This is a genomic window from Promicromonospora sp. AC04, from assembly GCF_003058225.1.
Classification (GTDB): Bacteria; Actinomycetota; Actinomycetes; order Actinomycetales; family Cellulomonadaceae; genus Promicromonospora.
Genome location: NZ_QBUG01000001.1, coordinates 1,203,358 through 1,259,519, shown reverse-complemented (window position 1 = coordinate 1,259,519; position 56,162 = coordinate 1,203,358). Strand labels below are relative to the sequence as shown.

Annotated in this window: 59 protein-coding genes (2 of these 59 only partly in view); 39 read left to right on the top strand and 20 right to left on the bottom strand. The window is 67.3% G+C overall.

Going from position 1 to position 56,162, the window contains the following annotated elements:
- Together C8K30_RS05430 and C8K30_RS05425 are read right to left on the bottom strand one after the other, a co-directional pair.
- A protein-coding gene (locus C8K30_RS05430) for an aminoglycoside phosphotransferase family protein (RefSeq protein ID WP_108491791.1) crosses the window boundary here: on the bottom strand, positions 1–428 show its 5' end (the start). Its footprint begins 502 nt before the window's first position; the window shows 428 of its 930 coding nt (coding positions 1–428); the start codon lies at positions 426–428; the stop codon falls past the left edge of the window.
- Complete coding sequence (locus C8K30_RS05425; protein WP_108491790.1) at positions 425–1,798, bottom strand: helix-turn-helix transcriptional regulator; 1,374 nt, start codon at positions 1,796–1,798, stop codon at positions 425–427. Before C8K30_RS05425 ends, C8K30_RS05430 begins: the two co-directional genes overlap by 4 nt.
- A 246-nt stretch (positions 1,799–2,044) precedes the next feature.
- Here C8K30_RS05425 and C8K30_RS05420 point away from each other — a divergent pair, with 246 nt between their 5' ends.
- From C8K30_RS05420 to C8K30_RS05405, 4 genes are all read left to right on the top strand, one after another.
- On the top strand, positions 2,045–2,857 hold the full coding sequence (locus C8K30_RS05420; protein ID WP_108491789.1) for an HAD family hydrolase: 813 nt from the start codon (positions 2,045–2,047) through the stop codon (positions 2,855–2,857).
- 377 nt (positions 2,858–3,234) lie between these two features.
- Positions 3,235–4,527, top strand: coding sequence for a lanthionine synthetase LanC family protein (locus C8K30_RS05415; RefSeq protein WP_146197353.1), 1,293 nt, complete (start codon positions 3,235–3,237; stop codon positions 4,525–4,527).
- Positions 4,524–5,435, top strand: coding sequence for a lantibiotic dehydratase C-terminal domain-containing protein (locus C8K30_RS05410; protein WP_108491787.1), 912 nt, complete (start codon positions 4,524–4,526; stop codon positions 5,433–5,435). The genes C8K30_RS05415 and C8K30_RS05410 overlap by 4 nt, the downstream gene beginning before the upstream one ends.
- Positions 5,436–5,517: 82 nt before the next feature.
- Positions 5,518–6,735: a hypothetical protein gene (locus tag C8K30_RS05405; RefSeq protein ID WP_146197352.1), complete on the top strand. Its 1,218-nt coding sequence runs from the start codon at positions 5,518–5,520 to the stop codon at positions 6,733–6,735.
- A gap of 357 nt (positions 6,736–7,092) precedes the next feature.
- On the opposite strand, the gene C8K30_RS30640 is transcribed toward C8K30_RS05405, so the two are convergent.
- Positions 7,093–7,260 (bottom strand): hypothetical protein, encoded by a 168-nt coding sequence (locus tag C8K30_RS30640; RefSeq protein ID WP_158280941.1) that lies wholly within the window; start codon positions 7,258–7,260, stop codon positions 7,093–7,095.
- Positions 7,261–7,294: 34 nt separating this feature from the next.
- On the opposite strand from C8K30_RS30640, the gene C8K30_RS05400 reads away from it, so the two are divergent.
- Positions 7,295–7,909 carry an NUDIX domain-containing protein gene (locus C8K30_RS05400; RefSeq protein ID WP_146197351.1) on the top strand — a complete coding sequence of 205 codons (615 nt, stop codon included), beginning with the start codon at positions 7,295–7,297 and terminating at the stop codon, positions 7,907–7,909.
- Positions 7,910–7,980: 71 nt separating this feature from the next.
- Here C8K30_RS05400 and C8K30_RS05395 read toward each other — a convergent pair whose 3' ends face one another.
- The 3 genes from C8K30_RS05395 to C8K30_RS05385 all read right to left on the bottom strand — a co-directional run bounded on the left by C8K30_RS05395 (position 7,981) and on the right by C8K30_RS05385 (position 12,168).
- Positions 7,981–9,348 carry a sugar ABC transporter substrate-binding protein gene (locus tag C8K30_RS05395; protein ID WP_108491784.1) on the bottom strand — a complete coding sequence of 456 codons (1,368 nt, stop codon included), beginning with the start codon at positions 9,346–9,348 and terminating at the stop codon, positions 7,981–7,983.
- A 118-nt stretch (positions 9,349–9,466) separates the two neighbouring features.
- A complete protein-coding gene (locus C8K30_RS05390; protein WP_108491783.1) occupies positions 9,467–10,702 on the bottom strand; it encodes a cytochrome P450 in 1,236 nt (411 codons plus the stop codon).
- 221 nt (positions 10,703–10,923) lie between these two features.
- A complete protein-coding gene (locus tag C8K30_RS05385; protein WP_108491782.1) occupies positions 10,924–12,168 on the bottom strand; it encodes a cytochrome P450 in 1,245 nt (414 codons plus the stop codon).
- A 224-nt stretch (positions 12,169–12,392) separates the two neighbouring features.
- Between C8K30_RS05385 and C8K30_RS05380 the strand changes: the two genes are divergently transcribed.
- The 8 genes from C8K30_RS05380 (at position 12,393) to C8K30_RS05345 (ending at position 20,100) form a co-directional block, all read left to right on the top strand.
- A complete protein-coding gene (locus C8K30_RS05380) occupies positions 12,393–13,031 on the top strand; it encodes a 3'-5' exonuclease (protein ID WP_158280940.1) in 639 nt (212 codons plus the stop codon).
- A 127-nt stretch (positions 13,032–13,158) separates the two neighbouring features.
- A complete protein-coding gene (locus C8K30_RS05375) occupies positions 13,159–14,481 on the top strand; it encodes a hypothetical protein (RefSeq protein WP_108491780.1) in 1,323 nt (440 codons plus the stop codon).
- Positions 14,482–14,681: 200 nt separating this feature from the next.
- Complete coding sequence (locus C8K30_RS05370) at positions 14,682–15,896, top strand: sulfotransferase (RefSeq protein WP_108491779.1); 1,215 nt, start codon at positions 14,682–14,684, stop codon at positions 15,894–15,896.
- A gap of 211 nt (positions 15,897–16,107) precedes the next feature.
- Positions 16,108–16,809 carry a hypothetical protein gene (locus tag C8K30_RS05365; RefSeq protein ID WP_108491778.1) on the top strand — a complete coding sequence of 234 codons (702 nt, stop codon included), beginning with the start codon at positions 16,108–16,110 and terminating at the stop codon, positions 16,807–16,809.
- Between the two features lie 111 nt (positions 16,810–16,920).
- A complete protein-coding gene (locus C8K30_RS05360) occupies positions 16,921–17,694 on the top strand; it encodes a hypothetical protein (RefSeq protein WP_108491777.1) in 774 nt (257 codons plus the stop codon).
- 35 nt (positions 17,695–17,729) lie between these two features.
- Complete coding sequence (locus C8K30_RS05355; RefSeq protein WP_108491776.1) at positions 17,730–18,332, top strand: hypothetical protein; 603 nt, start codon at positions 17,730–17,732, stop codon at positions 18,330–18,332.
- A gap of 48 nt (positions 18,333–18,380) precedes the next feature.
- Positions 18,381–18,908 (top strand): hypothetical protein, encoded by a 528-nt coding sequence (locus C8K30_RS05350; protein ID WP_233256974.1) that lies wholly within the window; start codon positions 18,381–18,383, stop codon positions 18,906–18,908.
- A gap of 301 nt (positions 18,909–19,209) precedes the next feature.
- The gene (locus C8K30_RS05345) at positions 19,210–20,100 is read left to right on the top strand and encodes a hypothetical protein (RefSeq protein ID WP_108491774.1); all 891 of its coding nucleotides are present in this window, start codon (positions 19,210–19,212) and stop codon (positions 20,098–20,100) included.
- Positions 20,101–20,285: 185 nt separating this feature from the next.
- Here C8K30_RS05345 and C8K30_RS05340 read toward each other — a convergent pair whose 3' ends face one another.
- The 7 genes from C8K30_RS05340 to C8K30_RS30915 form a co-directional block, all read right to left on the bottom strand.
- The gene (locus C8K30_RS05340; protein ID WP_146197348.1) at positions 20,286–20,549 is read right to left on the bottom strand and encodes a hypothetical protein; all 264 of its coding nucleotides are present in this window, start codon (positions 20,547–20,549) and stop codon (positions 20,286–20,288) included.
- 269 nt (positions 20,550–20,818) lie between these two features.
- On the bottom strand, positions 20,819–24,172 hold the full coding sequence (locus C8K30_RS05335) for a hypothetical protein (protein ID WP_199230339.1): 3,354 nt from the start codon (positions 24,170–24,172) through the stop codon (positions 20,819–20,821).
- The gene (locus tag C8K30_RS05330) at positions 24,169–26,430 is read right to left on the bottom strand and encodes a hypothetical protein (protein WP_199230338.1); all 2,262 of its coding nucleotides are present in this window, start codon (positions 26,428–26,430) and stop codon (positions 24,169–24,171) included. Before C8K30_RS05330 ends, C8K30_RS05335 begins: the two co-directional genes overlap by 4 nt.
- Before the next feature lie 55 nt (positions 26,431–26,485).
- Positions 26,486–27,382 (bottom strand): hypothetical protein, encoded by an 897-nt coding sequence (locus tag C8K30_RS05325; RefSeq protein WP_108491771.1) that lies wholly within the window; start codon positions 27,380–27,382, stop codon positions 26,486–26,488.
- 122 nt (positions 27,383–27,504) lie between these two features.
- Positions 27,505–29,883, bottom strand: a complete 2,379-nt coding sequence (locus C8K30_RS05320) for a DNA topoisomerase (RefSeq protein ID WP_108491770.1) — start codon at positions 29,881–29,883, stop codon at positions 27,505–27,507.
- A gap of 693 nt (positions 29,884–30,576) precedes the next feature.
- Positions 30,577–31,617, bottom strand: a complete 1,041-nt coding sequence (locus C8K30_RS05315) for an Abi family protein (RefSeq protein ID WP_108491769.1) — start codon at positions 31,615–31,617, stop codon at positions 30,577–30,579.
- Positions 31,618–31,944: 327 nt separating this feature from the next.
- The gene (locus C8K30_RS30915; protein ID WP_199230337.1) at positions 31,945–32,088 is read right to left on the bottom strand and encodes a hypothetical protein; all 144 of its coding nucleotides are present in this window, start codon (positions 32,086–32,088) and stop codon (positions 31,945–31,947) included.
- A 420-nt stretch (positions 32,089–32,508) separates the two neighbouring features.
- Here C8K30_RS30915 and C8K30_RS05310 point away from each other — a divergent pair, with 420 nt between their 5' ends.
- On the top strand, positions 32,509–33,096 hold the full coding sequence (locus C8K30_RS05310) for a hypothetical protein (RefSeq protein WP_146197347.1): 588 nt from the start codon (positions 32,509–32,511) through the stop codon (positions 33,094–33,096).
- A gap of 25 nt (positions 33,097–33,121) precedes the next feature.
- Here C8K30_RS05310 and C8K30_RS05305 read toward each other — a convergent pair whose 3' ends face one another.
- Entirely contained in the window at positions 33,122–34,234 is a 1,113-nt protein-coding gene (locus C8K30_RS05305) for a hypothetical protein (protein ID WP_108491767.1), read from the bottom strand.
- Positions 34,231–34,593: a hypothetical protein gene (locus tag C8K30_RS05300; protein WP_199230336.1), complete on the bottom strand. Its 363-nt coding sequence runs from the start codon at positions 34,591–34,593 to the stop codon at positions 34,231–34,233. Before C8K30_RS05300 ends, C8K30_RS05305 begins: the two co-directional genes overlap by 4 nt.
- A gap of 515 nt (positions 34,594–35,108) precedes the next feature.
- Between C8K30_RS05300 and C8K30_RS05295 the strand changes: the two genes are divergently transcribed.
- The 5 genes from C8K30_RS05295 to C8K30_RS05275 all read left to right on the top strand — a co-directional run bounded on the left by C8K30_RS05295 (position 35,109) and on the right by C8K30_RS05275 (position 37,144).
- Positions 35,109–35,522, top strand: coding sequence for a hypothetical protein (locus C8K30_RS05295; protein ID WP_108491766.1), 414 nt, complete (start codon positions 35,109–35,111; stop codon positions 35,520–35,522).
- On the top strand, positions 35,519–35,974 hold the full coding sequence (locus tag C8K30_RS05290; protein WP_108491765.1) for a hypothetical protein: 456 nt from the start codon (positions 35,519–35,521) through the stop codon (positions 35,972–35,974). Before C8K30_RS05295 ends, C8K30_RS05290 begins: the two co-directional genes overlap by 4 nt.
- Positions 35,971–36,261 (top strand): hypothetical protein, encoded by a 291-nt coding sequence (locus tag C8K30_RS05285; RefSeq protein ID WP_146197346.1) that lies wholly within the window; start codon positions 35,971–35,973, stop codon positions 36,259–36,261. The genes C8K30_RS05290 and C8K30_RS05285 overlap by 4 nt, the downstream gene beginning before the upstream one ends.
- A complete protein-coding gene (locus C8K30_RS05280) occupies positions 36,258–36,494 on the top strand; it encodes a hypothetical protein (protein ID WP_108491763.1) in 237 nt (78 codons plus the stop codon). The genes C8K30_RS05285 and C8K30_RS05280 overlap by 4 nt, the downstream gene beginning before the upstream one ends.
- A gap of 269 nt (positions 36,495–36,763) precedes the next feature.
- The gene (locus C8K30_RS05275) at positions 36,764–37,144 is read left to right on the top strand and encodes a hypothetical protein (RefSeq protein ID WP_108491762.1); all 381 of its coding nucleotides are present in this window, start codon (positions 36,764–36,766) and stop codon (positions 37,142–37,144) included.
- Between the two features lie 87 nt (positions 37,145–37,231).
- Here C8K30_RS05275 and C8K30_RS05270 read toward each other — a convergent pair whose 3' ends face one another.
- A complete protein-coding gene (locus C8K30_RS05270; protein WP_108491761.1) occupies positions 37,232–37,807 on the bottom strand; it encodes a DUF5998 family protein in 576 nt (191 codons plus the stop codon).
- Positions 37,808–38,267: 460 nt separating this feature from the next.
- Between C8K30_RS05270 and C8K30_RS05265 the strand changes: the two genes are divergently transcribed.
- From C8K30_RS05265 to C8K30_RS05205, 13 genes are all read left to right on the top strand, one after another.
- Positions 38,268–38,456: a hypothetical protein gene (locus tag C8K30_RS05265; RefSeq protein ID WP_108491760.1), complete on the top strand. Its 189-nt coding sequence runs from the start codon at positions 38,268–38,270 to the stop codon at positions 38,454–38,456.
- 224 nt (positions 38,457–38,680) lie between these two features.
- Positions 38,681–38,989: a hypothetical protein gene (locus tag C8K30_RS05260; RefSeq protein WP_108491759.1), complete on the top strand. Its 309-nt coding sequence runs from the start codon at positions 38,681–38,683 to the stop codon at positions 38,987–38,989.
- A 305-nt stretch (positions 38,990–39,294) separates the two neighbouring features.
- Positions 39,295–39,972: a hypothetical protein gene (locus C8K30_RS05255; RefSeq protein ID WP_108491758.1), complete on the top strand. Its 678-nt coding sequence runs from the start codon at positions 39,295–39,297 to the stop codon at positions 39,970–39,972.
- Positions 39,973–40,260: 288 nt separating this feature from the next.
- The gene (locus C8K30_RS05250; protein ID WP_108491757.1) at positions 40,261–40,746 is read left to right on the top strand and encodes a single-stranded DNA-binding protein; all 486 of its coding nucleotides are present in this window, start codon (positions 40,261–40,263) and stop codon (positions 40,744–40,746) included.
- 251 nt (positions 40,747–40,997) lie between these two features.
- Positions 40,998–41,219 carry a hypothetical protein gene (locus tag C8K30_RS05245; protein WP_108491756.1) on the top strand — a complete coding sequence of 74 codons (222 nt, stop codon included), beginning with the start codon at positions 40,998–41,000 and terminating at the stop codon, positions 41,217–41,219.
- A gap of 6 nt (positions 41,220–41,225) precedes the next feature.
- Positions 41,226–41,660 (top strand): hypothetical protein, encoded by a 435-nt coding sequence (locus tag C8K30_RS05240; protein WP_108491755.1) that lies wholly within the window; start codon positions 41,226–41,228, stop codon positions 41,658–41,660.
- A 489-nt stretch (positions 41,661–42,149) separates the two neighbouring features.
- On the top strand, positions 42,150–42,482 hold the full coding sequence (locus tag C8K30_RS05235; protein WP_108491754.1) for a hypothetical protein: 333 nt from the start codon (positions 42,150–42,152) through the stop codon (positions 42,480–42,482).
- A 25-nt stretch (positions 42,483–42,507) separates the two neighbouring features.
- Positions 42,508–42,894, top strand: a complete 387-nt coding sequence (locus tag C8K30_RS05230; RefSeq protein ID WP_199230335.1) for a hypothetical protein — start codon at positions 42,508–42,510, stop codon at positions 42,892–42,894.
- 7 nt (positions 42,895–42,901) lie between these two features.
- Entirely contained in the window at positions 42,902–43,420 is a 519-nt protein-coding gene (locus C8K30_RS05225; RefSeq protein WP_108491753.1) for a hypothetical protein, read from the top strand.
- A gap of 161 nt (positions 43,421–43,581) precedes the next feature.
- The gene (locus C8K30_RS05220) at positions 43,582–43,878 is read left to right on the top strand and encodes a hypothetical protein (protein WP_108491752.1); all 297 of its coding nucleotides are present in this window, start codon (positions 43,582–43,584) and stop codon (positions 43,876–43,878) included.
- Between the two features lie 32 nt (positions 43,879–43,910).
- A complete protein-coding gene (locus C8K30_RS05215; protein WP_146197345.1) occupies positions 43,911–44,225 on the top strand; it encodes a hypothetical protein in 315 nt (104 codons plus the stop codon).
- A gap of 131 nt (positions 44,226–44,356) precedes the next feature.
- On the top strand, positions 44,357–44,836 hold the full coding sequence (locus C8K30_RS05210) for an NADAR family protein (protein ID WP_108491750.1): 480 nt from the start codon (positions 44,357–44,359) through the stop codon (positions 44,834–44,836).
- A complete protein-coding gene (locus C8K30_RS05205; RefSeq protein ID WP_108491749.1) occupies positions 44,829–45,134 on the top strand; it encodes a hypothetical protein in 306 nt (101 codons plus the stop codon). The genes C8K30_RS05210 and C8K30_RS05205 overlap by 8 nt, the downstream gene beginning before the upstream one ends.
- Before the next feature lie 122 nt (positions 45,135–45,256).
- On the opposite strand, the gene C8K30_RS05200 is transcribed toward C8K30_RS05205, so the two are convergent.
- From C8K30_RS05200 to C8K30_RS05190, 3 genes are all read right to left on the bottom strand, one after another.
- The gene (locus C8K30_RS05200; protein WP_233256973.1) at positions 45,257–45,517 is read right to left on the bottom strand and encodes a WhiB family transcriptional regulator; all 261 of its coding nucleotides are present in this window, start codon (positions 45,515–45,517) and stop codon (positions 45,257–45,259) included.
- A gap of 96 nt (positions 45,518–45,613) precedes the next feature.
- Entirely contained in the window at positions 45,614–46,915 is a 1,302-nt protein-coding gene (locus tag C8K30_RS05195) for a ParM/StbA family protein (RefSeq protein ID WP_108491748.1), read from the bottom strand.
- A gap of 69 nt (positions 46,916–46,984) precedes the next feature.
- On the bottom strand, positions 46,985–47,353 hold the full coding sequence (locus C8K30_RS05190) for a hypothetical protein (RefSeq protein ID WP_108491747.1): 369 nt from the start codon (positions 47,351–47,353) through the stop codon (positions 46,985–46,987).
- A 620-nt stretch (positions 47,354–47,973) separates the two neighbouring features.
- Between C8K30_RS05190 and C8K30_RS05185 the strand changes: the two genes are divergently transcribed.
- Positions 47,974–48,378: a recombinase family protein gene (locus C8K30_RS05185; RefSeq protein WP_158280939.1), complete on the top strand. Its 405-nt coding sequence runs from the start codon at positions 47,974–47,976 to the stop codon at positions 48,376–48,378.
- Between the two features lie 768 nt (positions 48,379–49,146).
- Positions 49,147–49,767 (top strand): SLOG family protein, encoded by a 621-nt coding sequence (locus C8K30_RS05180; RefSeq protein WP_369939347.1) that lies wholly within the window; start codon positions 49,147–49,149, stop codon positions 49,765–49,767.
- A gap of 35 nt (positions 49,768–49,802) precedes the next feature.
- Here C8K30_RS05180 and C8K30_RS05175 read toward each other — a convergent pair whose 3' ends face one another.
- Complete coding sequence (locus C8K30_RS05175) at positions 49,803–50,264, bottom strand: histone-like nucleoid-structuring protein Lsr2 (RefSeq protein WP_158280938.1); 462 nt, start codon at positions 50,262–50,264, stop codon at positions 49,803–49,805.
- Between the two features lie 202 nt (positions 50,265–50,466).
- Between C8K30_RS05175 and C8K30_RS05170 the strand changes: the two genes are divergently transcribed.
- From C8K30_RS05170 to C8K30_RS05150, 5 genes are all read left to right on the top strand, one after another.
- On the top strand, positions 50,467–52,311 hold the full coding sequence (locus C8K30_RS05170) for a DHH family phosphoesterase (protein WP_108491744.1): 1,845 nt from the start codon (positions 50,467–50,469) through the stop codon (positions 52,309–52,311).
- A 19-nt stretch (positions 52,312–52,330) separates the two neighbouring features.
- Positions 52,331–53,146 carry a CPBP family intramembrane glutamic endopeptidase gene (locus C8K30_RS05165; protein ID WP_108491743.1) on the top strand — a complete coding sequence of 272 codons (816 nt, stop codon included), beginning with the start codon at positions 52,331–52,333 and terminating at the stop codon, positions 53,144–53,146.
- Positions 53,147–53,446: 300 nt separating this feature from the next.
- Positions 53,447–53,860 (top strand): hypothetical protein, encoded by a 414-nt coding sequence (locus C8K30_RS05160; protein ID WP_146197344.1) that lies wholly within the window; start codon positions 53,447–53,449, stop codon positions 53,858–53,860.
- Positions 53,861–54,935: 1,075 nt separating this feature from the next.
- Positions 54,936–55,475: a hypothetical protein gene (locus C8K30_RS05155; protein ID WP_146197343.1), complete on the top strand. Its 540-nt coding sequence runs from the start codon at positions 54,936–54,938 to the stop codon at positions 55,473–55,475.
- Between the two features lie 307 nt (positions 55,476–55,782).
- Positions 55,783–56,162 carry the 5' portion of a phage/plasmid primase, P4 family gene (locus C8K30_RS05150; RefSeq protein ID WP_108491932.1) on the top strand. It continues 1,450 nt past the right edge of the window, so 380 of the gene's 1,830 nt are visible here — the first part of the coding sequence; it begins with the start codon at positions 55,783–55,785; its stop codon lies off the right edge, out of view.

Sequence of the window (56,162 nt, the reverse complement as noted above, 5' to 3'; positions counted from 1 at the left end):
TTGCGTCGGATGGATCCGATCTCGTCCCAAGCCGGCAGGTCTGGCGCTTCGCCGGGGCTGCTGTGGAGCGTGCGCAGTATTTCCGCGAGCGCGCGTACTGTCGGCCGGCCATCGTTGGACGGTACGAGCTGCCAGATCGTCACTTGGTGACCTTCGACGTCGAACGGTTGATCAAGGCCGTCCATCGGCACGATCGTCGGCACATCGTTTGCGGCGAGCCACTGTGCGAAGCTGACCGCTTTTCTGGCTTGCGCGCCGACCAGGTCCGAAGCGGCAATCCGAATGACGTACGGGTCACGGGCCAGCGAGAACACGGCGTTATTCGTCAGCTTGATCAGGCGGGCACCGGTCGCATCGAGTCCGGCGTGCTCGCACGCCATGCTCAATAGGTCACCGAAGGGCGATGGGAAATCCGTAGTGCTGGTCATGATGCTCCTTGTAGAGCGTTGATGCCGGCCTGTATGTCCAGAGCGCCGGTGGTTGCAACCGCTCCGAGATGGTTGGCCAACGGCGTGAGCCGGTCGACGATCCTCGCCGAGTTGATCTGGCGTGCTGCGCTGAGGGCCCGGCCCGCTCGGTCGAGGCCAGCGTCGATGTTGCCGAGGCGGAGATCGGTGAGCGCGAGGATTGGCAGTGCTAGGGCGCTGCTGCGGGGATGCTCGTCACCGCGCTCCGTGAACGAGTGCTCGAGGTTCTGGCGGGCGGAATCGAGCAGCGCGTCGTCTGCCGATGGCAGCGCCGACTGGGCTGTGCCTGTCATCGCGTGGAGTTCGCCCTGCCCGTAGAACCTGGGCCATCGTCGGGGTTGGTTGTCGTCGGCTGCGTGGAGCTCGTCGGCGGCGCGCACAAGCGATTGTTCCATCTGCCGGCGGTTGTCCATCATCGCGTGCGCCCAGGCTTCGTTTACGCAGATCAGGGAGACCATGAAGGGGCTCCCGGAGCTCTGTGCGGCGATTTGGCCGAGCTGCAGGAATCGCAGGCCGACGCCGGGCATCCCGATGTGGAGGTGCAGGCGCGCCATTGTGTACAGCACGGTCGCGGTCAACGCCCAGTTGTCTCCGGCGCGTGACAGGTCTAGGGCCCGCTTGAAGTACGAGGCCGCGACCGTGTGCATACCCAGGTCGAAGGAGGACCAGCCCGCGACGACGTGCAGGTCTGCCAACGCGATCAGTAGCCGCTTGCGTGTGACCTCAGCCATCTGAGTGGTCAAGAGCTGCTGGCTCCAGCGCACCTGCGCGGCTATTGCATCCCGGCAGGCCCCGCCTCCGTGCTTGTCGTCGACCAGACGCATGGCATCGGTGAGGGCTTCAACATGCGCGACGTCACTCGTCCCGATTTTGTCTGGCACTGGGGCGACGTACTGGTCGATGGGCTGCCAGAAGGTTGAGGCATCGGTCTCGGCGACCCCCATCGTGGCGGCTGCGGCGTGAGCAAGCAGCGTCTGAGTCTGATCGCGACCACGACTTCCCGCCAGGCCAGGTGTTGGCGAGTCAAGATTAAGGAGCGCCGCGGTTCCATCGTCGTAGGCCAAGCCGAGGTATCCGCGGGGGACACCGAGGCCGTCTGCGATACGCACAAGGACGTCGTGGGCAACGACCTGCCGACCTCGGTTCAGTATTGCGTAGACCTCGGACTGGGCCTGACCGGTCAGCCGGGCTATCCGATGCTGCGAGATGCCGAGCTGTCCTAGAAGCTCATACACGGTCTTGAGATCTCGATGTGCAAGAGCCTGTCGCATCTCCACGCGTTCCCAGTGCACAGGGCTGATTGTGTCCGCGTCACTCTGGTCAAGGTTCATCGCACAAACGGCCCCTTCTAGCGAGTGTGGTCAGCCTAGCCACGACTGCTTGTCCTGCGGGCGAATAACTAGCGGATGTGACTACCGGTGGTAGTCGCAGACGCCGACTGCACAAGCGGACCCCTCGCCGGTATTACCCGACGCCCCACAGCGGTGGAATTTTTCGACTTTGAAGGTTTCCCGATCTCCCGAGGGGGACGGCGTCCCATACCCGGTCGCTGAAGACCAGCACACAGGAGCACGACCATGACCTGGATCGCATCACAACCAACCCTGGTAGTACTCGACATCGATGGCACGATCGCCATCCCCGGCACGACGAAGATCTCACAAGGCGTCCGTGACGCGGTCGCTGATGTGCGCGCTGCCGGGCACCATGTGGTGCTGGCCTCAGGTCGCTCGCTGGTTGGGGTACTGGCGGTCGCGCGTGAGCTCGGGATTACCGAGGGCTGGGTGGTCGCGTCCAACGGTGCGGTGGTCGCGCGTTTGGCGCTTGGTGCTCCGGCTGGCTATCACCTGCATCAGGTGCTGACCTTCGATCCGCGTTTGGTGGTCGACACGGTGCGGGCCCGGTTCCCGGGTGCTCGGTTCGCGGTGGAGGTCGTAGGCAAGGGCTACAGGGTGACGCGTCTGTTCCCATCGGGAGACCTCAACGGGTACCAGATGCTGGTCGACCTTCAGCGTCTCACCGAGCGGCCCACTACGCGGTTGATCGTCAGCTCGCCTGGCGTGAACGAGCTGCTCGACGACCTCGGTAGCCACGAGGTGACGGTGAACACTGACGGCGACAGGTGGCTCGATGTCACCCCGCCGAATCTCTCCAAGGCCACCGCTCTGGACAACGTGCTGGACAGGCTCGGTGTCCTATCCGAGGGCACCGTAGCCGTCGGTGACGGACTGAACGATTTGCAGATGCTGGGCTGGGCGGCGCGTGGGGTCGCCATGGCTCATGCTCCGGCCGAGCTGCGTGACGTGGCTGACGAGGTCACCGGCACGCTTCAGGAAGACGGCGCTGCCATGGTGCTCCGGTCGCTTCTGCCCGCGACTGTCCCGGCGTGACGACGACCGGCGTAGCCGCCTCGGCCCGTGTCGCGACGGACCGTCACCCCTTGTGGCCGCGCATCGTTCAGCTCGCCACAAGTTGCTATTCATCTGGCCCAGCCTCTGAAAACGGCCTCGCGCGTGACCAACCCAGCGCAGCTCGCCCTTTCTCTGTCGTACTCGATGACCGTGCGCAGGCAGCTCCCCTAACTCCCGACCGGTGACATGCCGGAGAAACCGTCACCGGTCGGGTCCCCAAGAAGTGATGCAAGGAGGCCCAAGATGGGCACGCAAGACTGCTATCCCCCAATCGACCTGCCGAACTGGTCGGGCACCTACCTGGGTCTGCAGGTCCAGGTACAGGCCGCTCTGCGAGACCCCATTCGGGGCACCCCGTGATCGCCACCCCGCGCTCGCCGCGACGGTCCGGGCGCGTGCCTGCCTTGGGCGACGGGCCGCAGGACCCGGCACAGTCGTTGGCGGATGGTGATCTGGCCCGGATGTTGTTCGAGGTCGAGCTGGCCGCAACCAGCCCCGAAGGCTCGTGGGACGAGGTGACCGACTGGCTCCTCGAAGCCACTCATCGCCCCGTGGACCGGTCGGTTCGCGCGAGCCTGTTCTATGGGGCGCCCGCGCTGGCGTTTGTCCTGGACTCCACCGGCCACTATCGCGCCCGGTGGGCCCACGAGCTAGCGATCCTGGATCAACATCTGGTCACCGTCACGAACGACCGGCTGACCGCTGTCGAGGCCCGGGTCGCGTCGGGGGCACCGCCACAGGTCGACGAATTCAGCCTGGTGGACGGTCTGACAGGGCTCGGCGTCGTGCTACTTCGCCGCGTGGTTCACCAGCCCGTATCGAACGAGGCTCTGTCGTGGGCGCTCAAGGACGTGCTGATGTACCTAGTGGACCGCGCACGGGACCGCATGCTGGGCGAGGTACGGCTGCCCGGGTGGTGGACTCCGAGCGTGCGGCGCCCGGAGGCGGCAGGGGCGCCGGTGGCACTGGCTGGGCACGCGGGCTTCGGAATGGCTCGCGGCGGGGCCGGCATCTTGGCGGTGTTGGCCGCAGCGTATCGGGCGGGGCATCGTGTTCCCGGGCACGGTGAGGCGATCGACCAGATCGTCGGCTGGTACGCGAGGTGGCGGCAGGAGACCCCTGAGCGGGTGGTGTGGTGGCCCAACCGGTTGAGCCTGGAGGAGTTACGCACCGGGCACATGACCCCGGTGGGTCAGGACGAGCCGTCGCCTTTGGAGCCGACGTGGGCGCACGGCACCCCAGGTATCGGGCGGGCGCTGCAGATGGCCGCGATCGCCCGTAAGGACGAGCAGGCCAGAATCGCAGCGGAGGACGCGATCGCGTCTTGCCTGATCCAGTCGCAGGTCGGTCCGATCAGTGAGCCTGACCTGTATTCGGGGACCGGTGGCATGTATCTGACTGTGCTGCGTGCTGCTGAGGACGCCGAACGGTTCCACCCCTTGTCCGACTCGCGGATCCCTCCCTTGCTGCACCGGTTGAGCGTGGCCGGCTCGGCGGTGTCGCGTACCAGCCGGGTCCTGCCCGACCCGGACGACTCCGAGTTCTTGTTCGGCCGGTTCGGTACGCGGTTGGTGTTCGAGTCGTTGCGCCGGCGCGCGTCCCCGGTCTGCGGTGGCGACGGCGTCCTGGGGATCGGGTGGGCTGAATGAGCGGCACGATCCTCTACCTGCCCACGCCCCGCACCCAGTCGGACATGCAGGGCACGGTCGTGGTGCCCAGCCCGAGGCCAGCGCCGGCGGACATGGTCGGCTGGTCCCAGCTCGACCTCGTCTTCACCGCCGGGCCCGAGGCTCGCACGGCCGAGGCGATCGTGGTTGCCGATGTTCTGGACGAGTTGTGCGCACAGGCCGGCGGCCGGTGGTGGTTCCTGAACCAGGACCGGGGCTGGCGCGTCTACCTGCAGGGCCTGCCCGCGATTCGGGCGGCCAAACGGGTGAACCAGGCAGGCCACGCCGGAAGGGCAGGTCCCTGGTGGGCCATACCGACACCAGCCCCGCTCTCGGTGCGGCCGGTAGGGAACCTGCCCGGTGTACCGGCGCCGCGGGCTTTGGTGCTGGCGGACCTGCACTGTGCCGACAGCCAGGGCGTCCTGGACTACCTGCGCGAGGACCATCCTCTGCTCGTGCCCCGGCACCTGGCTGGGATCCTGACCGTGGCCCTGTGCCACGCGGCGGGCCTGAGCACTCCGCAGACGGCGGACTTCGTCGACCAGCACTGGCTCGACGCAACCCCGCTGGGAGAGGCCGCGAGAGTCCGGGCCCACGGGCTGACCGAGATGCTCGGTGCCTACCTGCTCACGCCCGCGACACGGTTGCTGGAGCTGGACCCATACGCGGCAGTGTGGGCCAGTGCCCTGGCAGACGCCGGGGAACGCGTGTGCGCCCTGACCCACCAGGGCTTCACTCCCACACCTAGCGCCACGGTCCCCGACGCGCTGCAGTGCGACCTGCGGCACGCCGTGGCGGCGCACTGGAACCGGCTCGGCCTGAACCCGGCCGACCAGCAGATCCTGGCCGTCGCGATCCGCAACGCCCTGTGGGCCAAGGGCAAACGATGACACCGACCAGAGCCACACCAGCCTGCGGCGACATCCTCGCCGCCGCGAACTTTGACGCACTACGGACCTCGAGATGACCACCATGATCAGTACACGCACCTCCGCCACGCACGCGTCGCCCACGACCGCGGCCCCCGACCAGTACACGGACCCCGTAGCGGGCACGGTGCGAACAGGCCGTGTTGAGCGAGGAGAGATCGCTGCGTGCTTCCCGCTGGCAGCCCGTCGTCGCCCGACATGCCCGCCGCTGCGTGCTCGGCTGGACCGGGTGACGATCGCCGCACGCGCCGCCATAGCTGAGACCGACCGACCTCTCGCGGTCCAGGAGGCAGGCAAGGCCCTGACCGGGGCGGCGTTGATCGCCCGAGACTGCCACCAGCCGGACCGTGCGCGACAGATCGTCACCCGGCACATCGAGCTCTACACCGGGCTGACCCGTCCGCTGACGGTCTTGGAGGCGGGGCAGGTCGTCGGAGCGGCGACCAGTCTCGCGCGCACTGCACTGCAGACCGACCCTGCCCCGGATCGCGGTGTAACGATGCTGATCCGAGTCCTGGAGGCGACCTACCGCCGGGCAGCGATCATGCTCGACGGCGTGATTCGGCCTGTGGCAGTGCCGTTGGGTGACGTCAACAGCACCCCGGAGGAGCATCGCCGGCTCGTCGCGCTGGCGCAGGCCCAGCTGCTGGTCGGAGGAACTGCTGCCCTGGCTCGCGCTGGCCGGTGGGCCGAGGCCGCCGACCTTGCTCGCACCTACGGCGGTTCCGGTACGCGGCTTCTCGAAGGGCGCCAGGTCTTGGCCATCTCGCGTCTGCTGACCCGGGACGGCAATGTCGCCCGGGATCTCGTGGCCCAGTCGGACAGGTCCTCGGACATCGACTACGACGTGGCTGCGTGCCTGACTGCGTTGTGCGCGGCGACTGCGAAGAGGTACGACGCGGCCATCGTGATGGTTGACCGGTACCGGGCCAGCACCAGCCCGGGCGAGGGGTACGCGTACTTCCGGGCACGGTATGGCGCCGTCGTCGCGGTCATTGCCCGCGGGAACCAGCACCCGGCAGCTACGGAGATCGCGGCCCGGGTCGCCCGGGAAGCGCTGGGGTCGGGCGATGGGTACGCAGCTCAAGAGGTCCTGCGGCACGCCACGATCACAGGGGCGATACCGGAGCGGCACCGCGCCCGCCTCGAGGAGGTCGTCGAGGTCGCGGGGCTGACCGGCAAGGGCCTGACCGGCCGCCTGCTGACACAACTCCAAGACGCGGTAGAGCTCGCTGCCCACGCTGTCAGGTACGACCTATGACCGGCAACTGGCCGCGCCCCGGAGTAGGTGACCAGGCGCGCGGCGGGGGGATCCCTCTACCGGTTGCTGAGTCGCGGCTCGTCGCGGTCGGGATCCACGTGCGCCGGCTGGCCGCAGCCGCCGGAATCCCTGCGGACTGTGTCGTGCACGTCGACGCGAGCATGCTCCCCATGCAAGCCCGTGACGGGCACCCGATCTGGGTCGTCGACGCGCACCTGCGCCTCCCGGAACCCGACGAAGCAGCCCTCCTTGCCGCCGCATTGTGGCTGCCCGCTGTCCCACGGCGCAGCCCCGCGGACGACTGGTGCTGGCGTGGGTGGCTCACTGTCGAGGCGCCGAACGCATGGTTGGTGTCGGTCACGCTGTCCAGCCCGTCAGGTGGGGCCGTCCGGCAGGGGCCTGCGCGAGGTGCTGGGGTAGGTAAGGGGTGACGAACGAGAGGTTGCGGTCGCGGCGGGAAGCCATGCCGTCGCCATCGGGCTCGGGGCTGCCGATGTCACGGTCGGAGCTCGCTGGGCTGGTCAACGAGTACATCCAGGCGCGGACCGGACGCCCGAGCGTGCTCGCCGGCAAGGAGGTCGGCCGGTGGGAACGCGGCGAGGTACGCAGGCCCGGCAAGCTGTACCGCGATGCACTCCGTGCCGTACTGGGTGCCGTCTCCGACGAGGAACTCGGCTTCTTCCCCGCACCGCGCGGCGTGCCGCGTGCTGCCGGCCCGCTAAGGCCTGCTGCGGCAATGGTCGCGAACCAGGTCACCGCGCGGGCCTTGATCCAACGTGACGGACGGTTTCTCGTGCTCCGCCAACGCGGACAGAGCTGGTCGTTTCTCCCTGGAGGCTCCTTCGAGCCGGGAGCGCAGTCCGTTCAGGGCGCGTTGCTCGGCCACATTGCCGAGCAGACAGGTCTGGCTGTCACCATCGTCGGGTTCGCGGGTCTCATCGACCAGGGCGAGGTCAATGCTGGTGGCCCGGTCGACACGACGGACGAGGCGATCACGCTGGTGTTCGAAGCCCTGGCCATGTCGACCAGCGACAGCGCTCCACCTCGTGGCCGGGTGCTCGAGACCGACTGGCTGGCCGTGGCTGACCTGGCCGAAGCCGATGTGCGGCCAGTCGGGCTGCGCGAAGCACTCCTCGAGGGTGCGGACGGCGCGTTCTGGCGCACCTGGATCTGACAGTCCGCCCGGCACCAGGGCGGGACACTGCGTATGCCCACGGCACGGGTCCGTGGGCATACGCAGTGGACTCAGCGATTCACGTCGAAGCCTTGTTCGGTGCCGTACCGGACGATGTCGTCCTGCCAGCCCGTGAGCCCGTCGATCAGGGTGGTGGTGCCGGTGTAGGCCTGGCCGACGGTGTCGGGGTAGATGCTGTTGGCGTGGACCTGGTAGGGCAGGTACTGGAAGCCGGGCAGGACGTGGGTGGCGGAGTCGGCCAGGACGCGGTTGATCTGCTGCCCTCCGAAATACTCCGGCTCCTGGGCCAGGAATGTCGGGTCGGTCAGGTCCCGCATCGTGGCGGGGAACGCTCCGGCGTCCAGTCGGGTGGCGACGCCGTCGCCGATGTTCGCGTACTTGAGGAACTCGTAGGCGAGCTCCTGGTTCTGGCTGGCCTGCGTGACCGCGAGCGAAGACCCACCGAGCTCAGCAGTCTCGTTGGCGCCCTCGGTCCATTGCGGCATCCGGGCCACCCGCCAGTCCCCGGACGCCGCGCCGGCGCCGGTGCTCAGGTTGGCGGGCATCCACGCCCCGGTCACCAGCGCGGCGATCGACCCGTCGGACAGCCCCTGGAACCACTCGTCGGACCAGTCCGAGATATCCGCGACCAGGCCCTGGTCGATGAGCTGCTGCCACATGGTCGCGAACCGGAGCGTGCCCTCATCGGCCAGGTCCACGGTCACGGTGGTGCCGTCGACGGTGAAGGGTCGTCCGCCGGCCTGCCAGATCATCGACGTGGTGAAGGTGCTGATGCCGTTGTCCGCGGTGATGTAGGTGTCCGGGTCATAGTCCTGGAGGGCCTCGGCGGCGTCAGCGAACTCGTCCCACGTGGTCGGCACGGCCACCCCGGCCTCGGTGAAGACCTGCTCGTTGTAAAACAGGGCCATGGGTCCGGAGTCCATCGGCAGGGCGTGCACGGCGTCGGTGCCGCCGGTGACGGCGTCCCAGGTACCCGGGGAGAACGTGCGGCCGAGGTCGCTGGCGCCGTAGGGGGTCAGGTCGGTCAGGGAGTCGGTGATCGTGAACTGGGGCAGGGCGTGGTACTCGACCTGCGCGATGTCGGGGACACCGGAGCCAGCGCTGATCGCGTTCTGCAGGGCGACGTAGTGGTCGTTGCCCGTGCCGACGTTCGCCAGCTCGATGTCCACGTTCGGGTACTCGGCCTCGAAGTCGGCCACGACCTGCTTCAGGGTCGGTTCCCAAGCCCAGACCAGGAGCTCACCACCCTCGGCCAGCACATCGTCTTGGGTGCCGGTGTCAGCTGACGGGTCGACGCGACTGCTGGCGCTGGGACTGGAGCTGCAGGCGGCCAGCGTCAGCAGTGTGGCGATGACGGCGGTCGCGACGATCGCTTTCTGGTGCCGGAGCCGGTGGCTGACTGAGGTGGGACGGGGCATCGAGCGGGTCCTCTCGGAGGTTCGGTGGGGTTGTGTCTGTCGCCGGCCGCGCGCGTGGCGGAGCCGGGGAAGAATGTCGGTCTCGTCGCGGTGGCGCCTCAGGCGTTCCAGGGGCGGGTCAGACTCCGACGAGGTCCCAGTCGGCAGACGCAGCCTGGTGGGCGGGGAGGGTCAGGTGTCCCGGTTCATAGGTCACCGGGAGGGTGGCCGCGGAGCGGGCCCACAGGCCGGGTACGAACGGCAGGTCCTTGACCTCGATGTCCAGCTTCAGCGTGTGCAGCCCGCGCAGGACCTCCTCGACCGCGGTCTTGGTGATCAAGCGAGAGACGCGCTGAGCGGGGCAGCGGTGGACACCGGCACCGAAGGCCAGGGTGGCTCGACTGGTGGAGGCGTCCCACAGGTCGGCGCCTTCGTGCACGGTCTTGGTCGCGTGCGCGACAGCGCACACGATCGCCTCGCCCTTGTGCAGGGCGCGCCCGCCGAGCTCGGTGTCCTCAGTGATGAACCGGGCGGGGGTGTGCCAGGTCGGGGACTGGTGGACCAGGACGTAGTTCAGGGCCTCGTCCACACCGAGGCGGCCCGAACGGGTGCGGGTGCCGAAGTCCTGGTCGCCCAGCAGATGCAGCAGCGTCATGGTGGTCCAGGCCACGGACATCTCATGCCCGGCGGACTGGATCATCTGCGCGGTGTCCAGCAGCTCGGTATCCGTCAGGGCCCGGTCGTGATGCACGATCACCGAGAGCATGTCGTCACCGGGGTCCTGGCGCCGGATGGCGATTAGCTCGGTGAGCATCGCGTTCATGCCGACGAACGCAGGCTCCGCCGCCGCGGTGTTGGAGAAGATATCGGTGGCGTACTGCCTCATCCGGTCGGCGAGCTGGGCCGGCAATCCGTACATCGCAGCCACTGCCAGAGCCGGGACGGCTGCGGTGTAGGAGGCGACCAGGTCGGCCCGGCCCAGGGGCGCGATCTGCACCAGCAGCCGCCGGCACGCGGCGCGGACCTCGCGCACGAGCCTGGTCTCGTCGATGCTCGCGAACGCGTCGTCCACGACGTTCCGCAACCGCACACGAGGCTCACCCTCGGTGTAAAAGGCGTTCTCACGGGGGCGGAAGAACGCGTGCAGCCCGGTGCGCGGCCGGACCCGCCCATCGTGGAACGCGGCCCAGTGCTCGACGTCCCGGCTGAAGAACACCGACCGGCCCATCAGGACCTGCTGGATGTCCTCGAAATCGAGCACGAGCCAGGCCAGCACACCGTCGGACAGCTCGACCGGCACCACCGGCCCCCACTGCGCCCTCCACGTGCGGTACACCGCAGCCGGGTCGGGGGCCATGGTCGCCGCTGCCAGCATCGGCAACCCAGAACCTGGGCTGGCGGGCAGGTCGTCCAGACGGACATCAGAAATGCCTAACAACGTATTTCTCCTCGAAAGGGGCGAGTTCAGAGCGCACGAAACCCAGGCGCGACGAATGGTGGTTGCGGCGCCGAGAGCCATCGGTGGCGGGCGCTCGTGAGACGTTGGGGCCGGGGCCACCGTCAACGGTGGCCCCGGCACTGGTCAGACGCTGGTGGTCAGGCTCTGGGGGCGGCCAGGTGGACCGGGAGACGGGCGTGTCCGTTGGTGATGAACCCGGGGTTGGCCGGGATCGTGTCCGGGTCCTCGGCCAGGCTCAGGTCCGGGAACCTGTCGAACAGGGCCGGGAGTGCGGCCTTGGCTTCCAGGACCGCGAGGGGTGCACCGAGGCAGTAGTGGGTGCCGTGCCCGAACCCGAGATGCTCCCGGGACGCGCGCGTCGGGTCGAACACCTCGGGCCGCTCGAACTTGGCCGGGTCACGCCCCGCGCCGGCGTAGTTGACCAGGATCGCGTCACCCGCGTGGATCCGGGCGCCGCCGAGCTCGAAGTCCTTCACCGCGAACCGGAGCGGCAGGTTGGCGGCGATGCCGGCCCAGCGCAGGGTCTCGTCGACCACGGCATCCCAGGAGATCTCCCCGGCCAGCACCGCGGCCCGGTGCTCGGGGTGGGTCTGCAGCGCGAACACTGTCTGGTCGATCAGGTTGCCGGTGGTCTCGTACCCGGCCACGATCGTCAACCGCACCGTCTCCAGCAGGACCTCACGGGTGTAGGCCTCCTTGGTGCCCAAGGTCTTGACCATGTCACTGGTCAGGTCCACACCGGGCTCGGCGATCTTCCGGTCGACCATCGTCTCGATCGCGCCCAACAACGCCACGAACCTGGCCTGGGCGTCCTCGGGTGTGACCGTGGTGTCGAACAGCGCGTCCGCTCCGGCGCGGAACGTGCCGGCCAGGTCGTCCGGGACACCGAGCAGGGCACCGATGGCCTCGATCGGTACCGGGAGGCAGAACTCGGCCCGCAAGTCCACGACCTGCCCACCGGAGGCCGGCGGCGCGAGAGCAGCAAGGCGGTCGGCGACGATCTGCTCGACCACCGGTGCCAGACGCTTGATCCGGCGTGGCGTAAACGCCGGTGCTGCCCAGGACCGCAGGTCCCGGTGGCGCGGCGGGTCAGCAGTGAACATCCCCGCGCGGACCGCCCACATCAGCAGCGGCCAGTCGTTGGGGACGAGTCCGGCGAGGAAGTCAGCCCAGTACGCGATGTCCTTGGACACCAGCGGGTCCTTGTTGCGGACCTTGAGCAGCTCGACGGCCTCGCCGTACCCGAGGACCACCCACGCGGGTAGCCCGCCGGGCATCTCGACCCGGACCACCGGGCCGTCGGCACGGAGCCGGTCGATCTCGCCGTACACATCTTGCCCGGTCGGGTCCAGAACGTGCCGCGCAGGTGCCTCAGAAGTCATAGGCGTAACCGCACCAGCAGGTGCTCACCTGCCACAAGACCGCACCGCCGCATTCTGGCAAAGTGCGGCACCGCATTTTGTCAGAATGCGGCCTCTCGGGGTGACGCAAAGCAGAGCGAGAGCACTAGGGTCATTGTCGGCGGATTCCGTCGTGCATTCATACATTGTCATCAGGCGACAATTCGAAAAGGTCGTCGACTATCTGCACCCTTGGAGGATCGATCGTGAGTCGTGACGAGGGCTGGGCCGCGGCTGACTACGTCGTCGTCGACGTGGAGGGCAACGGGGCACGGCTGCCGCACCTCGTCGAGCTCGCGCTGGTACCGGTTCGCCAGGGCAGGATTGGCACTGCCCGGACATGGCTCGTGCGCCCAGCTGATCCGATCACGTGGCAGGCCACCCGGGTCCATGGCATCACCAACGACGACGTCGCCGAGGCGCCACCTGTCCGGCAGATCGCCGCGGAGGTCCTGGAGGTCCTGGGTGACGCGGTGCTGGTCGGGCACGCCGTGCACGTCGACGTCGACGTCCTGAGCCGGTCGTTGCCGGGCTGGGTCGGGCCGGTCACGATCGACACGCTCCGCCTGGCTCGCCGGGTCTTCGACCTGCCGTCCTACAGTCTGAGCGCGCTGGTCGAGCACCGTCACCTCGACGGGGGCCTGCCGGAAGGGTCGCGGCCACACCGGGCCGGATACGACGCTACGGTCACCGCCCGCCTCTTCGTCGACATCGCGTCGAACCTGTCGCCCGGTGGCGCGACCCAGCAGGCCCTCATGCTCGCTGGCGGCCCGGCAGATCCGCTGCGGGACGACGTGGCGCAGCCGACCTTGTTCGACCCGTTACGGCCGATCACGACGCCGTGAGCAAACCCGCGAGCTCTTGTGACACCCCGGGCCCCATCGCGCGGGGTGCCAGGAAGAGGCAATCGAGCGGCGTCGAGCCCTCTGGTCGTGTGCGACCGCTGAACACCGAGCCCTCAGGAGACACCAGATGATGTACCCGGCAGCGAGCGGCTCCGCGGCTCTATCGCAGACTGGCCGCTCGCCGATGGGGTTGCATGACCCGGTCGATGTCCCGCTGCTGGCCGACGTGCTCTCGGCGCGCGACCCTGTCGCGGTCTGGTCCTGGCTGCGTCAGCAGTGGGGAGCCGTCGCACCGGTCGGCTTGGGTCCCGGGGCACGAGCCTGGCTGGTGACCAGCTACCCGGCCATCGCTGCCCTAGCGCGGGACTCCAGCATGGTCACCACCGAGACCTCTGCGTGGAACCGTGACCCGGACGGGCTGCCGGCGTATCTCCGGCCGGCGTTCCAAGCCGGGGAGTGGCAGAGGGCCGAGACGAGCACCGGCGCGGAGCACGCCCGTTTGCGCGCCCCACTGGACGACGTCCTGGCCGCGATCGACGGCGCTGAGATCGGCCGTGTCGTGCGGGCGGTGTGCGAGGAGATCGCCGCCCACCTGATGGACCTTGCCCGGTCCGACCCGGGCGGTGAGATCGATCTGATGCGCGAGTACGTCGAGCCCGTGACCAGGCTTGGGTTCGGCGCGCTCCTGGGCGTGGACCCTGTCACGGGACGGCAGCTGTTCGAGCTCGCCGGTGCCACCCAAACCAGCCCAGATCCCGGGAGGTCAGGAGGCCCAGGTGGTACGCGGCTTGATGACGCGGGCCTGGGCGAGCTGAGCTTCCTGATCGGTGGGCAGGCGATGCCCGACGCAGGCGGTGGCATGACGCCGGCGGGCTTGCTCGCGGGTCACTCCGACTACCGCGGTATCCGCGAGGCGGTGCTGGGCACGTTGTCCTTGGTCTCGGGCGCGTCGGCGGGCCTGCAGGCCTGGTTGGGGCAGGCACTGCTGCGTGCCCTGACCGACCAAGGGTTCGCCCGGCGACTGGCTGGCGGGCGCCTGGGGACCGACGACGCGCTCGAAGCGGTCTTGTGGGACGCGTCCCCGGTCAGTGTGCTGGCCCCACGGTTCGCACTCAGGGACGGCCACCTGCTGGGCGAGGCCACCTGGATCGAGCGCGGCGATGCGTTCCTTCTCGCGGTCGGGGCCGCCGCCTGCGACCCGCACGTGCGCGGCACCGGCGCCTGGGACGGGCTCGGCAATCGAGCCCATCTGGCCTGGGGTGCCGGCTCGCACCGGTGCCCGGCACCGGGTCAGGCCCGCCTGATCGTCCGCACCGCCGTCGAGACCCTGCTGCGCCACGTCGAACCCGCCTTGAGCATCGACGCCCACCAGATCACCTGGGCGCTCGACCTGAGGTTCCGCCGACCGGCCACCCTGCCGGTCACCCTCGGCATCACCGCAGGACCGTGACCACCGGGCCGTGATCACAGGGCCGTGATCACAGGGCAACACCCGCGCGCACACCCCGCGGGTGGGGTGAAGGTGCTCCGCATGGCGCAAGGCCTCTTGACCGCCACTGGCTGCCCCGATAGTCCGTTATGCACCGATCGCTAGGCGCGAACCACGCGAGTCGTGACCGGCAACAGATCCAGCTACTACCGAGGAGAGTCGTGAGCCGTACCCCACGCACCACCCGTATCCTGAACACCGCACTGGCCCCGTTTGTCACGGGCTACCGGGACCCCGCCGGGTCCTGGGCGAAGGCGGTCGCGCAGGTCGAGAAGGAGGCAGGTGCCCAGGACCGCCCGTTCGCCGACGACCTGGGCAGGATCCTCGAGGGGGCGGCCGAGATCCCGGGGCTGTCGCCGCTGGGCTGGTTCCTGATCAGCAACGAGGTCAAGGGGAAGTACGCCAACCGACTGCGGGTGGGCCGTGTGCTGGCTGAGCACCCGCAGGTCGCCGACGAGCCGATCACCGCGCCGGTGTTCGTGTGCGGGTTGCCGCGCACCGCGACGACGCTGGCCCACCGGGTCCTCGCGGAGTCGCCCGACCACCGTGGTCCGCTGACCTGGGAGCTGCAGCACACGATGCTGCACGACCCGCGCACGGAGCGGAAGGTGATCAAGCAGCTGCAGCAGGGTCTGTCCCTGATGGAGCTGTTCGCTCCCGGTCTTCAGGAGAAGCACCCGATGTACATCGACCGACCGGAGGAGTCGGTGCTCTTCTTCGCGCACGGGGTGCACTGGCTGCTGCAGCGCGGGCCGATGCCGTCCTACAGCGCGTGGCTCGCCGACTACGACGTACTGGCGGAGTACGAGTTCCTGAAGCTGGGGCTGCAGGTGCTCCAGCACGGGCGCGAGCCCAAGCGGTGGGTGCTGAAGTACCCGGGGCACCTGAGCGACATGGACACGATCCGGCACGTGTTCCCGGACGCCACGTTCGTGTGGACCCACCGTGACCCCGTCACGGTCATCGGCTCGTGCGCGAGTCTCTTGGAGACGTTGCAGGGCATGGTCCAGCACGAGGTGGACCCCGAAGTGGTCGGACGAACCGTGTTGGATCACCTGGTCAACCAGGTCAACGATGGCCTCCAGACGCGAATGAACCTGCCGCCGTCCTCGATCGTGGACGTGCCCTACCACAAGCTCAGCGCCGACCCGTTCACGGAGGTTCCCCGGCTGTACGCCGCGATCGGGGCGAGGTGGACCACCCGGGACCAGAAAACCCTGGCCGAGGTGATCGCCAAGCCGAAGGGCGCCCCGTCCCATCAGTACGACCTGTCCCGCTACGTCGACCGTGCCGAGGCCGAAGCAGCATTCGCGCCGTACAACCGCATGCTGGACCGCCTCGACCTGCGCGACGCCACCCCGGCAATCGAGCTGTGAAAGGTTCGCCATGAACATGACCGTGTCGTCGAAAGCGCCGCGGGTATCGACCTGTAGCTTGGCGGGCGAGCTGTGGTCCGCTGCCGCTCAGGACGAACTTGCCCGTCTTCCTCCTGACGACACTCCTGGGCGTCAGCGTTGCGCGTTGCTCGCGCGCCAGCGACGCTCTGACCAGGAAGTTGATGGTCGAGCTCTCAGACAAGGAACTCGTATGACGCGTGACAGCACCGATCCCCGATCTCAGATGCGCATCGAGTACATGGGCTCGATCTCGGGCCTGGGCATGTACTCGGCGGCGACCCGGGAGGGCCTGGAGGCGCGTCTCCTGGACGCACGAGAGCAGATCCTTGACAAGGCCGCGCGGATTCTGCGGGAGGAACCCGCACGGGAGCAGGCCGCCGTTGACGAGGCCCTCGCGCAGGGAAACGACTTGCTCATCAATTCCAAGTCGGACGGCTCTCGGCGGGTCGTGCATCGGGTCACTTGCCCGAGTGTGGTCGGGCGGCTGGATCGGCACGCAACTTGGACCGCGATGGTTGAGGAGTACAGGCAGTGGGTGCAGTCGAGTGAGGACCCCGAATTCCGCGTGGCGGTCATGATCGCCGATCATGGCCAAAGCCCTGTGCCTGTCGAACTGTCTACCAAGGACAAGGTCCAACGAAGTGGTCGACCCCGTCGCAAGTGCCGATCGTGCGCGCCGGATGTCGATGAACTGGCCGCGCGTTCAACCAGAGATGACCCGAAGCAGATCATGGCTCGGTCGCTCAACGAGCGGCACGTCGGCGGGAGAGTCACGCGAGATGGCACCGATCTGGGGGAGGTCGTCGGAGTCGGGATCGCGGTGGTCACGGCTGATGGTGTGCATGTGCTCAGCCATGACGAGAAGATCGCCGTGACCTACCCGAATTCCTGATGGAGCGCGGAGATCGTGTACCTGCCGACGCGGGGTGGGGGTGTACGGGTATGGGTGCGATGTCATCCAGCAGCGCGCCTCCCCGGAGCCAGGTGACAGGAGGGGAAAGTCGTGTCGCTGTATGAGTCGGAGAACGCGCTGAACGAGATCGATGACAGCCGGATCGCGGAGACGACGTCGTCGTTCAGCCTGGGACAGATACTGATGGGCGGGTTCAGTCGCTCGGTCAACCCGGGGTTCCAGGACCAGGTTGACCACGCTCTCCGGGCGTGTCGTCGACGTGGGCGGGCGGTCCTGTCCGATCCCTGGGATGTCGTGGACGAAGGGCAGATCCTTGACGTGCGTGTTCACGGCCTCGACACCGGGATTATGCCCTTCGGCGAGTTCGCCAAGCTCGGCGGGACCGGCCAGGTCAGCGTGGCTGCGTTCTGGGCGCACACCGTCGTCAGCCCGTCCTGGGATGCCGGTAACGGCGTCGGCGATCTTCATGTCGTGCTGGTCGGCTCTCTCGAGAACGTCGCACGAGCGCGTTGGGCTGCTGAGGTTCCGGACATGGTCGGACACGAGTTCCCGTCGGACCCGTCCTTCCTCTCGTCTGTGGTGGCCCGTGAGCTGGGGCTGGATGGGCCGCATGTGCGGCATCACATTTACCGGTTCGAGAAGGTGCACGATCTGGTGCCTGGGGACCGAGCGGCCTTCGCGCTGCAGGAGACGCACCGCGCCGCGCAGAGCCGGCACGTCGATGGCGCGCCAGCCACGTGGGTGCGACAGCGTCTGCGATCGGCGCGCATCGTCGCACTCGCGGCCGACGTCGAGCCGGAGCCGCTCGCCGAGGCCGGCCGGATCCTGGTCGCGCGCCCGGTGCTGATCCAGGACCTCACCTAGCCCAGGCTCTCTCCCACAACCGAACGGAGCAGCCCGTGAACGACGACATCTGGGACGCCCACACCGCCCAGGCCAATCTCCCTGCATTGCTCGCTGAGGCCCGGGCCGGGCTTCCGCAGACCATCCGCGACGGCGGCGAGAATGACCTTCGCGTGGCTCTGGCCGACCCGGGGCCCGGTGGCCCTGGATCCTTCCCCCAGGACTACGTCCTCGGCGCGACCGCGGCGGCGGAAGCACTAGTGATAGCACTCGCGCAGTGGCACGAGAAGCACTACCCCAGCAAGGGTGAGCAGCCGAGCGAGGCACGCAGGCACATGCCCGCCAACCTGGCCGGCGACGTCGCGCACTGGATCAAGAGGGAACGGGGCGTGCACGCGCTCGCTCTCCATGTCGCGGACTACGCGATTGCACTGCGCAACGCGCAGGACACTCTGGGGCTACCTCGTTCGAGGGTCAGCGCGATCGCCGCCGGTCTCGACCTGACCGCACGCCCAACCCTTATCGACTCATCTGCCAGCCAGGCGATCGCCGAGAGGGTCTGGGCGGACGAGTGGGGCGAAGACGCCGCTGAGACGGTCCTGGGAGACGACTGGGGTCACATCGCTCGCCGCGGTGACGGCCCGCGACCCGTCTTCTGAACCGGCTCGCTTCTCGGGATCGTCAGGGCGACCAGCAGCCGTCATGCCGTGACAGCTCGACTGGTCGGGCTGACAGGAACGGGCCCGTGGTTGGTGCATCTGAGCGGCCGATCTGCCATCCTGGTTGATAAACCAGGTACAGGAGTGGAAATGCGAGACGTGTTCGAGTGCCGTGCGGGCAGTTCTGCGACGCGCCACAAGGCCGCTGTGATCGCTGTTGCGCTGGCGGGTGTGGCACTGCTCTCTGCCTGTGGCGGCACAAGCTCCACCGCCGATGGGGAGTACCTCAGCACCAAGAGCGATGACCTGATCCGCCTTGTCGTCGATGGCAGCTCGGTGACGTACACGGAGATCCACTGCGACGGCGACCTCGACGACGCCGAGACGAGCGTCGGTGAGCTCAACGAGAGTCAGACGGCAATCGCGTGGACACAGGCCGGCCGGTTCGAGAACAGCAACGAGATCACGTTCACCGAGAACAGTGTGGACATCGGCGGGTGGGAGGCGTTCTCCCGTGAAGGATCCGACGCGGGCAAGGCGGTGCGTGCCGACCACGATGAGCGTTGCGCCGGCTGAGGCTGTCCTCCTGCGATCAGCAGACCGCCGCCAACACCACGACTCTGGTGGCCGGACCACGAGCGGATCAGCGAGGTCGTTTGCCAGTGTCTTCGGTTCAGAGGCGAGATCGTGCTGGGGCTGGTGGCGCACTGCTTCGGTGCCGGAGGGCTATTCCAAAAAGATCCATGGTGTATGCGAGTGCATTCATTTCTCCATGAGGCAAGATTCGGCGGGTGAAGTGGTCAGATATTCCGGGCTTTAGCCTGACTTCGGTGGATAGCGTGTGATTCCGGTTATCACGCGACTATCTGGAGTTTCGATGCGAAGAGATCGATATCTGAGCGCGGTCCTCGCCACGCTCGTTCTGGCGCTGGGACTGCCGAGCACGGTAGCCGTCGCAGCGCCCGACACAACTGCCTCGGCCGTCACCGATTTCACCGACTGCACAACGGTCGACATCGAAGCGGGCGACTGCCTGCTGTGGGTCGCGCCGACGCCACAGGAGGCTGATGTAGCAGTCGTGACGCAGGCTCTTGAGCTTGGACAGGCCGAGGCCGCCCATGCCTTCGTCGAGAAGCGAGCAAGTGTCGTCAGCGACGCCAAGCAAGAGGAGCTGGAGTCGATACTCAGCTCCGACGAGTCCGAGGTCCCGTCCCAGTCGCTCGCGGCCGGCCCGTGGGATCCGCCAGTCGGCCAGGTGTCGGGCTTCCTGCACATCATCAACGAGCCGGCCACCTACGGGTACTACAGCAACGGCGAGCTGGTCACTGTCGGGCAGCTTCAGGTCCTGCTCTACTACAACCTGGAAGGTGCCCTGGAGTACTCCATCCAAGGCGACATCAGCATCAACAGCGGTCCTGGCGTTGCTTTCCCGGTGTTCGAGTGTCGCACCATTCACGAGGAGATCTGGCCCTTCCCAGAGGTCACTGTCTGGGATTGGCCCAACTGTCGCAACTACGCACAAAGGAACTACTACACGACCTTTCCAGCGAGCGTCCCGACCGAGAACTGGAGTGGCGGCACGCCGGGGGAGACGTACCACCCGGAGTACGAGATCAACTGGCGACCCGACATTGCCGGGGCTCCGTTGTTCGGGCTGATCTTGCAGGCGCACTCCTATCGGATCGAGAACCCTCCAGGGGTCCGGCCCACCTGGATTTTGCCTGACGACGCAGCACACAGCCCGGCGCGCCTTGATCGCGCCAGCTGAGAGCACTGCTGCTTGATCGGCAGAATGAGCCATATTGCCCAGGCTTCGGGTGGAGCGTGCTCTGCTGTACGTGTATGCCACCCGAAGCCTGGGCGCTCCGAGTCCGTCTCCCTGCTCTTGCCGGCTAGGAGGCTCAGCGGTGTCGTGGAGAGCTTCCTGGAGCAGCCGAACGCGCTAAACCCAGTTCAGGCGTTGGCTTCTCGAAGCAGTTCCAGATCGCGGTGCATCTGAGCTCGCCGTTGCGTCGTGAGGAAGTCGAACTGGGTGCGGCGAAGCTGCAGGGCCATCGCGGCATCACAGTCGAACAGAGCCATGAGCGCTGCGTCGGGATCACTGCTCTGCAGCGCCTCGAGGAAATCAGCGAGCCGGTCGGGCAGATCGAGCACGATCGAGGTGTACTGCGCCGTCCACTGGTTACGGCGCGTTTCGTCGTCGGACCTGGCTGCCATCACAACTCCTCGTGAGATCGACCTGTTGGCGCGACATCCTGGACGCACGGTGGTGGTTCGCCATGCCAAGCGTAGCGTCGATGCAATTCCTGCTTCGGGAAGCTCGCAGCGATCCGCGGGCCTGGCCCCAGTGAACTGACGGCCGTGAGAGTCACATTCCCGCGGCCAGCCGCTCGGGCCATCCACATGCGCAAGCTGGTACGCGGTACGGCCGGCCCGAAGGTGGGCGTCAGCGTCGAGTGCCCTGGCGATCCTCCATGGTTGCTCTCTCAGCCCCTCGGTCGTTGCGTGCGTGAGGTCTTGGGCTTGGTTGGCTGGTGCCCTGCTGAGGGTGATCTCGGCGAAACTCGAGTCTCTGGCGTCGCCGGTGTCGGGGAGTCTGGTTGCGAGCGCGGTGCTGCAGCTCTCGGTCGAACCGTGTTCACGGTGCTCCCATCACGGGCTGTGCGAGCGCCGGTGACGCGTGGCGGGGACGTCGGCCGAGGCGTGCTCGGCTGGGCGGACGCCGGTGGACGTAGGGCACCTACTGGTCGCGGGCTACCCGAAGTCGGCCCGGGCGCGCGCGTCTTGCTGGTGGCCCCCGGGTTCGGCCCCTGCTCGCCGGAAGGCGAGTCCTGCGTGCGTCTCCTCGGGAGCCCTTGTGTACCTGGGGTAGGTGGTCGGCTCGCTGCGCGTGGGGCGTGCCTCGCTCCGCCGATGCCGAACTGCGTCGACGGCGTCGGCTCCGTGGTTCCCTTGCGGCTGGCCCTCGTCGGGGCCGTGGCGTTGGAGTTGTTCCGGCTCCGGTCCTGGCCAGTGGAGGACGTGGCTCCGGTGCTGCTGCCTGCGCGGCGGGCCGGAGCCTCGCGTTGACCTGAACGTTTGGCCGCGGCGCCATCACTGTGATCACCCGCGACGCGCCCTGTCGAGCTATATCCGAGGTTGGAGAGCCCACCTTGGTCGCTCACGCCTTGCGCGGTCTCCTTGGCCGCACGGGAGCTGCCTGCCGGGCCGTTGGCCAGCTGCAGGCGACCGGAATGGCGGTCTGCACCATCGTCCCGACCGGATGCTGCCGGGGCATCTGCTGGCCCGCTGCCACCGGGCGGCACGCCACCATCACCGCCGGGACCAGACCAGGCGCCGTCTTCGGGCGGGGGATCGGTCGGCCCACCCGGCCCATCCAAGGCTTCCGGACCACGTTGTAGGGCCAGCGTCCGCTGCCCTTCGGGAAGGGCTCCCGCAGCAGCGGGGGTCCGGCCGGTGGGGGTGGCGCCCGGGCCCTTGCCCGGTCCTGCGCCGGCTGGTGGTGTCGGCTTGCTTGTCCCGGTACCGAACCCGGAGGCAAGCTTGTGGCCTGCGGCCATACCTGCGCCCGCACCGATGCCGCTGGCCAGCGCCGGCAACATTCCGGCCCGGTCCGGCTTCGGCGCCGTGTTCGTGTCCAGGAACTTGTCGACGAGCTTGGTGACGACCTCGTCCACTGCCTGGAGCACCGACTTGCGTACCCGCAGCAGGGCGAAGGTGACGCCCACGATCACCAGCGTCGAGACGAGCGTGAGGATCACGACGACGATCCCGCCGAGGGCCGGGCTGCCCAGCAGCCCCTGGGGGTCCATGAAGCTCGACACCGGGCCGGCCATGATGTCCGGGACCGAGATGAGGAACTCGGAGACGAACTGGTAGAGGAACAGGGTGACGACGACCTCAAGGATCAGCGCTGCGGAGTAGACGATCACCTTGCTGATCGCCTGGAGTGCGCCGAGCGTCGCGAAGGGGACCGCCGCGACGAGGCTGAAGGTCCGCTTGATCGCGCTGGTCAGCATGCCGATCGCGTACCAGAAGCCCAGCAGGACGATGCAGCCAAGGACTGCGGCCGCGTTGCTCCAGTACATGAACTTCGCCGGCCCGGTCCCGACCTGACTGACGGCCATGTGGTTCTCCCGGGTGAACCCGCTGGTGGCGTTGTTCGAGGAGTACATCGTCAGGGAGTCGGTGCCGAAGCCGGTGTTGAGGTAGTTGTACGCCGACAAGGGGGACAGGTTGCACGGGGCGGGTGCCTCCTGCTGGACCACGGTGAAGCCGCAGCCGCGCGTGGTGGTCGTCGTGGTGAAGGTCTTCGTGGTGCCTCCGGGGTTGTCCGAGGACAGTCCTTTCATGCCGCCGGTGGCGATCACCGGGTGCTGCGTGGGGTCCTCGTCCTCGCCGAAGTCGTCCGGGTCACCGTAGGCGTCCGTGACGAACCAGTCCTTCTTGACGTCGGCGTCCAGGTCCAGCTGGGTGATCGAGCTCTTGATCCCCGACTCGAAGTCGGACGCGGTGACCTCGGTGCTCGTGATGTACCTGTTGATCATCCCGAAGGTCGCGAACACCGCGCGGAAGTCGTCCGATGCGGAGTCGTCGACCGTGACCGTACCTTCGCGCCACGCCGTCTCGGCGTCGTCGGTCTTCGTCCCGATGTCGATGCCGTCGAACGTCGACCCGTGCGACTGCGCGTTGATCGCCAGCGAGCTGGTGCGCACCGACATCATCGACTCCGGCCGTGCCTGCTCCCCGTCCCAGGAGATCGATGCCTGGCGGGGGATACCGAGGCGGTCGTTCATCATCCACGCGTCGAAGTCGACATAGGTGCTCAGCACCACCCGGGTGGGGCCGGCGTGCTGGCCGAGCATCGAGTCGTCGAACCGTTCCAGCACCGAGGTGTACATCGAACCGATCAGCGGCAGCCCCACGCCGATGAAGATGACACGGACCAGGAGCTTCTTGATCGCCGCACCCCGGTCCATCTTCTTGAACAGGACCAGTCCGATGATCAGGAATCCGACGAACAACGGCACCAGGGCCTGCCAGGCAATGTCCTGGAGCAAGCCGTACCAGCTTGCGATCCAGTGCTGCAGGCCGCCCAGGGCGTCGCCTCCGCTCTCGCCTCCGGTCATCCCGTCCGCCAGGTCCTGCTGGTGTGCTCCGCTACTGCCGCCTCCGTCGCCGGTGGCGCCGGCGACTGCCTGGTAGAACCACAGGAACGGGTTGATGAGCTTGAGGACCTGGATGACGACGTAGAACACCGTGCCGACGGCTAACGCCAGGGCGTAGAGGATCCAGATGGTCGACCCGCCGATCGCGCTCATGATCTGGCCGCCGATGCCCGAGGACATGGTGTCCAGGCCGAGGTCAGCGTTCGCCGCACCGAAGTGGGCGTAGTCGAGCATGCCCGCGTACGTGTCCGTGCCCGCGGTTCCTGCGTCGGCAGCCTTGAGGGTGTCGTACCTGACGGTCTGCGAGGATCCCGATACCTCGGCGAAGAACCAGCCGACGATGTTGCCGACGCTGAAGTCCGGGTCGGCGTAGCCGAGCATGGAGCCACCCGTGGCCGGGTTGCTCGTGACCTGGTGCCACTGTGGGCCCATCACCCCGCTCGTCTCGGGCGAGTTCTGCTCGCTGAAGTAGGTGGCCGCGTTCGAGGCCAGCTGGTAGAGGCTGTAGTTGTCGCGCTCCTCGTCCTCGGCCGCGTACGCCGACCCGGAGAACGTGACCAGGAGCAGCGGCGCGAGCAGCAGCGCTACAAGCCCGCCGCCGAGCACTCGTGCCGTCCGCGCGATGGCACGGCTCCACCGGGGCCGGCTGTCTTCCACGTTCGTGGTGCTCATGGGCCGACCAGCTTTCGTGGCTTCCGATCGGGCTTCTGCGTACCGTCTGCAGCTCGGGTCAGGGTCTTGTCCGTGCGGTCACCGGGAAGGGTTTTGCGTTCGTGCGTTCTGCCCGCGTCGGGCTGCCGGACGCTGGTGAGGTTCGCGCCGGCGACCGGCCGGTTCGTCATGACCGCTTCGATCCGTGCTGCCTGTGTGGCCTTCTGTGCTTCGAGACGGCCGCGCCGGCGCTGGGCTTCTCGGTAGGGGTTGATCCCCAGCGCGAGGTCGAGGTGGAAGACGACGTTGGACACGTCCCGGCGCAGGTAGGTGAGGTTCTCCCCCTTCGTCGTGATGAGGCGGGCGAGGTCCGGTGGGATCTGCTGGTGCAGCTGGTTCTGGTAGGTGGCCACGGTCCGCTCGCGCATCGGACCGAAGAGCGTGTAGTCCGCAGCATCGAAGGCACTGAAGTCCGAGTCGGCGAGCATCTTGTCCACGTCGTTGTAGCTGTAGACCACCCGGCCGCCCCTCTCGTGCAGATGCTCGAGCTGGTCCTTGAGGTACTTCTTCACCCGATCGTCGATGTGTTCGGTGCCGTGGACGATCACCGTGTCGCCCAGGCCCAGGGTGCCGACGGCGAAGCCGACGATGTTGACCAGCTGTGCCATAGCTACTCCCTTGCCGCGGCGCATGAGCCGTGAGAAGTCGTAGACGACGCGTCGGGAGTCGCGCACACCGTCGACCGTGGCGGCGGTGTGGTTGTTGAACAGGTCGCCGTTCGTGCTGAGCATCGCGGCAGCGAGGCCCTTGAGGACGTTGTAGGCGCGCAGCTGGTCCGGGTCCGTCTTCGCGGAGTTCAGCAGCGTCTTGTGCGCGGTGTCCAGGTAGGCGACGAACATCTGCAGGCGCGGCACCTGCGTGTGTGGAAGATTCACCACGCGCAGGCGGTGCCGCTGTTCCTGGGCGTTGTGCTTCCACATGCCCTGCTCGACGTAGAACGCGGTGGCGGTGTCCTCCAGGACGCTGCGGATGATGGAACCGATCGCACCATCGGAGGTTTCGTACAGCTGCTCGAACATCAGCTTGAGCTTCTCCATCTGCGCGGAGAAGATCGTCAGCTCGTCGTCCTGGTCTCCGAACATCTCGAACATGTTCACGTCGCCCTGGTTCAGGTCGACGCGGGAGGTCAGCTCTTCGAACCGCGGGCCGAGCGTGTCCAGGTCCGTCCCGTCCAGGACGAGGTGGACGACATGAGCGTTGTTCAGCAGCGCCGACTGGCTGATCTTCGAGCACCACAGGTTGGAGATCCGCTGCCGGTCGAGGAAGTCGCTGAGCGTCGCGTCGGCGACGACCACGTGGTGGTCGTAAGCGTTGACGTCCATGAGCACCGCCGAGTTGTTCACGTCACCGACCATGTAGCCGACGTACTCGCCGTCCTTGTCGTTGAGCCCGTTGGTCACCAGCGAGTACGAGCCGGCCAGCTCGGTCGAGGTGAAGTGGAAGCCACGGCCACGCTTCTTCTCGTTGGTCCGGAACAGGCCTGAGAGCTCCTGCCGCTGCTCGCCCGCATACGGTGCGGCCTTGAGTGTCCCGAACCGGTCGATGTACAGCCGCGTCACCCGGTCGATCGAGTCGTCCAGCGTCTCCAGATCGGGTGCCTTGAGCAGGAGCCGGCTGTGCACGGAGAGGTAGCTCGCCCCGTCCTGGATCTCGCTGATCGTGACCTCGAGATCGGAGGAGATCTTCTCCGCCTTGCGGCGCGAGGAGGTGCTGCCGGTCTCGGCCTGTTCGTTCGCGTCCAGCAGGTCGAGCTTCTCGGACTGCTTCGTGAACGAGTCGACCCACTTGTCGCTCATCCGTGCCACCTGCTCGAGCACGATGGCCGTCACCCGGTCGTCGAGACCGTCCGGGATCCGATCGATCCCCCAGAAGGCCGCGAAGCGGTCGTGCGCCGCGTCGTCGTGGAAGTAGGCCAGCACGCAGGCGACCGATCCATCGACCTCGAAGTAGTCGGACCGGAAGAGGTACTTCTCCTTCGGCTTGAGCGCGAGCAGGTGCGGGTAGGCATCGAACGATCCCTGCAGGCTGCGCGTCTCTTGGCGGCGCTGCCACCAGCTCTTCGTCGGTTCGGACGCCCCGTCGCGCTCGGCTGCTTCTGCCCGTCGCGGCGCGGACTCGCCCGCGGGCAGGTTCTGGGAGGCAACGTCGGCGGCCGCGGGTGTGCTCGCCGTGCCCTGTCCCTTGCCCGGGATACCCAGCTGCCGCCGGAGCCTGGTCATCAGCGCCATGGTGTCCTTCGTCCGTCGTCGGTGGTGTGCTCTCGTCCCGGATCCGTCAGCCCAGGCCTCGGGATGTCGTCGGTGCGATGTCGACGCCCTGGTAGAAGAGCCGCAGCATCGGCTCGGTCTCTTCGCGGTTGAGGAGCATGGCCTCCTTGATCATCAGAGCCGACCCCTCGATCTCGGCCTGCAGGACCGTGTGACCCCGGCGCAGCGCGTCCGCGCTCTTGCCCTTGAGCAGCAGGTACTGGTGGATCGAGGTGAACTTCCCGCCGACGTGCTGCGTGAGGATGTCGTACTGCTCGTCCTGCAGCTCGACCAGATCGGGATGGCGAACCTGGAGCGCATGGTTGCGCCGCTCGAGGTTCGCCACCTGGTGGTAGATCCGCTGGGGCTCCTTGGTCGTGATGAACGACCACTCGCAGGACGTGTCGACCTTGCGCCAGAAGGCATCGACCCGGTCGAGGATCCTGACTCGGTCCTCGTCGAACAGGAGGTAGCTGGCCGAACCGACGACCAGGTAGACCTGTCCCTCGCTGCCGTCCACGAAGTGGATCCGGCCGTCCTGGTCGATCCCGTGGATGCCGACGATCGAGTAGAAACCCGAAGGGTCCGAGCCTCGACGCGTCAAGACGTGACGGGCCCTGGCCGGCAGGTAGGACAGAAGAGCCGGGACCGTCGTCACCCGCAGCTCGTTGGTCTTCGTCAGCGCCCCGAAGTAGACGATCGTCAGCAGTCCCCAGATGACGAACAGCGTGATGAAGACCGGCCCCGAGCTCGCGACGAACGTCGAGGTCGTCACCCACAGCAGCACGAGCGCGCCGCCGCCGAAGAAGAACAGCTGCTTGATCGGTGACGGTCGGGCCGCCCAGCCGCCCTTGCTCAGGGTGATCTCGTGGTCGAGGAAGCTCCGGTTGAGGCTGCTGGGCACCTTGTACGACGTCTTCGCCATGCGACTCTCCTTCGTCCTTCAGTGCTCTGACCGATAGTGCGGCGTTCTGGGCTGGCCTCGATCGGTGTGCTCGCCGCCCGGCTGGGGATCGTCGGCGCCGCGGATCGGCGCCGTCCGTGTTCTCACCCGAAGCTGGGCACGATCTTCTTCTTGCCGCTTTCCTCCTGCCACGAGATCTCGGCGTCGAAGGTCTTGCCGGCTCTGGAGATGAAGCCCTTGACGAAGATCCGCTCGCCGTCGGCGAGCTTCTTCTTCTCGCTGTCGGTGAACGTGTGTCGGCACCACGAGCGTGGTGGCGCGTCGCCGGAGCCGAAGTCGGGAACGATCTTCTTCGTGCCCTCGTCCCAGCGGACCGTGCAGCCGAAGGTGTTGCCGGTCTTCGAACTGACGAAGTCGTCGATCGCGAGCGCCTTCCCTGCGAGCAGCGCCGTGACCTCGCCCGGCGTGAAGGCCCGGCCAGACCACGTTGTCGGTGCGTCGGGGACCTCGAGCTGGAACCCGACGAAGTCGCGACCCTTGTACGTCTGCCGTGCCAGTGCACCGGTCGCGGTGTAGGTCCTGCCCGCCCTGGTCTGCGCGACAAACGAGATCGTCTCGCCCCGCAGGAGCCGGGTGACCTCGTCGTCGCTGAACTCGTGACCGGACCAGGTCGTCTTGAACGTGGTCCTTGCCGGCCCGTCCGGTGCCTTCTGCCAGACACCCACCGCATGTGCGGAGAGTGGCGTCTCCTTGAGCCCGAGGCGGGTGCGCATGGCCGCGGCGTTGCGGCGCATCGTGGCGATGTCCTCGCGTACCCAGTCGGCAACGTCCCGGAGGCAATCCTCGGCCGTGGTCTTTCCTTCGGCGATCTCGCGCATGTCCTGGTAGACCTTCTCGGTGAGGCCGAGGTCTCCGATCCGGGTGCCGGGCAGCAGCTGCCAGCTCAGCTCGCCAGCACGCGCGAGTGTCACCCTCTTGCCCTTCTCGGTGAGTAGCGGGTACTTCGCGAGGTCGTTGGTGACTTCCGAGTAGGTCGACGTCCGCGTCGCGCCCGTGCCGACGTCGCGCTTCTCGAGCTGCTTCATCAGCCACTTCATGCTGGGGTGCTCCGGCCGCTTGTTCGCACCCTCGAAGACGAACGGGTCTGCGACGCGGCCCAGCCCCATGTCGGCCTCGTCGTCCTCGCCGTCGACAGTGCGGTCGCCTGTGTCCGGGTCGAACACAGCCTTCCAGCCCAAGCTCTTGGGGACGTTGGAGATCCCGACGAAAGCCGGGTAGTCCCGCACGTGGCCCTTTTGCTGTTCGTAGAGGTAGTCCTCGGCGAGCATGGCCAGATAGTTCTTCGCGAGCGTCTCGTAGATGAGCCGCCCCGCCGCGCCGTAGCGGTGCTCGACCTCGTCCAGCGAGCCCGGCACCTTCGGCCCCGGCCGGTTGGCGCCGTGCGCACCCTTCGGCTTCACGTGCGTCGACCGCGGCCGGCGATGCGTCAGCAGCGCCGGGTCCACGTTCACGACGGCGGCGATCGTGTCGACCAGGGGTGCGAGCTGGTCGAACTGCTCGGGCGTGATCGTCTTGTCCTCCGTGCGCGGGTAGGAGACGACCTGGTCCTCGTACATCTTCTGGTACGTCGACAGCGTGAGCTTCGCCTTCACGCCCTGGCCGACCAGCACCGAGGACAGGGACGCCAGGTCGAGCAGTCTCGGGGGAGCGGTCCTCTTGTCGGCCGTCCCGTCCAGCACGACCGGCGAGGTCATGTACCGGGCCTGGACCTGATCTGACCGGTCGCACCGCGGCTCTTCCGGGTCGGTGTACACCACGCCGTTCTCGTCGCGGAACCGATTCTGGAAGAACGGCTTGCGCACGTAGTCGTTGTACGCCGCGAGCTGGTCGCCGACGAGCTTGACCATCGCCGACTTGAGCCGGCCCTGGCGCAGCACGAGATCCTGCCCGGACATGCGCGCCATGTTCGTCGCGACCCGGGTGAACTGCATGGACAACAGGTCGAACTGAGCTCGGTAGCGAGCCTTCCGGTACTCGTCGAAGTCGAGCAGCGACGCGATCGGCTTGCGTGCGACGAACGCCTTCTGCACAGATGCCGGTGTCTCGTCGGTGAAATACATCCGTGACCAGGCTCTGGGCCTTAGGCCCAGCTCGAGGAACGTGTTGACCGCGATCATCCCGCCCTCACCGGTCGGGTCGACATCCGTGGCCACCACGATCTCGTCGCATCCGGCCAGGGTCCGCTTCACCTCCTGAGCGACCTGCTTCGTGCCCTTGATGATCTCGAGCCGCCAGTCGAGGTCGTCCGGATCCCACGGCAGGTTCACCAGATCCCACTTCTCGTACCTCTCGGCGAGCGCGGGTGTGCCCACCATCCGGTGCGGACTGGTGAACTCGTAGAGGTGACCGCGGGCGTGCGCGATGACGAACTGCTGGCCCTTGTACGTGCCGCTCGTGCCACCCAGAGCCTGGGCGAAGTGTCGTGCCGCACTCGGCTTCTCGGTCAGGATCCCGATCGTCATCCGCTTGCCTCTCGTCGACGACGCATACACCACTACTACCCTATGAGATACGCATATGACAATGGCCTATGGATAGGAGGCAGGGGCGCCAGGGCTGCTTCGACCATCCGTTGCCTGTCTGCTGGGGTGATGTCGGTACCGCACCTGATCGTCTTGTCCACGAGCGGCGCCCGTTGACCGTGGATCACGACTTCTTCCGCTCGCCGCAGGACTACGGTGGCGTGCTCGCAGACCTGCAGGTCGCCCGCTGGCCGCCTGGTGATGACGGTCTGCGGGACCTGGCCAGCGCCTGCGCGTCGTTGATTGCGGACATCGAGCGGACATCGACAGGTGGGACGGTGCGACCGGTGGGCAGGGCGTCGTCGACGCCGTCCGGGGCGACGTCAGCACCGCGCAGGTGCGCCGGAACCTGGCTGTGCGGTGAGCGTCAGCTCGGAGGGCGACGTCGCGGCGCTGCTGGCGCCCTCAGGTGAGCGGCACGTGCGTGTGGAGCTTCGCGCATTCGTCAAGGTGACACAACGGTGCGCTCGGTCGACACGAGCGTGTGCTGGACTGAGAGCACGGTGGGGCGTGGCACGAGCGGTACGTGGTGCCGCCGGAGAAGAGAGCGCGGTGGTACATGCTCTCCCAGCTGCACGACGACCTGCGAGAGGATTGGCTCGCCCTATCTTGACCGGCGCCTGTTCTTCGCGGCTACGTCCGCGGTTGGGTGATGTGTCGCGTCCAGAAGTCGTCGTCAGCCCATCTCTCGGGAACGCCCATCCCGGCGAGATTCATGCGCGGGCGTGCGCTGACCAGATCGCTGAGCCGCTGCGCCCAGCCGCTGTGGGGCGAGATGGAGTCCAGGACGGACTGCAGAGACACCAGCACCGGATACAGGCGCTTCCTCGACCGTTCGGGTAGGGCGTCCTTGCCCGACAGCCACGAGACGGTAGAGGAGCTGGGTATCGCCGGGTAGACACCCAGGCCGACGTTCCACAGTCGTCCATGGTGCGCGCAGATGTTTCGCACGCGGACGTAGGTGCCCAACCACGACTCCAGCACGGGTGCCGTCAGGCCGAGGCTGGAGGCGATCGCAGTCCTGTCCGATCGCTGCTTCAGATTGCGGTACATGCTGGTGAGCTGCCCGATGGTCAGGGTTTCGACCATGAGCCAGGACGGTGGCAGCTCCGGCGAGCCGTACGTCGTCAGATAGTGCTCAAGAGCCGAGCGGTGGACCAGCGCTTCGTCCGTCGACGTGGGCAGCTCCCCGCCCGGGTCGGCCGGTTGGCCCACTGCTTCTGGTGCCGCGCTGAGTCGATTCGCTGAGGTGTCTCTCACGATCTTCAGGAGACCCGCGTGTTTGCTTCGGTCACGGAAGTGGTCGGCCGTGATGTACCAATGCGGGTCGTCGTGCGTCGTGGACATGTGGTCGGTGATCGCAGCACGTGTGGCCACCTCGACGCGCTCCAGCGCGTCCATCACCAGTAGGCGCAGCGTGCGGTCGAACACGTAAAGGTCCAGCACATCGTCGAAGGACGTGCCGTTGCGGAAGGTGTGGCTGGAGCGCCTCTGCTGGAACGGGATCGTGTACGGCGAGAGTCGGTAGTAGCCGATGTTGCGCAGGTACCTGGCGGCTCTGGCGTCGTCGGGGATCTGCAGGCCACGTTCGGCAAGCCGGCCCACGAGTTCGTCGAGTGACAGCGCCGGCTTGTCGTAGCGAAGAGTGCCGCGAGGCCGCGGCGGGCGGGGCATCGATGCGCCTCCTGACCCGTGGCAGAGAAAATCCCCCAAGTGCGCATCGTGGAGAGGCGAGGGGGATGTAGTAAGCGCGAGACTAGCAGGAAGAGGCCGATGAGCTCTACTGTGCCGACGAGCCCCGCACCGTGAAAGCCTGCTTAGCGCCCGCGGGCCGATCGTGCGCACCGAAGGATCGCGCGGAGACGGAGTAGCACCCCTCTGACCCCAAGCCGAGCCCACATCGTGTTCGTCAGGGTGACGACGTCCTCAAGCTGGATGTAGCCTGCCCGGCCGACGATGCGGTGCTGGTAGGTCCAACACCGCCTAAACCGAGTGCTGGGCTCAGAGGTTATCGCTCTCGAGAAGCACCTCAGCGAGTTCGCGGGATTTGGCTACGAGCACCCGATCCAAGCTCGGACGTTCCGGCCAGTAGCCAGCGACCTGGAAGAACAACGCATCGGCGAGCTTCTCAGCGGACGTGGTCATAGATAGATCGTAAGGCTCCGAACTGGGCACCGCTGGCGTAATCGGCACCTCTCGACGACTGTATGACGGCGCCAGGCGGATACTCCACGCCGTTACGGTTCACCCCACAAAATAGTTGATCGCCCCCAGCGCGGTTTGGCAGACTCAACAGATGAATCCGCCGGCATCACAGCCACCTGACAGCGCCCGATGTCTCGAGATCATTGAGTCGATCGTTGCGCAGTGGCGGGCGGACCGCTCCGCGTCAACCGTCGCCAGTGCGAGCGGCTATTTCGCACCCGTTCTGTTCTCGACGGTGGCTCATTTGGTCACACTCGCGGACGGGCTTCTAGTGCTCTGGCGGTCGTCCACCGACGACGAAACGCGCCGCATCGCCGCCATGCCGATTATTCGTCAGATGCTCGAGTCGGGATGCAGGCGATGTGGCTCGAACTGTTCCGCGACGACGTCGAGTCATTCGTCCGAGAAGGTGCAAGGCAGCGCTTCAATGCGCTGAACCAGGCGGTGAGTGTCGGCGCGATGTCAGGTGAAAACGAAACGGTCAAGGATTCGGCGAAGTTTCTGGATCGGCTCCATGCGGATTTCGACGTAAAACACTTCCAGCGCGTCTGCGAGAGTCTCGTCGGAGGTGAGACAACGTATCTCCACTACCGCATTGCGTCGAACTATGTGCATCCGAGCCTTTATCAGGCGGATCTTTATCTTGCAGAGGCGGACAGCGCGAGCGGCATCGAGTTCGTCACGAACGCGAGGTTGTCCTCCGCGGACGCATGGCTTGGCATGGCCACGTCGTTCCTAGTGAGCGGCTGTCTTGCATGGGAGAGAGTGGACCGTGAACGCCTCCATAGCGTGTTGCTCAAGGGGTATGCCCGAGAGCTGGGGATCAGCCCGCGACGGCCGGAGATGACGAACGAGGGGTTTCTTGCCTCGAGCAAGGCTGATCGGGCGCGCCGAGAGCGTGCCAGGCAGCGGAGGAAGTCTGATCGGGGAGACATCGGGGACCGCTAGATCAGCGACTTCTTCTTCGGCGAGATCACCTCATGGGCCGTCCAGCCCTTTCGCGCTCGAGCTGCGCCTGCTTCCTGGTCGCATCGCGCACCTTGTCGCGGACGAACAGCGCGTCCTTGTGCGTGATCGGTGCGTCCCGGATGTCGTGCGAGCCCCGCAGAAAGTTCTCGGTCCGATCGGCGATGGAGTACGCCACAGCCTGCTCGATCACGTCGTTGGTCTCACGAACTCTCCCGAGCTCGTCGAGCAACCTGTGCAGCAGCCTGTCACGTTCGTGCTCGGCGGCCTCGAGCTCCTCGAGCCGTGCTGCGACGCTACCCAGCAGCGGGTCCCCGGAGCGGAACAGCTCGGCCGCGCGCGCTGTGGCTGCGTCCGCGTCGATGCGTACGTCGAGCTGCGCCATTAAGAACGCGGTCACCAGCGTGCCCTGACTCAGCCTCTGGCTGAAGTCGCGAGCTGCTGTGTCGCTCACACCCAGCTCACGGACGGCGGCCGAGCGCAGATGTTCGCGCAGCACGGCGACGATGGCGTCGGGCAGTGACCTGATGTGCGGTTGACTCTTGACCCCCGAGATCCGGAACCCCGACTGGGGGAGCGCCGCGGTGCCCTCTGCGCCACCTGAGCCGCCCTTCGCCGACACCGCACTCTGCACCGCTTCCTGGTGGTCGGTCAGCCGGAGCGAGGCCGGTGTCTCGGCACCGGCCGCAGGCTCACGCTTCTCCTGTGGCAAGGCGCTGCCGGCAACATCGGCGCGCGTGTCTACCGGCTCCTCGCGCGCGGGACCCGCGACGACTGTGGAGCCCCCGGTCGGTTCGACAGGGACCCTCTCGCTGGGTGCGCCTGCCGCCGCGCCACCGGTCCCATCAGAGCGCTCCCTCCGGTTGGACCCGGCGGGGCGCTCAGGCTCCCGCGGGCTGGGTCCCTGGTCCGGCCTGAGTGGATCGGCGTGGTCCGCGCCGGCGTGGTCCCCGGGCTCGTCGAGCCGGGTGTCGGGCGTGGCCCGTGACGCCTGGGCCTGGACCCGGTGCAGCTCAGTGCTCCCGCCGCGCCGGTAGGCCTCGAGGAACGGCATGTCGACATCCAGTGCCTCGTCGGTGGATGCCGTCGTCTCCAGCATCTCCGCGAAGTCCTTGCTCATGACAGCTCGCCGTCCTCGTCGTCGAGCAGGTAGTTGTCGCCGCGGGTGAGTCCGATCAGCGAGTCGAGCCCCTGGGTGACGACACGCTCGAGGTTCGCCTGGTTCGTCGAGAGCGCCTTGACCTGGTCGACGAGCTCGTTGAGCCGTGCGATCTCCAACGTCGGCAGGTCGTAGTCCAGGTTCTCCCGCCGGACCTGCTCGGCCAGCGCCTCAGCGGCGTACTCGTTCACTGATGCGAAGCCGCGCTTGTCGGCCCAGTACTTTGCCCGCTGCTTGTCATCGCTCGACACCCGGATGAACATGCCAGCGCGCTTGTCGACCGGCTGCCCTGCGTGATCCGGCTTCTGCGTGGTTGTCATGACCGGTCTCTCCTCATCCTGGGCGGCCTCGAGACGGGCGCTGGGCCGTTGCGCGGCGGCCACTGCTCCAGCCTATGACAAAGGTGTATCACATAGAAGGCGGCTGGGTGGAGAGGCCAGCGTGGACGGCGATCTACGTGAGTGCACGCCGAGCGGGGCTCGTCCACGTGAGCAGACTCGGGATCCGTTCGGGTCGGTGTGGGATCAACGGAGTTGATCCGGAGAGGTCCCTGACACGTCATGTCGACATCTCGACATGCGACGTGGGAGCTCGAACAGATGCCGGCTCAGATAGTCGGCGACCTGCAGATCTCCGGTGCTCCGACCTGCCGCACTCGGTCAAAACGATCGACGGCGGCCAGGTCAACTGCCGCTCGACCTCGCCGATGGCCTGCGTTCCGGGGCCGAGCGGGAACGAACGAGCGAGCCTTCGCCGCCTGACGCCTCAGGCAAGCAATGCCGCCACGCCCCAGTTTGCAGACCCGGACGTGACGGCACCACCGAAGGAGATTCTAGTGCTACGCAAGAAGGAACGATGGTCCCCCGTGCTGGTCCAGTACGCCGCCATGGCGATCGCGCTGCTGGGTGCCGCGGCCGCCGGGCACGTCCTGACAGTGACCCTCACGCCCGAGCCCGAACCGATCACCCACTTCATCGCGACGAACACGCCGCCGTGCGTGGCCGACCTCATCGAGTCCGGACGCGACGAGCGAGCCCACCGTGATACGGCCGACCAGCATGACGCGCTGGCCGGCGAGCGGGCATCCGAGCGGTACGACGCCGAGCGGACCCGCGACGAAGACACGATCGCTGAGGCGGCACGTCGCCTCGACGCCGAGCTGGAGCTCGTCCAGCAGGCCGAGCTCGACACCGCCGAAGCGGTTGCCGCCTTCGAGACGGCAGCAGAGCAGTGCGAGGCGGACCGATGATCGCCGAGCACATCGACCGCAGGCAGTGCAAGAACTGCGGCAACTGGTTCTGGACCGGCGACGAGCACACCTGCCCGAAGCCTGGTGAGGTCGCCGCGGCCTACCTCCCGCCGGCCGTCCTCGACCCCGCGAGCATCCCCGACCCGGACCGTCCCCATGTGGCCGGTTTGACCTGGTTCGCACCGTTGGAGTCACGACCCATACCGCTCGGGCCGGGTGCGGGCGCCCCCGCGCTGCACCCGGCACTGCACCTCGCGGCGGACCGCTACTGGTCCGGTGCCGGATACGGCCTCGCCGTCGGCCGGGCTCGGATCGCCATGGACAGCACCGCCATCGAGTACGCACTGTCCGCCTCGCTCGAGCGGTCACCGCATCTCGCCGCCGCCCTGGCCGAGACCGCCAGCGTGTGGAACCACGCCCTCCGACGCCATGCAGAGGAGTTCGCATCGTGAAGAGAGCAACCTTGCTCAGGACACGCCTGCCCCAGTTCCACGGGATGGCGGCGCTGTACCAGCTCGACCCTCCGCTGCAGGGGCACGCGCACGTCGTGGTCTCCGCCCTGCAGGCACCTCAGCACGACCGTGTGTCGGGCGGGACCACCATGCACGCCGAGACCTACGTCTTCGGCTCCGATGCTGACGGGTCGGTGACCGCCGCGACCGAGCTGCCGGGCTCCACGGCCGGCACGCTCGACCACCGCACGGCGCTGCTCGGCGCCGGTTACGAGGTGGCTTCATGAGCGCCCGGAAGAGCCAGGGCACCTACCGGCCGTCGCGTGTCCCGACCCCGGAAGAGCAGGCCCAGTACGAAGCGATGCGCGAGACGACGCGGGCTGCGATGCGCCGCGTCGAGACCATCAACTCGGCCCTCGCCGACCTGTACGACGTTGCGGAGGACAACGTGGACCGCGGCCTGGGTGACGAGGCGCTGCGAGCTGCTGTGAACGCGGTCCAAGAGGCGCGCAACGGCTAGCTGCGCACGCTCGCGGCCCTGACGCAGAGGCCCGCCCTACGAAAAAAGAAGGAACCCCGGTGATGCGCACGGCATCACCGGGGTTCCTCTGCGACGCGGCCGTGGCGCCGGCCGAGCGTTCGCGCCCATAAGCCGCCAGATCGCAGCCGAGCGCGTCCCACAACGACAGCCCACGACCGGGAGCGCAAGCCAGGCACCGGCCTGACCTTGACAGGCCGCCTCAGGCGACGGCGTCACCCCAAGCCCTGCCACCCCCCCCAGGAGTAGTCATGACCAGCACGCAGACCATCAGCACGACTGACGCACAGCACGCCGTCAGCGCACCGATCCGACCCGAAGATGCGCTCACCAGACACGAACCCGTCCCTTCCGTCACCTCGGCCTCCAGGTGGCTCTCGCCGGCGCTCGCCCCAGTTGCGCGGGCGAGCGTCCCGACTCGACCGGGCGCCGCACCGGTGGGCCTGGTCGACCCTCGGCAGGAGTGGTGCGACCTGTGCTCCTACGACGAGACGTCCGAGCCGGGTGTGCCTCGAGAGATCGTCGACCACTCGTTCGAGAACGACCCCGCCTGGGACGATGCCTGGGGCAGGGGCCCGCAGTACGAGATCTGGCATCTTACCTGTGGCCACACCGTCGCCATTCTGTGCTGAGCCCACTACACCGGATGCCAACGGTTGCGGGCGACGCAGCCCCTCATGTACTGCGACGTCTCGCCCCGGACGGTGTCGTGGCTCGGCCTAGGCCGTCGACGTGGCGCGGGACAACGTCCGGGCGAAGTCGACGGCGGCGCGAACGGCGTCCTTGCCCTCCGCCGAGACCCGGATCATGGCCCGGTCAGGCGTGACCCTCCCGGTCAGCCCATGGTCAGCGGTGCATTCAGGGTTGATGCAGGTCGCGGGCTCAAGCTCGACGGCGGCGCCCGCGCTCCACCCGACCGCCACGGTGACCTCGTCCGCAGGCGTGGGACCCGTGTACTTCTCGGGGGAGACGACCACGTGTGACACCCCCACCGACCGGATGCGGCGCAACAGCACCGCTTCGGTGCTCGCCGTCGCCGAGTTACCGTGCTCGTCGAGCTCACCGGCGTGCTCGTCGACATGCGCGAAGACGAGACGGGTTGGTGTCATCACCAATGCCGTGAGGTGACGGAAGACCTCGGCCTCCTCGTCGAGCTCCGTCTCAGCCTGCACCAGGTGTGCCACGACGGACTCGCCTGCCAGCGTCACGTCAAGCACACCCGCGACGAGCTCTGGGTAGTAGCCGACATGGTGCAGGCGGCTGATCAGTCCGTCGCGGCCGTCGTCCTGGGTCATACCCCGCATCTTCTCACCGCCCCCAAGGGCGGCACCCCGTTAGCAGAGAAACGGTTCTGGGCCGGCGACCGTGCCCCACGGTGTCCTGCCCGCTGACGCATCACGCCCGAGAGGTCGCAGACCTGCGGCTGCTCCCAGCTCGTCTCGGCACACGGCCGGGAGCGGGACATCTGACGCAGCACGGCTGCGTCCGGGGCCGCTCATGACGAACATCCCCGGCACGCATGCCGACCATCGCAGCACCCGCTGAAGTCCCCGATCCGCTACCTGCGTGGCAGCGAGCACGTCTGGCGAGACCTGCCATCCCCGAACCCGCCCCGCGTGCCTTGCCAAACACGGCGCACGCGGGGTGCCGGACTACAGCGACAGGCCACCCACACCGACCGAAGGAGCAATCCATGGGCACGACCTGCACTCGGAACCGCGGCGAGCACAGCAGCTCCACGACGCTGCAGGAGGCATGGTGACCACCCGCGACCCCGCCCGGTTCTGGAACAACGACCACACGCAGCACGTGTACGTCGCCACGGAGCACACCGACGGCTCGATCATCGTCGCGACAGACACCACCGACGAGGACGTCGTCCTGGGCCTGGATGTCGCCGAGCGACTGGCAAGAGACCTGGTCGCCCGCATTCGGTTCGCGTAGACGGAGCTCTATCTCTCGGCTGTTCCTGTGGGTCTGATCGACGAAGTCGATCCGGATGAGCTCTTGCAGGACAACGCGGCCTCGGCCGCCGGGACGGCCCGTGCGACCAGCAACCGGAAGCACCTCGCCGCACCTGCCACACGCTCTCGCGTCCAGCGAAGCGGGGGTGGCCCGGGGCGGGCCCACCACATCCACCACGACAGGTCCGAGAGAGGCGAAGATCCATGACTGCGATCACCGAGAAGGACGGCGTGACCGTCGACTTCGGCAACATCGAGCTGTCCGGCTCACTCCGGCACGACAGGGAGTACCAGACGCTGGTGCTCATGACCGACGAGGGCCCCGAGCGGCTCTCGGTGGATCTCCTGAGCTACGGCTTCATTCCTGCGCCCGGAAACGTGTTCATCAAGGACTGGTCCGAGCACCAGGGCCTGACCGCTCGGCTCGAAGCTGCTGGGTTCGTCAAGCGCGTGCGCTCGGTGGTCGTCGGGCTGTTCCTCTCGACCGCCTACGAGGTCGAGGTGACCCTGTGACAGACCCGAGCGCGCTCTTGATCGAGTGCCTCGAGGAGATCCAGCAGCCTGGACAGCCGAGTACCCGGTTGACGTGCCGGCGGGCAGCACGCACAAAGAAACCGATCGCGTACCCGCGTTTGACCGGCGAACGCCCCTTGGCCGGCACGGACCCGGCCGGCGACGACCAGCTGACTGATGGCGCTACCCGCGCGCGGCGGGCCATCTGGTCCAAGGGCTGCCAGCCGAGCAACCTCCTGACCGGCGGGCCGACATGGCGCCCGGGTCGGGACCCGAAATGCCGCTACCCAGACAGGACAGAACCAATGAGCCACATGCAGAAGATCGGTACGGCCATCTGGGCTGTGCCTGGCGAGTACACCGGGCCGGTCCGTACCCACCGTGAGGACGGCCTCATGGTGCACACCCTGCACACCGGTGAGACGTTCCGCGGTGGCAGGTCCACGGGACTGCCCGGCGCGGCGATCCAGAGGCGTGCCATGTCTCTCGCCGACGTCACCGGGGTGGCGATCGATATGTCCCGTGGTCTTTTCTTCAACCCCGTGGAGGCAGCGAGCTCGCGCGTCTGGTTCGTCCGCCCGGACAAGGGCGCCGCGACGTGGCAGCACGTCCCGTCCGGCAAGGGCTGGCTGGTCACCGTCAGCGACTACGTCCCGACGCTCGGCTACCAGCACACACGCACCAACCTGCGCACCTGGCCCGCCGTGCTCGCCTTCATCAGCGAGCACTTCCCCCGGCCGACGCAGACCGTCACAGATGACGAGGTGCTCGCCGCCGTGAACGACGCGTTCCTCGCCGGAGACGGTGAGGCCACGGTCGCCACGGGCGCCGGCGCTCTCATCCAGGCCGGCATCACGGCGCTGGATGGTCAGTGGTACGGCCGCGAGCAGAACGACTACGGGCAGTCCAACACGTACCTGTTCGCCGGCCAGCGTCAGGCACGCGAGTGGCTCGACGCCATCGAACCGAGCACGGCGGTCTGACCGGTGTCGACCGGCGTGCGGACAGGGACCGTCGGATGCAACCACTGCGCTGGTGCTCGGCTTGTGCAGTGAGCGGTTCTGGGATCGACGAAGTCGATCCGGAAGGGCGATTGCATGCAGGAACGCTAGATCAGCAGACGCTGATGCGGCTCGTCACGACGATCGTCGTCTGCTCAGCGGAGCTGACCGGACGGTGGTTCGACAGGCAACCCGAACAGCTCAACCAACCCATCGCGCGCGGATCGACGACATCGACCGCGCGCTCTCGCGTACCCGAGGAGCATCAACATGTCGAACCCCCGCAACAACGGAACCGTCGTCGGACGCCTCGCGAATGACCCGAAGGTCTTCGAGAACAAGGACGGCTCCAAGAAGGTCCTCTTCACGGTCTTCGCCGACCGCAACTACACGAACGCGCAGAACGAGCGCCAGTCCGACGGCATCCCCGTCGAGGCTTTCGTCCGCTCGCAGACCCAGGGCCTGGGCCCCTACTCGAACATCCACAAGGGAGACCTGGTCGCCGTCGGCTACACACTGCGGATGGACCGCTACTCGAAGAACGGCGAGCAGATCTTCGACCTCAAGGTGACCGCAGAGGACATCACCTTCCTCGAGCCGCGCTCGGTCACCCAGGCGCGCCTGGCCGAGCGCGTCGTCACCGCGGAGGCGGAGAACCAGGCCATCCGGCGCGAGCCCGCCCTCGCCGTAGCGCCGGCCGCCCAGCCGGCGGCCGCCAGCGCCGTCCAGGACGAGCAGCTCCCCTTCGGGGCATAGAAGCCCGCGAGACAGCCCGCCACGAGCGACGACCGTCGCCTGGATGGAAGCACCTCCCGGGCCCGGTCCAGGCCGCGTTGCACAACTGATTACCGACAACTGAATACCGCGTCGAAACCGATCCCCGTCCGAGAAGCCTTGCGCTCCTCGGACGGGGATCTCTCTTCTCCCCAAGTCCGTACCAACGGCCACGAAGCCTCGTGCGCGCAGACCCAGCCCGGCCGCGAGGCGATTTCCCGAGAGGACCCTTCATGAGCAAGCAGTCTGAGCTGCAGGAACACATGGCAGCCACCATCGCCGAGGCGATCGAAACCACCCTCGATCCCACGACCGAGCCCATGGCTGACGACATCGCTCGGTCGCTCATCCAGCACTTCGGGCTGAGGGCGGCAGAACTCTCCCCGGAGGACGCGGAGCAACCGGGCGATCAGCCCGCCGGGCACCACCGGGCCATGGTGATCGGATGGTGGTGAGTAGCCGTGGCCGAGCGTGAGTGGGTCCAGGACCGCGAGCTCGAGGCGGCTGTCGCGTTCCTCGGCGGGGCGGTTGCCGGGCTGCCCGACGCGCGCTCCGGCGAGCCGATCGGCCAGTGGGGTATCGGTGGTAACGCTGCAGGGTGGTTCCAGAACGAGATCTTCGCCATCAGGGACTACTGCTGGTGCGACGGCGGGATCCACGCTGAGACCGTGGACTGGCGGGACAACGACCCCAGCACGCAGATGCCGCCGTCTGGTGGCACCTCCTCCGGCTGTCCGATGAACTTCGAGCACTTCGCGTCTGGCATCCGGGGGACCTGGTACAAGCACCTCGGCCGTGACATGCGGTTCTCGCGCAAGGCTCTTCCAGGCGAAGCGCTCGACATCCTGCTCGGGTGCCTGGTGTCGATCGGCTACCAGCGCAAGCACACGTGGTGATCGTCCACCGGGAGTCGTCACCGGTCGGCCGGCCCTGACCAAGACTTCCGCACGGAGCGGTTCGATCCCGCAGCGCACCGACCGATCCTCGGTGCGCGCCAGTGGCCAACCGTGCGGACCGACCACGGAACAGGTTCGATTCCTGAGCGTCACGGACGATCACCGTGGCGCGCTCCTGGAGATCTCCGTGGCACCGGTTTCCAACAGCACCCCGTTGCGCCCCTGCCCACGGCGGCAGTCGCGACGGGGTGCGTCTTTCTCCGGCACCCGGATCTTCTCAGGGGCGAGAGGCGTGGATCAGCGGAGCTGATCCGGACCTGGAGCTGAAGGACATCTTCACGCTCTCCAGGAGGCCATCATGCCCAGCTTCACCTGCCCGAACGACGGCGTCCCGATGGAGTCGAGCGCCTCGGGCGTCCGCTCTCGCAAGGACGTCTCCCACACGTGCCCCGAATGCGGTTACAGCGAGACCCGCTGAGACGCGGCGGGATGCGCACCACGACCAGCGGGGACGAGGTGGACACCCTCACCCCCGCCTTCCGTGAGTGGTTCCAGGACCCCGCCCCGGGTTTCCTCGACCTCGTCTACCGCTCGACCGGGCGGCACAGGCTCCTGGGCGGCAAGAGCGCCCGCCTGCTGCGCGCCGGCGACCTGGTGGCCGTGCGTGACCTGCATCCGGACCGGGATGAACGTCCGGGGATGGCTGCGGTCATCGGAACACACATCTCGCCAGTGGGCATCGCGTTCGTCTCGACCGCGGAGCACGGGCTGTTCCCGACCCCCGGCTCGCGCCTGGTGCTGGTGCACCGCGCGGTCGCCTGACCTACAACAAGGAGCTCTGACCACCATGGCTTTCCTCGAACGCATCGGCTTCGTCGAGACCGTCGACCAGGAGCAGGCGCGGCTCGCCGCGGCCCCGGCCGGCTCGATCAACTACTGCCTGTCCACGCTGCCGGTCACGATCTCGGGCTGGCCCCAGGACCTGCTCATCGAGCTGCCCTGGATCGAGCCGCGCACCGATCGCCGGTACCGGGTTGTGGTCGTACCCATCGAGTACCGGCGTGACGCGCTGCCCGACGGCGTCGACCAGGAGCCCCTGCCACGGCGGCGCCACCCTGGTTCCTGGACCTGTGCTGTCGTGTCGTCCGACCACCCGAGCTACCCGGTCGGCGGCCAACGGATCGTCGTCTCCGGCGCGGAGCTCGCGCGCGGCAAGCGGATCGAACTGCGCTGAGCCCCCGATGGACACCACCTACATCGCCCACAGGTATTACGTCCTCGAGCCACACGCGCACTGTGCCACTCAGGACAACGGCTCCATCCCGATCGAGACGATCGCCGAACGTGTCTACGGCAAGCCCTACAGCTCGCTGCGAGGCTGCCAGCGAGATCAGGAGTCGTTGCCCAACGACAGCGTGAAGCTCTACGAGCTGGAGTCCGACGACCACTACGAACAGGCGCTGCACGACTTCGACCGGACCGAGGTCTACCTCGGATACGACCGTCTTCGACAGGAGAGTGTCACGAGGACCGGGATGACACAGCTCGACTACTGGCTGAGCATCTCCGTCAGCACCGACCCCACGAAGGTCACCGTCCAGGCAGACGCGCCGGAGACCACCGACCTGGCGGGCGCCGTCTTCCCGGACCGGTTCGACGCCGACCTCGCCTTCACACCGTCGCTGGAGGGCATCCTGGCCGACCTCATCCGCCGGGGCGAGCTGCCCCGGGGCAGGTACATCTTCCGGCACTGGTGGTGACCTCCGGACGGAGTATGAACCCCCAGGTGATCGAACCGACGCGATCCAGTCATGAGGATCTCGCTCTCTGGAGGGGTGCTCACCCGTGAGCTGACCCGGCTCGAGCAGACCTCTGGGATACAGGGGCCGTCGCGGCTCGACCAATACCAAGGAGCACAGACATGACCGCGGACCAGCAGGACGCCGATGCCGCGTCCGTCGAAGATGTCGCCACGACCTTCAGGCTCGCCGTGATGGCCGAGCGCCATCCCGCCTTGCGTCGAGCAGAAGCCCGAGCACGCCTGCGTCTCGCCGCCGCCATCCAGGCGATGGACGAGGCCGGGAGCGTCCCGGGCAGGCACGACCTGGGCGAGCAAGCAGCCGTCGAGCTCGCCTCACAACGCTACTCGCGGGCACTCGCCGATCTTGTCCGCGGCGAGACCGGCCCAACAGCGACGCCCGAAGCGGCAGTCGTCTGAAGCACACGAGGAAGGACTCCACCATGTCGAGCGTGAGCACCCCCCTTGGTGACCTGCAGATCGGCGATCGCGTCGTCGTCAAGCGCAACCTCGACCACCCTGCGCACATGAAGCAGGTGCCGGCCGACCCCCGCGACGGCGGCACGAAGTGGGTCCGGGACGAGAACATCGACGAGTCCGTCGCCGTCAGCACGATCGTCGAGCGTCGTCACCATCCATCGGTCACCGGGCGGTGGCTGGCTCGCCCGGCCAGGACCCTCGTCAGACTCCGCAGCGGCCTCTGGTACGACCTGGCCACCGGGCTCCAGGAAGGTAGCGGGGCCACACGCATCGAGCGCAGGAGCTGAGTTAACGCGCTCGCACCGCAGACCCCACCGGCAGAGCCTGCGCTCTCCCGGTGGGGTCTGTTTTCGTTGTGATCAGCGCAGCTGATCCGGGTCTTGGGACGAACCCACCAACGACTCCTGAGGTGATTGCTTTGACGCAGCACGACTCCACACCGATGTTCTCGGGCCCACTTGGGTTCCTCTCGAACTTCGACGAGACGCCCTTCTTCGTTCCCCAGCTCGGGGGCGAGGCTGCCTCCGGCGAGCACGCGTTCAACGCCCTCAAGACCCTCGATCCCGCCGAGCAGAGAGACGTTCTCGCGGCACCTACGCCGTCCCTGGCGAAGCGGCAGGGTCGTCGGGTGGCGCTCCGGCCAGGCTGGGACACCGGCGTCCGGGTCTGGGCCATGCAACGCGTGCTCACCGCGAAGTACGCGCTGCCCGGCCTCGCCCAGCGCCTCGTCGACACCGGCGATCTCGAGCTCGTCGAGACCAACCACTGGCACGACCAGTTCTGGGGCTCGTGCTTCTGCCCCAGGCACGAGCCCGTGCCTGGGGCGAACATGCTGGGCGAACTGACGATGGCCGTCCGGGCGCACCTCTCGACGGTCGAGGGAGTCTCCCGTGACTGAGCCACGAACGACCTGGGTAGACGTCAAGGACGAGCCCGGTCTCCAGGCCCTGACCCTGTCTCTTCACGCCTTCGGCGAGGTCACGAGCAAGGAGTGGGTCAGGGCGGGCATGCCCGACTGGCACTGGAAGCGAATCGTCGAGATCGCAGAAACCCCAGCAGAACGTCGCACCGACCCGGCCATCCTCGGCTACAGCTGGGTCACGGAGGTCGTCCTCGACGGCAAACGGGTCCAGCTGGACCCGCCGGAGCACCTGGTCGAGAGCGACCCACACCTCAAGCGCAGGAGTGCGAGCTGACATCGAAGACCCCACCGTACGGAGCACATGCTCCGTACGGTGGGGTCTTCTTTTCTCCTGCTCCTTCGGGCTCGACCTCTCGTCCGAGCGGGCAGTCAGCGCGTGGACCGGGGCTGTTCCTCTCACGTAGGGCGGTGCTTCGTCAGCGCTTTCCGCTCGGCCCAGGTCAGACCGCCCCAGATACCGAAACGTTCGTCGTTGCGCACACTCAGCTCAAGACACTGCTCGCGCACCGGGCAGGACGCGCAGATCTTCTTCGCGGTGCGGCTGACCCCGCCACCGGCGAAGAAGATCTCCGGATCCTCGTCCAGACAGCTTGAGCGCTCACGCCACGACGACTGGCGAGTCACCAGCTCGTCGCTGCCCATCTCGATCATCGTCATCGTTCAGTCCTCCCGGCTTGTCCGGACGCCGGCGAGCGCGATGCGTTCGTACTCCGCCATGGGGCACGTTCGTCTGCTCGCCGTCCGTGTCCTCGCTCACCACACCGTGGCCTGCTCCCTCGTCTGCTCGGCGCGCGCCGTCTGCGCGCTCTGCTCGACGTGGCGAGCCGCGATGTAGAGGCCCTCACGGTTCAGGTGGCGTGAGTAGCTCGAGTCCAGATACAGCACGGGCACGTCACCGGATGCCTTGAGCAGAGCGGGGTGCAGCAGGTCCTTGATCGGGCCCGAGCCGCCGCCGTAGACGTAGACGACCTCGGTCGTCGCACCGGCCTGCGAGAGGACGTCGCCGAGTGCGGAGACGATCTCGTCGACCAGGTAGCCGGCCTCGATCTCGACGAAGCCTGCTGCGCGGTCGTGGCGCGACCTCTGGAGCACCGACGGGCTCGCGTGCAGGAAGTCCGCCAGCTGCTTGCGTGAGGAGAACTGCAGGGTGGAGTCCGACTCGTTCATGCGCTCCATGGCGTTCATCAGCGCTGTTCCGTACCCCTCCTCGAGCGTGGCTGCGGCTTCCGGGTTGAACCGCCCGCCGGTGAAGACGGGGAAGTTCACCGTGCCTTCGCCCACGTCCACGCCGATGGTGTTCTTGACCGCGACCAGGTCGGCCGCCGTGACGCCCTCGACGAGCGAGGCGTCGCGAGTTCGCAGGTCCTGCAGGAGCGCCTGGGCCAGGAGCTCACCCTTGTCCGTGATGGCGAACTGCGCCGAGGCGCCCTCGGCCATCACCTGCACGTCGATGAACTCCAGGCGCACCGAGACCGGGGTGCTGAAGTTCTTGATCGTCACCAGGTGCACCGTGCGGTCCGTGCCACCCTGAGCGCCGGTGAACTCCGCGGCGTAGGCATGGCGCCGCGCGACGTACTCGGAGATCGGCAGGGCGAGTCCCGCGCGCACCTGCACGCGCAGCTCGTGGTCCGGCAGCGCGCCGTGCGTGGTGACGTGATCACGCAGCGCCTTGCCGGCGAACACGCCGAGCACGAGCACCTTTGACAGCTCCTGGTCGGCCTTGGAGTGCTTGCCGATCACCTCGAACTCGGTGAACTTCGAGCCGCGGACCGACAGCGCAGCTCGGCCGAAGATGCGTCGGTCCGCAGCCGCCACGAGCGGGGTGCTGAGCGAGCAGTCGAGCTGGTTGTAGAAGTCGCCAGTGACCACGGCGAACGCTTCGCTGTCGGCAAGGGGCACCTTCGGTGAGGTGCGTGACGTCGAGACCACTGCGCTGGGCAGGTCGATCTCGTCGAACACGGCGGTCTTCGTGTTCTGGATGACGCCCTTGACGTAGCCGTTGCCGACGTCGATGCCGCCGGTGAGCGTGATGATGTCGTTGCCGCTGCTGCTCATTCTTTCGACCCCTTGATGTCGTTCACGGATGGTGTCGCACTGTCTGGCTGGTGAGCGAGGGCCGCCCGGCTACCGCCGGGTACTGGCCATGATCTCGTCGACGGACACCTGCACCGGAGGTGCAGGCTCCTTGGATACGCCGGCCGGCGCGGATGCCGGCTCCTCGTGCTGCTCCGGCCGGTCTGGAACCGGGTCGCCCACGGGCCGCGCGTCGACCGGCCCCGCGTCCTGCGACCGGTCGCGGCGGGGTAGCTGTTCGACCGGCTTGTAGACGACGTCGATGTACCCGTCGCGCTGGATGGCCTCCCGGATGAGCAGTCGTACCGACTGCGAGATGTTCTCCTGGGCGTCGAGCCAGGCGATCACGGAGGTGTCGACGGCGGGCACGGTCCAGCGGACCTTGCGGGGCCCACCCTGCTGCTTCGCGGCCGTGCTCACCAGGGCCCCCGAGCGTGCCGTCGACGCCCGTCCGGCCGTGCCATCAACACGATGTGTGCTGCCATACGGAGTCACCTCTCCTTCATGTGCACCTTGCAACACGGGCCATTGCCAATCGAGAGCGTATAGACGGTCCGTGCCTATGTCATACGTGCACAGTACACCAACGAGGCTCATTGACATACGTGCCGGGTGGCAGGCAGGACGTCGGGAAGACGCCTCGGTGCCCCATCCGCGCGGGGGAGCGCTGAGGTACCACTGGGGTGTCGCACCAGAGCCATCAACGGGACGCCGAGGGGCCAACCGAAGTTGCGACATGGCCGAGCAGGGTCACATCGCCAGCCGTCCGCGACGCCCCAAGGTGTCCTTGCCGCGTCCCTTCCGAAGTCGCTGCACGCATCAGTGCGCCGGCAGGACCGGGTAGAGGCTCGCGCTCGACGTTGACACGCCTTGGCTGCGGCCCGGACGGCACATCGTGGAGACTCGCGCGAGACGTCAAGGAGATGCGCAGGGCCACTCCGGGCACGCGCGAGGGATCCTGGTGCGATGGTGGCGCCGCATCGGTTCGGGACACGGGCTTGCTCTCTCGGGACGTGAGGTGCTCGTCCATACTCATCTTCATGGACAAGCGCGCAGCCATCTACACCCGCTCGGCTCGAGCGAATCCCAGCCCCATGGTGCATCCGCTCCAGGAGCGGGAGTGTCGGCAGCTCTGCGATGAGCAACAGTGGCGGGTCGTAGCGGTCGAGAACGACTTCACGTCTGGCAACGACGCCGACAGGCCCGGCTGGAACCGCGTCCTGCGCATGGCCGAAGCGGAAGAGATCGACGTCATCGTCGCGCGATCAACCGACCGGATCTCCCGCTCTTCCGACGTGCGCCCCATGCTCGACAAGCTCGCCAGAGATCACGGTGTCGGATTCGCGACGGCCGAGGCAGGAGTCCGCACGTCGTCCGAAGGTGCGCAGATCCTCCGACTTCGCACCATGTTCAACGACGACGGGGCCGAGCGGCCAACGGACTGACCGCGGAGGGAGGGACGGCCGCCGCTGCCCCGCGTCGTCCTCGTTGCGATGGCTCCGAGCGGCAAAGTTCGGTCGCCGGGGCGCCTGCGGCAGCTTGTCGTGACCACGCGGTCATGAACCGGGCTGCGCCCGGCATCCGCGAGACCTGTACGGGCGTATCACGGTCGTCAAGAGTGCGGTACACCCAGAAGGTGCGATGACCAGGCGAAACGTCCGGACCCGTACCCCGCTGCGCGGAAATATGGCAGAGGTACGGGTCAAGGAGGTACGGACCGTTTCCCCTGATGAAGGCCGCATCGGTCCTCCGCCAAGGCTCCGGACGCGATGCAGTGGAGAGAGGAAGCAAAGGGCATAAGGGAACCTGATAACACGCGTCCTGCGGACCCTCGCTCCGCTCGGCCTCTCCGCTGCGCTGCGAGGACGTGTTAGTCGGCATAGCCGACAGGTTCCACCGCTCGCTTCGCTCGCCGGTTCCTCGCTCGCTGGCGCTCCCTCGGCCATGCCCAGCGCTTCGCTCGAGTCGAACACCCCCCCGCTGTGCGCCGCAGCCTGCATAGGCCTGGCCGGCCGCGACAAGGAAGGCGGGCGCGGTGGATCGCGCGGCGCTGCGCGCCGGGCTCAGGAGTGGGCGCGTGCCGATGCCCCAAGTGGCGATCCAGCGCAGAAGGCGCCTTGCTTCGCAACGGTGGAAGCCGCGCCGCTCACACCAGGACGCCAACGCTGGAGCCTGCCCAGGCCCACGCTGAAGTGCTGACCGCCCACCCCGGGATGGTCGGCCAGCGGAGCTGGCCCGGGTGCACGGCCGTACGCACTTGTGCCCGGTCCGCTTTCGAGCGTGACGTCCACCGAGAGGAGCTCCGAATGATTCCCGCAAGGACTCCGGCGACGTTCTCCCACATCGTTCTCGTCACCGGTGCGCGCACCTGGGACGACGAGCCGACCATGCGTTCGGTCTTCCGCGACGTCTGGCGCACCTGGGGAGCCGAGAACATCGTGAAGCCGCTGCTCTTGTCCGGTCACTGTGACAAGGGCGCCGATGCCATGGCGGAGCGCCTGTGGCGTGACGCGGGCTTCGGCATCCTGACGTTCCCCGCCGACTGGAACGGAGGCGGCAACGGGGCAGGGTTCCACCGCAACCAGCGCATGGTTCACGCCGCACAGGCCTTCTCGGACACAGGGGCCGAGGTTCGCTGTACGGCGTTCCTCGACCTGTGCCGACGTCCGAGTTGCCCGCAGCGGACCAATGAGCAGCTTCTGGCCTGCGGGCGCCGCGGGCACTTCTCGCACGGCACCGTGCACTGCCGATCCTGCGCGCAAGCGGCCGGTCTCCAGGTCATCGACGCGATGCCAGTCGGCCGAGTCCTTCGTCCGGGAACGCGGAAAGTGTAGGGCTCTGAACCCTGACCTACACGCTGAGGATCTGCTTAGCCACGTCGGTGTGCGGCGAGATATTCCTTGATGGTCTCACTAGGGATCCGGGCCTTCTCGTCGACGTGGTAGCCGCGCCCCTCGGCCCAATTGAGGACCTGCTTGCGCACCTTCGCCGTAAAGGCTCGCTCCATCTTCTTGTGCCCAGTCGCCTCTTGGTACGCCAGGAGGATGACGTTCGAGATCTGGCCCCAATCCTTGACCTCGTAGCCCTGCCCTCGTGCCCAGACGCGGATCAGCTCGCGCTCTTCCGGGGTGGTCTCGGGAGCGTACTTCCTCGGAACCCTCTTGCCTGCGGGCCGCGCAACCTTCACATAGCGGGCGAGAGCTGCCTGGAGCTCCTTCTTCTCGGCGGCGGTGAGATCAACCTCGAACCAACTGTCACCCAGGCCGAAGCCGACCGTCGCGGCGTCCGGGTCTCCGCTGATGTCCGACGAGATCACTGCCTTACGTGCCATGTTGACGATGCTAGACCATTGGCAACCGTGAGAGAAGGCCATTTCCCACCGTTGCGATAGATCTATCACAAAGGGGTGGGAATCACATCCCTAGATGTTGTGGAATTCACAGTTCTAGCGATCGTGGTTGCTAGAATCGCACCATCCGGTGTGGTGTCGTTCCGCGCCCCGCATCCGTCGACCCGATCGAGAGGCCATCGCCATGTCCACGCTCCAGACCGTTGACGACTCTCACCTCAGCGTCGGTCAGGCCGATCTCTTTGCTCTGCTGTGCCAGCGTCGGGGCTGGACGGAGGCCCATCTCACCGCGATCGAGTCCACCGAGCATGACGTGCTCCTGGGTCTGTCCGAGATGGTCGAAGCGTTGCACGCTGCTCGGACGTCGGGCGAGAAGGTCACCATCGCGCCCGACTTCGACATGGATGGCATCGCTTCTGGGGTTCTCGGTCTCGCGGGCCTGTCCGAGCTCGGCCTCGATGTCGAACTGCACGTGCCTGACTACCGCCGCGGGCACGACCTCACGCCCGAGGACATTGACGAGATCCATCAGGCGTGGCCCGAGACCCGGGTCCTGCTGACCTGTGACGGGGGAGTGAACTCCCACCGCGGGATCGCCGCAGCGCGGGCACTGGGCTGGACCACGCTGGTGACCGATCACCACGAGGAGCTCGCGCCGGGGTCCGCCGCGGACGTCACCGTCGACCCCTGCCGGATGGACGAGAGCTACGCTCACCCGGGCATCTGCGGAGCGTACGTGCTGTACCAAGTCCTCGAGGCCTACGCCCGCAAGTATCGACCTGAGAAGCTGTGGGCGATCCACCTGCTGCGTCTGTTCGCCGGCCTGGGTACCGTCTCCGACGTCATGCCGATCCTCTACGAGAACCGTCAGCTGGTCCGCGACTCGCTCTCGATCGCCCGGCTCCTGTGGGTCTCACCGCCGAGGCCGAACGGCGCGTACGGGGACGCCGAGCCGCACCTGATCGACATCGAGAACTCGACGATGATGCAGCTGCTGCGCACCGAGTCCCACCACCCGGCCTTCCTGGATGCGTTCGAGGGTTTTGCGCTCATGCTCAAGGCCTTCACGCAGACCGGCAAGATCCGCGACCTCGACAGCATCGACGAGGGCTTCTACGGCTTCTACCTGGCACCGGCGATGAACAGCCCTCGGCGCACCGGTGACCCGCTCGAGGACTGTTTCGCGGTGTTCACCGCCGCCGCGCCCGACGAGAAGCTCGCCGCGGCGCACCGGGTGATCCGTGGCAACGAGCGCCGCAAGCAGCTGACGGCCAAGCACCTCGAAGCGCTCACGCACGGCGACCAACCGCTGGCGCCATGGGTCTACTTCTCGGATGCCCCGAAAGGCATGTACGGGCTGCTGGCCAACCAACTGATGCAGGACGCCGGACACCCGGTCATCGTCGTCGACCGCCCGAACGCGGCCAAGGACTTCGTCAGTGGTTCGGGTCGCGCACCCGGCTGGTTCGATATCATCGCCAGCCTCGAGCCCCACGACGGGCTCAGCGGGATCGGCCACCAGCAAGCGTGCGGCGTGCGCGTGTCCAGCGCCGACAAGCTCGGCGACCTGGCCGAGATCCTGGCCGAGGCAACCCGGGTCGCTCTGCTCGCCGTCGACCCCGATGCCCCACAGGGCGACCTCGTGCTCGGCCCGGACGCAGACTGCGACGCAGGCATCGACGACCTCACGCCCCTGTTCGAGCTCGTGCGCCGGACCGAGACCCTCAAGCCCTTCGGCCACAGTTTCACCGCTCCGGTCGTGCAGCTCGCGATCGAGCCCCTCGGTCTGCGCATCGACCGGATCGGATCCGAAGCGCAGCATCTTCGGCTGGTCACCCGGTCTGGCCTGTCCTGCTTGTGGTGGAACGCCGCCCAGGACAAGCACGGCGCGCTCCAGGACCTCGTGCGGCGTGCGAGCCGCACCGAGCTCGGCACGATGCGGTTCACGGCAACGCTGCAGCTGAACACGTTCCGAGGCGACACCCGCGTCCAGGCCGTGATCATCGACCAGCTCAGCGCACCCGCATAAGCCCCTGGAGGAGGAGCCCATGACGGCGCCACCGACCATCTCTCGCCTCCACGACGTCGGATGGTCCGTCCTGGTGCCCTCGGCGGTCGTCGCGGTCTATCTCGGTGCCGGTGCGGCCGTCGTGCTGGTCGTCGGCGATCCGATCATCGGCACCGCCGCACTCGGAGGTCTCATCGCTACCCTGATCTGCACGACGCGACTTGTTCGACCCCGGTGGCTCGCCCACGAACCGGGCCGGCGAGCGAAGGGCGCGACGCCCCGATTCGGATGGTCCGTGGTCGCGTGCACCGCCCTGGCCTTCCTCGCCGGCCAGTCGCTGGCCCTGTGGATCTATGCCACAGCGGGATCGGCCGGCTTCGACCGGTCGATCCAGGCCCGGCAGATGGCTGACCTCGAAGCGGCCCTCCTGCTCACCCTGCTCGCCGCACCGTTGGGTGAGGAAGCCCTGTTCCGCGGACTGATCTACCCGCTGCTGCGAAAGCGGGTCGGCGTCCTCGCCTCGGTCGTCGTCACCACCGTGGCGTTCGGCTTCCTGCACGGCAACGTTGTCCAGCTCGCTCTGGTTCTGCCTCTGGCGGTGGTGCTGGGGCTCGTCTACGAGCACACCCGCGTCTTGTGGCCCTGCATGCTCTCGCACGCGATCTTCAACCTCGCGGCGACGGTCGTCCCAGCACAGATGCTCGTGCCCCTTGCCAACCCGCTCGCCACGACGGCCCTGAGCCTGGCCTTTGCCGGATCCACCTGGATGCTCTACCGACATGTCGTCGAGGCCGGCCGATCGGCCCACACCGCCGAGGGGCGACGGATCGGACCACCCACGAGCCGACACGCATGACGGCGGGCGCCGTGGCCCACGGCGACCGTCCTCACGTTCCGCTGTCCGCCGGGGACCGTGGCGAACCACGCGCAGGGCTCGGTCTTTCGCAGGGAACGGCACGTGGTGCGTCAGGAGGATGCCACCGTGCTGAGGCGGCACCTTTCCATAGCATCACCGTCGACCGTCGCACCGCTTCTGCAGAACGGCTCCTCCTGGCAGACCTGCTGCACGGGTGACCGGGCGACCCGGTCACCGGGGTTGTGGCTGATTGGAGTCATCCACTCAGGTGCCATGCTCGACAAGGGAGAGGAGCCCATCATGGCAGCCGTCAGCGCCTGCGCGTACGACGCGCGAGGCCGGCTCATCCCTCCCGACCCGCTCGATATTGGCCGCGCGAAGATTGGCCTCGATCTCGACCTTGGCGGGCTGCCCACCTTCGACAGCGGCTACACCCACGTCTTCGTCGTGTCCGCCAGCGGCGTCACGCCGGACCACGCGCGAGAGCGCGTCCGAGAGAAGCTGCACCGCTTCTTCGAGCGCGCCGGTGCCGTCCATGGCTTCCGCAAAATCGGGACATGCAGGACTGCCGGTGAGAACCCGCTCAACCGCAACACCACGATCAACTACGAGATCCTGTATGCGGTCGAGGGGCCGGAATGGTCTCGCGGCCCACGTCCCGCAGCACCTCACGGGCACTATCAGCGAGATCGGGACGCTGCAGTTTACGTGTGACACTGCTCGGCGCGTGCAGAAAGGCCGGAGGGCTCCCTTCCCACAGGGTTGCCCTCCGGCCCTTCTGTCTTCACGTTCCAGTGCAACAACGGCGACGACAGCCGCATTACCCAACCTCGAGAATATCAATCGCCAACCACCATGGGCAATGATCAGCCAGCCCTCGATACTCATCAAAATCCGGCGCTGACTCGCGCCTCGTGTATCCACTCTTCCGGCGCCCGGAGCTGTTCTCTCGGGGCGTGCACCCGAAGGGCTCGTCAGAGCCCACCGCCAACAGGGCAGGCCGGCCCTGAGGGCAAACGGTGACCGATCAGCCCGCTGTCCCCTTGCAGTCAGCGAGTTCCCTCGGCAAGGCGTACCACGCAGCGTGGTACATGTCGCGGACTGGCCTCTGACCTGTGAAAACAGCCGGTCCCGGCAGGCTTCTCCATAGCCGGGTACCACGTGGACACACAGCCGTGGTACGGCATCGTGCCTGGCTGGCCACGGCATTTCCTCGATGTGGCACGAGTACCACGAATACTCGAAAGATTGCCTAGGACGCCCGCAGGGGTTGGCCGCATCTGAGAGATGCTCTGTCGCTTCCTGCCTCCATATTTTGGTCCTAATTCCTGGTACAAGTGGTACAGGGGTCTATAACCCCTGGCTGACCAGCGCAGACGGGTGTACCACGTGCTAAATCCCGCGTGGCACATCGCGTCCGCCGCCGGTCGCAATCGCTGCTCCGACCTGGGGTAAGGCTCGTACCACGCCACGTGGTACACCCTTCGAACGACCCTGGATCCGCAGGCGTACTCCGGGGCCGGCGACGCTTCGCCGCGAATGCCGATGTGCCTGCAGGGCCGAAGAATCCCGCGAACATCGACCAGGACCCGGCCGGCTGCCGCCGCCCGCGTGGTCTGAGCCTCGTTGACGACCAGGAACATCGGCAGTCGGAAGCAGGCCACACCCGCCTGCGCAGCCTGCAAGCATCGTCGACCCGAGGATCCGTTCGTCGCGCCGGCAATCAGGTGCGCCATTTTTGTCAGTACGACCTGCCACACCACCACGAGTGACGGAAGGACCCGCTCCAGTGACCAGCAAGACGATCGTCACCACTGCACCTGAAGGAGCCGTCGAGGCGCCGGCCAGACGGAAACCGCGCATCTCACGCGTCGAGCGTGCACGTCGAGCACTCGAGGTGGCCGAAGCCAAGGAGTCCGAGCGTCGTGCCGTCAAGGCTCAGGCCGCACTCGCTCGCCGGGTAGCGACCATGGCCATGCTGTCCAAGAACCACGACAAGCTCGCGAGCATCGACAACGAGCTCGTCCAACTGGTCGGTCATGACGCATACCTTGCGTTCGACCTGCCCGGGCCGGTCTGTGACCGCTGGACCGACGAGAGCTCCTACACCATCCTCGCCAGCGGCCGCATGGTCACGCTCGCCGAGCTCAAGTCGTTCTACGACGAGGAGCACGACAAGCCTGTGCTGGTCGAGTACGCCGGCAGTATCTACTCGTACCCCACCAAGGACGCCTACGAGAAAGCCGTCCAGGACGGCGAGCCGGAGGCCATCTACGGTGCAGAGGTCGCCGCTGAGAACGCTGCCGGAACCGTGACGACACCGGCCTGACCTCACCGCCGCGACGGCCACCGACCAGTTCAGGGTCTGCTACCAGGACGCCGCCTCTTCTCGTCACCCTCGCCACCGGGTGCGGCTACATGTTCCTGCGCCCCCCGACGCTGTCCGCGAGCAGCCTCCGACCTCCTCGACATCGCGCTGACGATCATTGACAATGATCGCGTCATACGACCGCGACACCATTGGCAATGATCATTCGAATGGCGTAGGGTCGCGTGCACGTTCCCTTCGATTCGGGGCTCGGTCGGCTTCCCACACCTCGCCGGCGGTGCTCGACACGATCGAGAAAGACGGCAGCATGACGACACTTGATGCCCGCACGCCCGCCCTCGCCGACTCTCCTGTCGCGCGCGACGCCAGCCCCGCCGCAGACGTCTTCGCACGGGTCCTGGGGTACTTCTCGACGCACGGCGACATGGCGCCGCAGAACGAGATCGTCACCACGGTGACGACGGCCTACCTTGCGGCCCTGGACCCGAGGGACCCGCCGCCTCCGCGTGTCCTGGAGAGAGAGCTGCTGGGGATGCTCAACGGCGTGGCCAAGGTCGAGAACGCCAAGGCGACCACCGCCCCCGAGAAGCTCAAGCCGGTCAGGTGCCTGACCAACTGGCAGATCGCGCAGGTTCTGCTGCGTCTCCACGACATCATCCGCATCGCCCCGAGAGGCCAGGACACCGA

Bases quoted from the DNA above. Each gene is read 5' to 3' on its own strand.
- C8K30_RS05290 (WP_108491765.1), top strand. From the start codon at position 35,519: ATGATCGCCGAGCACATCGACCGCAGGCAGTGCAAGAACTGCGGCAAC.
- C8K30_RS05260 (WP_108491759.1), top strand. From the start codon at position 38,681: ATGACTGCGATCACCGAGAAGGACGGCGTGACCGTCGACTTCGGCAAC.
- C8K30_RS05305 (WP_108491767.1), bottom strand. From the start codon at position 34,234: ATGAGCAAGGACTTCGCGGAGATGCTGGAGACGACGGCATCCACCGAC.
- C8K30_RS05280 (WP_108491763.1), top strand. From the start codon at position 36,258: ATGAGCGCCCGGAAGAGCCAGGGCACCTACCGGCCGTCGCGTGTCCCG.
- C8K30_RS05335 (WP_199230339.1), bottom strand. From the start codon at position 24,172: ATGAGCACCACGAACGTGGAAGACAGCCGGCCCCGGTGGAGCCGTGCC.
- C8K30_RS05220 (WP_108491752.1), top strand. From the start codon at position 43,582: ATGACCGCGGACCAGCAGGACGCCGATGCCGCGTCCGTCGAAGATGTC.
- C8K30_RS05330 (WP_199230338.1), bottom strand. From the start codon at position 26,430: ATGACCAGGCTCCGGCGGCAGCTGGGTATCCCGGGCAAGGGACAGGGC.
- C8K30_RS05385 (WP_108491782.1), bottom strand. From the start codon at position 12,168: ATGACTTCTGAGGCACCTGCGCGGCACGTTCTGGACCCGACCGGGCAA.
- C8K30_RS05315 (WP_108491769.1), bottom strand. From the start codon at position 31,617: ATGCCCCGCCCGCCGCGGCCTCGCGGCACTCTTCGCTACGACAAGCCG.
- C8K30_RS05195 (WP_108491748.1), bottom strand. From the start codon at position 46,915: ATGAGCAGCAGCGGCAACGACATCATCACGCTCACCGGCGGCATCGAC.
- C8K30_RS05235 (WP_108491754.1), top strand. From the start codon at position 42,150: ATGCGCACCACGACCAGCGGGGACGAGGTGGACACCCTCACCCCCGCC.
- C8K30_RS05375 (WP_108491780.1), top strand. From the start codon at position 13,159: ATGATGTACCCGGCAGCGAGCGGCTCCGCGGCTCTATCGCAGACTGGC.
- C8K30_RS05165 (WP_108491743.1), top strand. From the start codon at position 52,331: ATGACGGCGCCACCGACCATCTCTCGCCTCCACGACGTCGGATGGTCC.
- C8K30_RS05405 (WP_146197352.1), top strand. From the start codon at position 5,518: ATGATCAGTACACGCACCTCCGCCACGCACGCGTCGCCCACGACCGCG.
- C8K30_RS30915 (WP_199230337.1), bottom strand. From the start codon at position 32,088: ATGACCACGTCCGCTGAGAAGCTCGCCGATGCGTTGTTCTTCCAGGTC.
- C8K30_RS05265 (WP_108491760.1), top strand. From the start codon at position 38,268: ATGGTGACCACCCGCGACCCCGCCCGGTTCTGGAACAACGACCACACG.
- C8K30_RS05340 (WP_146197348.1), bottom strand. From the start codon at position 20,549: ATGGCAGCCAGGTCCGACGACGAAACGCGCCGTAACCAGTGGACGGCG.
- C8K30_RS05180 (WP_369939347.1), top strand. From the start codon at position 49,147: ATGGTCGGCCAGCGGAGCTGGCCCGGGTGCACGGCCGTACGCACTTGT.
- C8K30_RS05245 (WP_108491756.1), top strand. From the start codon at position 40,998: ATGAGCAAGCAGTCTGAGCTGCAGGAACACATGGCAGCCACCATCGCC.
- C8K30_RS05160 (WP_146197344.1), top strand. From the start codon at position 53,447: ATGGCAGCCGTCAGCGCCTGCGCGTACGACGCGCGAGGCCGGCTCATC.
- C8K30_RS05325 (WP_108491771.1), bottom strand. From the start codon at position 27,382: ATGGCGAAGACGTCGTACAAGGTGCCCAGCAGCCTCAACCGGAGCTTC.
- C8K30_RS05255 (WP_108491758.1), top strand. From the start codon at position 39,295: ATGAGCCACATGCAGAAGATCGGTACGGCCATCTGGGCTGTGCCTGGC.
- C8K30_RS05225 (WP_108491753.1), top strand. From the start codon at position 42,902: ATGGACACCACCTACATCGCCCACAGGTATTACGTCCTCGAGCCACAC.
- C8K30_RS05175 (WP_158280938.1), bottom strand. From the start codon at position 50,264: ATGGCACGTAAGGCAGTGATCTCGTCGGACATCAGCGGAGACCCGGAC.
- C8K30_RS05270 (WP_108491761.1), bottom strand. From the start codon at position 37,807: ATGACCCAGGACGACGGCCGCGACGGACTGATCAGCCGCCTGCACCAT.
- C8K30_RS05300 (WP_199230336.1), bottom strand. From the start codon at position 34,593: ATGACAACCACGCAGAAGCCGGATCACGCAGGGCAGCCGGTCGACAAG.
- C8K30_RS05390 (WP_108491783.1), bottom strand. From the start codon at position 10,702: ATGCTGGCAGCGGCGACCATGGCCCCCGACCCGGCTGCGGTGTACCGC.
- C8K30_RS05420 (WP_108491789.1), top strand. From the start codon at position 2,045: ATGACCTGGATCGCATCACAACCAACCCTGGTAGTACTCGACATCGAT.
- C8K30_RS05410 (WP_108491787.1), top strand. From the start codon at position 4,524: ATGAGCGGCACGATCCTCTACCTGCCCACGCCCCGCACCCAGTCGGAC.
- C8K30_RS05200 (WP_233256973.1), bottom strand. From the start codon at position 45,517: ATGACGATGATCGAGATGGGCAGCGACGAGCTGGTGACTCGCCAGTCG.
- C8K30_RS05345 (WP_108491774.1), top strand. From the start codon at position 19,210: ATGCGAAGAGATCGATATCTGAGCGCGGTCCTCGCCACGCTCGTTCTG.
- C8K30_RS05320 (WP_108491770.1), bottom strand. From the start codon at position 29,883: ATGACGATCGGGATCCTGACCGAGAAGCCGAGTGCGGCACGACACTTC.
- C8K30_RS05185 (WP_158280939.1), top strand. From the start codon at position 47,974: ATGGACAAGCGCGCAGCCATCTACACCCGCTCGGCTCGAGCGAATCCC.
- C8K30_RS05395 (WP_108491784.1), bottom strand. From the start codon at position 9,348: ATGCCCCGTCCCACCTCAGTCAGCCACCGGCTCCGGCACCAGAAAGCG.
- C8K30_RS05250 (WP_108491757.1), top strand. From the start codon at position 40,261: ATGTCGAACCCCCGCAACAACGGAACCGTCGTCGGACGCCTCGCGAAT.
- C8K30_RS05230 (WP_199230335.1), top strand. From the start codon at position 42,508: ATGGCTTTCCTCGAACGCATCGGCTTCGTCGAGACCGTCGACCAGGAG.
- C8K30_RS05170 (WP_108491744.1), top strand. From the start codon at position 50,467: ATGTCCACGCTCCAGACCGTTGACGACTCTCACCTCAGCGTCGGTCAG.
- C8K30_RS05275 (WP_108491762.1), top strand. From the start codon at position 36,764: ATGACCAGCACGCAGACCATCAGCACGACTGACGCACAGCACGCCGTC.
- C8K30_RS05365 (WP_108491778.1), top strand. From the start codon at position 16,108: ATGACGCGTGACAGCACCGATCCCCGATCTCAGATGCGCATCGAGTAC.
- C8K30_RS05310 (WP_146197347.1), top strand. From the start codon at position 32,509: ATGTGGCTCGAACTGTTCCGCGACGACGTCGAGTCATTCGTCCGAGAA.
- C8K30_RS05425 (WP_108491790.1), bottom strand. From the start codon at position 1,798: ATGAACCTTGACCAGAGTGACGCGGACACAATCAGCCCTGTGCACTGG.